This is a genomic window from Mesorhizobium sp. IMUNJ 23232 (genome assembly GCF_044326205.1).
GTDB lineage: Bacteria > Pseudomonadota > Alphaproteobacteria > Rhizobiales > Rhizobiaceae > Kumtagia.
The window spans coordinates 1-54,698 of the sequence record NZ_JBIRCY010000047.1 but is presented as its reverse complement, the minus strand read 5'-3'; the positions used below and the strand labels follow the sequence as shown (position 1 = coordinate 54,698).

Sequence of the window (54,698 nt, the reverse complement as noted above, 5' to 3'; positions counted from 1 at the left end):
CGTAGACTGCCTGGCCGGGCGAGGAATTGTTCTCGATCGGCCGCTTCATGCATTCGACCGGCTTCTGCGTGCCATGACCGGTTTCGGATTTTCTGTGCGGGATCTGCCAGACCGTCGTCTGTTTGCGGTCGCCCGACCAGTGTCCTTTCTTGCCTTTCCTGACCGCGTACCAGGCCGGTTCATGTTGCCAGTGGTAGTCGCCGCGGCCGATCACCAGCCGGGTTTTATCCCAGACGATCTGCGAGCGGATGGAAAAGCCACAAACCTCCAGGCTCTCGGCCACAGTGGCTGCATGCAGGGCACCGTGCCAGACGTAGATGACATCTCCGGGAAACAGCGCCCAGGCTTCGCGCCAGTCAGCCCGGTCGTCGTTCAGTACCGTGCCGCGGGCAAGATCGACATTTGCGTGGTGAGGCAGTTGGCTGCGCCATGCCGGATCGTAGGAAACGCCATAGGGCGGATCGGACACAAGCAGATGCGGCTTTACCCCAGCAAGCACCCGCTCGACATCCCCTGCCCTGGTGCTGTCGCCGCAGATCAGCCGGTGCTTTCCAAGCAACCATAGGTCACCCGACTGGCTGACAGGTTGCCTGGGTGTTTCGGGAACGTCATCGGGGTCGGTGAGGCCTGCCGTACCAACAAGCCCAGGCGCAGGAGCAGGCGGCTCTCGCCGATGCACGGGCCAGTGACTTCGAAATGATGCAGGAAACCCGCAAGCAAGGGCTGCTGTCGGCAAACGCGCGGGCACAGGTTGGTGCATCCGGCCTCGCGCTGGCTGGTTCTCCGACCGAAGTGCTGACGACGAACGCCGGTCAGGCGGCTTTGGACATCCAGGCCATTCAATACGGCTCTCAGCTTCGACGGAACAACATGCGCGACCAGGCCGCGATTTCCAGGTTCTCCGGCAGACAGGCGAAGATTGCCGGCTACATCGATGGCGCCAGCGCGCTCACAAGCGGCATGTCGAAAATGTACGATCCCAGCCGCACCGAATACGACCCCAGCCGCGCGGTCATCTTCGGCCTCAGTCCATTCGCATAAGGAGACCTTCATGACGCAAACTCAGGCTGCGGCCGCAACGGATACATACACCCTCCAGTTCTGTGGCGGCTGCCTCGGCGAGGCGGTGCCCAACGGTACGATGCTGGAGATCGACCTGACCCGGGCGCCCCAGCCGCTCGATGTCGTGGCCGTGGGGCTGAAAGCCGACCAGAACGGCCCCTATGCCTGCTTCGTCAACAGCATGGACGAGAACGGCTTTATCGGCGTCTGCAAGATCCTGCTCGGCGTGCGGCAATCGGCTTCCGGCGATCCCATCTACCTGCTGGCGCAACTGTCGCCGCCGGCGGTGACGCCGATGCCGGCCGGCGCCATCGTGGCAATCCACCCGGTGATGCGGGAGAGCATCCCGGCGATCGCCAGCGGGACACTCAACCCTGCCGACCTGGCTGCACTGGAAATGCTGCTGCCCTTCGCCGCCGTCGACATGACCCTCCAACCGGGGCGCGCCGCCGCATGACCGTTCACCCGCACATGCAATTCCAGCCGCCGCGTGTTCTCGGCGGCATGACGGTCTCTGCCATCCCGGACATGGGCAAGGTGGTGTTCACCCACGGCCTGACCAGCACGTTTCGCGATGGCTTCCTGCCACTGATCCGCAATGCCGGGCGCGTCAAGCTGGCGGCTGCGGAGGTCAAGGCGGCGGGCACGGCGCTGGACATGGTGCTGGATAGCCGGGTGATGGCCCTCGGCGACATCACCAACGAGTTCGGCCAGCACTCGGCATTCGAGCGCGGCATTAAGTCGATGACACAGCGGTTCGGCGTGGTGTCGTTGATGGCGCCCTGGAATGCGACGCTGAAGCAGTTCGCCGGCCTCATCACCATGACCAACCTGTTGCGCGACGCGAGGAAGGTTGCGCACGGCCAGGCCGATGCGAAAACCATTCGCCGGCTCGCCGCTGCCAACATCGACGAGGAAATGGCGATCCGCATCTCGAATTCCTTTGCCAAGCACGGCGACGAGCAGGATGGCGTCCTGCTGGCAAGGGCGGGCCTCTGGGAGGACATCGGGGCGCAGGAGACCCTCCGGGGTTCCGTGGTGCGCGATGTCGACAGGATCATTGTCACGCCCGGCCAGGACAGGCCGCTATGGATGTCGACGGAACTGGGGAAGATGGTCTCGCAGTTCAAGACGTTTGCCGTTGCCTCGATGCAGCGCACTGCGCTGGCAGGGCTACAGCAGCGCGACGCGGCCACGCTGAACGGCACCATCCTGATGATGGGGCTTGGCGCTCTCACCTACGCCCTGAAGGAGTGGAACGCCGGCCGGGAGCCTTCGGAGAAGCCGTCCGTTTGGGCGGTGGAGGCGTTCGATCGCTCCGGCCTCGCCGGCTGGCTGATGGAAGCCAACAACATGACGGAGAAGCTGACGCGTGGCACTGTAGGACTGTCCTTCTTCACCGGCGAGCCTGTCTCCCGCTATGCCAGCCGCAACGTCACCGGCGCATTCCTCGGCCCGACGCCGGAAGCCGTGGCTGATATCTTCCAGGTGAGCGGCGCCGCGTTCGCTGGGGACTTCAAGAAAACCGACCTCACTGCCGCCCGCAAGTTCCTGCCGGGGCAGAATCTGTTCTATTTACGTTCTCTTTTCAACCGGGTAGAACAGGGGACTGGTGAGGCTCTCGATATCCCGGAGTAAGGGATGAGCATCCTTCTGTCGTTCGCAGGCATCGGCTTCGTCCTGGCAACCTGGCTCGCGGCCGATAGAGGCCGCGTTCCGCTGCTGTTCGGAGCGCTGGCAGTCGCCTCATTCATAGGCATGGCCGTCACGACGCCAAAGGCCACCTTCGTTGATGAGGATTGCCAGCGCTACGGCTTCTTTGCCGAGGAGTGCTGAGCCAATTTTCGTTAGGCTCGGAACCTTCAGGATGCTTGTCTGTTGCGCTACCGGTCGCGAGCCCCTCCGCAACAGGTAATATCGCGACCCGTGGCTCACCCCACGAATGAGCCCGTCGCGTTAGCCTTAGACGCGGCGGGCTTCTCTTTTTCGCAACGACCGCTTACGCGGAGGTTGATCCAAAGTACGCCTTCTGACGTATGGAGCCTCTGATAAACCTTTGGGTGGGCCGCTCGGAGGAAGGTCATGGCGCCGGATCAGAGGTCAAAAACCGAAAAACTTCGCTACCTACATGGTTTGCTACGCGAGATGAGAGAAATCTCGGATGCAGAGCGCTTCGGGTTTTGTCGCACCTTCTGGAAATGGCATATATCGAGTCGGGAGACATGCTTCGGAAAGCGAGACCTTGATGCCACCTTGGCGATCAGTGGCCTAACGGTTCCTTTACTATCCTGATTGAATATTTGAGGGCGGTTTTGTAATTCGTTCCGCCTCAGGCAACGCAGCCCGCTGGCCAACTCAAGCCCCCCGCACCCCTGGCCAGCGGGCTTCTTGCATTTGCAAAACAGCGAAGAGGCCGAGGAGGTCGCCCAGGCGCTGATCGTCGCGTATAAGAACGGCGTCAGAGATCGGACCGAACTCATCCGGATCGCGGCCCCCATGAAGTGGGATAAGGGCTAGCGCTTCAGCCAGCCCGCCTTGAATTTTAGATCGGCGGCAAAGATGTAGGTTCCCTCGTCGTCGCGCACCTTAACCCAGAAGTCGCGCTCTATTCCGTCGATCAGTTCCTCGTGGGCCATTTCCCGGAGTGCAGCGACGGCCTGCTCTCCAGCATTATTCTCGTGGTCGCGTTCGATACCTACGTTGTCGCGAGAAAGCGCCTGCCCATCGAACACATCGAAATAGTAGCGTGGCATGCGCAGTCTCTACGAAATGCCTGAGGAAAATGCGGAGAGATGGGAGGTTCCATCAATAAACTCCCAGCATCTTGGCAACTTCACGATAGGGAATTCGAAGCATCGTGGCGATCGTTGCGGCACTGATGCCACGCCCGGCAAGCTTTTTGATCTCCGCTTCTTTCGATGCTTCGGAGGGACTGAACACTTCTGGCTCTGCATCGAGGACGGTTGAGAAGTCATCCGTTTGGCGACGGGTTATACCCCGGCGCTTAGCTAAGATCGTCGGATAGGATGTCGCGACGCCAAACCGCTTCGCAATTTTAGTAACGGGCTCGCCAGCGACGTATCTCCGAAGAATGTTTTGGCGGTCATCCTCGGTTATTGCCCTGCCAGGAGGCCGTCCTGCACCATCTCTCTTTCCGCCTAGTGCCATTGTTCCCGTCTTGTTCTCCGAGCGAGCATATATCGGGTGGCACCAAGCGAAGGCAAGGGCCGTGCTGGAAGATGCAGTTTAACCGCTGGTGGGGGTGTTTTTGGGTGCCGGCGCGGTTACCCCGCCCGGATTGTCAGCCGTTGAGCCGTCTATCGTCTCGCCCCATATACCCACCGCTGCCCATACGACGAATGCGAGCAACAGGCTTGCGACCAGCACGGCCAGCACTTTAACGCCCCTTCGGCCTTGGCGCGCCTTGTCCGTGGGGATTGTCTTTTCCATTAATGTGATCCGATGCCGAGCGAGGGAAGTAGCTCGTCAATGTCCCGATCGGCACATGGTTCCGATTTGCCTCACGCTTCAGCACCGGTCAGGGGCTTTGAACCGTTTCGGGCAACCGTTCGTTGTGGCGATCTGCGGAGGAATTCATGACCAAGCGAGGACGAAGATTTCTGAATGACTGGCTATCCGTGCATATCCCAATCGGTGCCGAACCGGATAGCGTTCTTGCCAGCGAACTCGCTGATCGCTTGCTTTTGGACGCTGAGACCGCAGGCATGACGGAAGACGACATCGACGAAGAAGTTGACAGCGTTTTCGAGGCAGCCCTACGCTCGATCAAGAAGCACAAGCGCAAAAAAAGGCAAGCTGACGAGAGTCGTGGTTGAGGGAAGAATGCTCCGCTGCATGGCGTGCAATACTGCTTTTGCTGGCCATCCCTGGGCGCGGCATTGCTCTGAAGCTTGCCAGGCAATCACGCGTAAGAAGGCCGCGAAGCGCCGGAACCAGCGTCGGGCAGCGCGTCAGAGGGCCGAGCGGTCGGAGATAAGCTGCGCCGTGTGCGGCAATGTGGTAGCCGCGCAAAGGATGACCCGGCGCTATTGCTCATCTTTGTGTCGGCAGAAGGCCTTTCAGGCTCGGCGGAAGACCCCAGCCGCGTACAACGCAATCCTTGGGACGCGCTCTAACGCCTCTTACTTGTCTCGAAGGCTTTGACTTCATCAAAAAAGGTATCAGCAATGAGCCGAAGTTCGGCCGCTTCTCGTTGAAGGGCAATACGCTCGTCCTCTGATATCTCTTCTCGACCCCGCTTGATGCCAGCACGGAGCTTTTCCATCCGGCGCTCCCATGCTTCCATCTGCGCCTTTGTGGTTACGTGCCGTTCGGTCATACCAAACATTACAGCAAGCTCGGCGCAGACGCGACGCAAAACCGCGACGAGGAAATGCTTACTTCCGCAGCCTTAGCGCCGGCAACACTCGAAATTGTGACGCATTATTGGCGCGAGCTATTTCTATGTGATGGAGTTTCCAATTTATCAATAGCTCGGTCGATCGCCAGAAGCTGACCTTGCAACCGAACAATTGCTTCCGGATCGTCGTCGATCATTTGGTATTTGCGCTCGACCACGCGAGCGCGCACCCGTTCCAAGGCTTGGAGCGAAGCAACAATCTCGCTCGCTATGTCGTTGGATAAACCTGGCCGAACCATGCGCGATGTTGAAGGGTGGGCGATCTTTGTGCAAGCGCGAATTCGGGACGATGTCAGAGCTTCCGCAGCCTGACCCCAGCGCCGCCACCGTTCTCCGGGATGAATTCAACGCCGGCCGCCTCCAGGGCGGTGCGGATGGCGGCAACAGTGCTTTCCTTCAATGGCTCCCCCCGTTCGAGCCGCGCAATCGTATCTGGTGAAACGGAGGCGAGAGCAGCCAGTTCACGAACGCCCAGCCCCAGTGCCACTCGTGCCATTTTGCACTGGACAGATTGCATTTCATAACCCTGTTACGAATTCGTTTGACGCGCAGCCTTATTCGCGATTATCGTATCACTGTTACGAAACCCGAACAAGGAATGCTGCAATGCCGAACACCCATGTTCCGGCTGCGGGCGGAGCTTTGCCCACAGCCCAACATACAACCTTCCTCGCCGTGACGCCGACCATGCGGTTGAGGATCGCAACCACCATCGAAAACCTAATCGCGTTGCTCGACGAGATTGACAGCGACGCTGACCTGGAGGACGGCGGCGATCTGGAGTTCGACCCCGCCGAACTGGGCATCGGCGACCATGCCGCCCTGCATGAAATCATGGTCGGCGGAGGTGTGTCATGCTGACCCGCCGCGCAATGCTCACAAGCACGCCCGCGCTCGCGCTGGCCGTCGCGACGCCTGCGGTCGCCGCTTCCGTCATGCCGATCTCGACGGGCGACGACACAAAGTTATTCGCCTTGCTCACCGACTATCAGGCCGCAAAGGCGGACCTCGCCAAGGCGAAAGCCGATCTAGACTGGATCGCCGACGAATGGCGGCACGTTTGGCCTCTGGCGCCGCAAGAGCTTTTCTGGACCGCCAACGCCCACAACAGCTATGCCACGAACCCTAACCCGGAACGTGATCTGGCCGGCAACTGCGTCATGCGCGGGAAGGAAGGGCTCGACAAGCGGTACTGGAAAAAGAGATTCCTCGCACAGGGCGGAACCACCTGCTTCCATCTCTATCCAAGTTCGCATTTCGCGGGCCGTCTGGCGTCATGGCGCAAGGTAAAGCCGTACGGAAGGACGGCGAAAACTCTCGCCAAGAACGTCGCCCTGCGCATTGACCAAATCGCCCAGAATGAACGCGGGCTTGCGCGGGCGCTTGAGTATGAAGCCGAGACGGCACGGCTTCGCAAAGTGTCTGGCGCGGACGAAGCGCAGGCTCGCGTCGCCGTTGCCAACGATGCCATCTTCGACTTGTCGGAAGCGATAATGCGCCGCCCGGCGATGACGATGGACGGCATTCAGGCCAAGGTCGATTTCTTCCTGACCTTGCCGCGCGTCGTGCGGCTGTTCTCCGGTCCCGAGTGGCGGGGCGCGGAAAGCGGCAACATGCTGGCATTCGGCTGGCACCTCTCGCACGACCTCAAGCGCCTTCGCGGAAAGGCGGTGCAATCATGACCTCCGCCACGACACCGATCCCCGCGTAGTGCATCGACATGCTTCACCAAATCCGCGACGAACTGCAAGTCGTCTGGCTGGCGTGCCAGTGCGATGCGGCGATACCGCAAGGCGCTAACCAGACTGCCATTGTCGAAACCATCAACGGCATCGGTAACCGCCTCCAGGACGTGCTTGTCTTGGCGGGCGAAGCCGAAAAGCCTTTCGGAAAGGAGCGGGCGCCATGAGCGGCCTCCCCCGATCGGACAAAGACCCTGTTGCGCAGGTGGGTCACCTGTCGTCGATCATGACGGTATGCGCCTTGGCGCTGGAAGGCGCCGAAAGCTGGAATGATCCAATTCGCAAACGGGTGACACAGGACATCGTGGGCTTGCTGCAATTCGGGGCGGACTTTGCCGTAGGCGTGACGGTGGCGGTGGAGGCCGTCGAAATCCAACTCCAAGCCGAGCGGAGAGGGCGGGCAGAGGTATGACCTATCTGGCAATTGCCGCCGGCCTCGCCCTGGCCTTCGCGTTCGGCTTCCTGCTTGGCGACAGGCGCGGTGTGAAGCAGGCCAACATCATCCTCGACCAGAACAACAAACTGCTGCTGGCGGCTATGCACGACGCCGATCGGGCGCCGGTGGACGGCGAGGAGGAAAGGCCCGTGCTGCATTAAGCGGCGGACAAATTGTCCATCGTTTCAGCCCGGCTTCCGAGAGGCAGCCGGGTTTTGCGATTTCCGGCCTGTTGAAGCTCAGGCGCGCGGCACGCAACGACTCAGGCGCGCTGGCGTTCACCACACCTAAGGAGAACTGCAATGGAAATGGAACCGGCAGAAAAACGGAGCATCGCTCCAAAAGACGACGAGGCAAAGGCCCTTCACCTAGCCGAGACCACGGACCTTTCGCCCCAGCAGGCAAAAGAGTTGCTCCAGAAGCATGGGGGCGACGTGAAGAAGGTCAGGCGGCTGGCCGAAAACTTCAAGGCGGAAGGCTAGGCGCATCGGCCGGCATGTCTTTGTGAATAGCCAACGGCTCGAAACAGGAATACGGTCCAAAAGTCGTCCGCACCCAACCGAGGCTCACGGACGCTTGGAAGAGTCTATCACGCTTTCGCCCCGACCATGGGAGGATGGCGTATGCCCTTCACCAGACGTTTTGGCGCGTTTAATCCCGCCGAACTCGAGATCATCCAGAAGGTATTCGACCGGTTGTGTGACGAGCGTCGCTTAGCTCAGAACGACATCGATCAGAGGGAGGAGCTGGCTGCTGAGGTCATCCACGTCTTCCAGCAAGGGCGGACAGCCGAGGCCGACCTGTGGAGGTCACTTTCTGAACGCCGTATGGCACAGGACAGTCCGCTGCCTGATCTCCAGGAGCGGGGTTAGACCTTCAGGCGGCAGCGCGCCAATCATCAGCGGCCGTCGCCCGCCAGCGGTCCAGCGCCGCATCGGGACTGCGATCCACCACGACAATCTCGCGATCGGCGAAATCACCGGATACTGCCCATAGGCCGGTGCCGAGGCGAGAAACCTTCACCTCCGCAACCTTCCCCGACACATTCACTTCCGCCCGCTGCATAGCCAATCCCGTATGGTTCGCTGCGAATTATAGCGCGTGCAAATACCGACAGAATGTGCGAGTCGCAACAGGAAATGTTGTAACCATGACAATCTCCATTCGGCTGCAACGACTCCCCGGCTCGCGCATTGACTCGCCTGAGTCGAGTGAGTGTTGCGTATGTGGGCCAAAGGAGAAGGCACAAGAGTTTCAGCACCGGCAATCCACCGGCCGCCAACGACTCACCCTCCAATCTCAGAACACCTTCGCAGCGTGCCGCTGTTGCCGCTCTCAAAGAGCGCGAGAGGGTGCGCATCATCTCCCAAAGGATTGCCGATGGCGAAGTGAAGTCGGCGCGAGTGCGCGTCGAGGGTGAATTTTACGAGGTGCGGCCGATCGACCTCGCGTTGCTCCAGAAAGGCCGCTCGCCGGAATGGCTGGGGCTGGAGCCCATTCCCGAGGACGAGGAAATCTGATGGCACCCGAAAGCGGATGGTGGGATGAACCGGTCAAGGTAATGCTCGGCAAAAGCGTCACCGTCCACCATGTTAGCAACAACCTCCAGGCGGCCGACATCCTTCTGCACAAGTGGCCGACGAAGGGCGGCGCGAAGCAGCGTGCAGCGCGCGAAGCTGTGTTGAAGGCAATGGAGCGGACGCAGGATCGAGTCACGCTGGCCAAGGCTCAGAAGGCATTCGCCGAGGCAGCAAAAGAGGCTGACATCCTGATCGGCTGAAGCGATCTCGCGGAAGCGTGTCCCGCTATTTCCTTGCTTCGATCATCTCCGATGCGGTGACTTTCCAACTTTTGCCGCGATGTTTGTTGCCGGCGGTGTCCGTTGCAAGGGGTCTGATACGGGTACGTTCCACCCCGATTTGCCTCAAGCCATGACCAACTTCAGAATAGGGAAAAGCCAATATCGCGGATTCTCCATCCCCGAGCGTGACGGGCAACTTGGTGTTAGGCATCCCAGGCAGCTCGTTGTGGAACATGGGCAAAAGCGTGCGACCATCGGGCAATTCGACCGCGAGATAGTCAATCTTAACTGGGCGGTGGCCCACGTTTACGGCTTCGACGCAAACGAACGGATGTCCCATCTCACCTGACGTGTAGGTCGGTATTTTGGTCGTGAGCCACACCTTGATTCGCCTCGATTCCTTTGATCGAGCGCTCCACCAATTGAATGTGGACAGTGCCGCGCCCCATACCGCGAGAACCAAGAGTACGACATCTTTGGAAGGACCAAACCACTCCGGCATTCCAAATCTCCTTGGCCACCGAGTTGTCCGTCAGTCAATCGCAGGAATAGAATATGCAAGTAATTCAACATGATAGGCGGATGACTGGCGGAGGGAGTGGGATTCGAACTGCTGGTCGCGCATTGAACAAAGGACGTGTTCGTTCATGGGGGATATACAACCTGTGCTTGAATTTTGAGCTGGTTAATGCTATAGTGACTTCACGCTGGCTTTGAGCCACGTGCCAACTCGGGCGCCCTTTGGCGCTCGTTTTGATTCCAGCCATCACCCTTCAGGAACCATCCAATGAGACGACGACCCGCCAAGATATTGCGGCCTGGCGAGCTGCGAACACTACTCAAAGCCGCCGGCCGTGCACGGCACCCCGAGCGAAACACCGTCATCGTGCTGCTGAGCGTTCGCGCTGGTTTGCGCGCCTGCGAAATCGCATCGCTGGAGTGGGGCATGGTGCTCACGCCAAAGCGCCAGATCAATCACGTGATTGAACTGCCGGATTGGGCGGCGAAGAAGGGCAGCGGCCGCCGTGTGCCGGTTCATCGAGAGTTGAAGGTTGCCTTGGCACGGCTGGCCGCGACCGAGGGACAAGACGGCCCGATTGTGGTCTCGGAGCGTGGTCGGTCGATGACGGCAAGAACCATCGTCAACTGGTTCGCCCGCATGTACGCACTTTGCGACCTGGCTGGCTGCTCGTCTCACTCCGGCCGACGGACCTTCATCACCAATGCCGCTCGGTTGGTGTATAGGGCTGGCGGTTCGCTTCGCGACGTTCAGCAGCTTGCCGGTCATCAATCGCTGAAGACAACACAGGCCTACATCGACGGCGATACCGATGCGCAGCGGCGGCTTGTCCGGCTGCTTTAGAACAAATCGTGAACACTCCTAGTTCGACAGCATCTGACTCCGCACGAAACCCTGCATGGAGACTCCATCATGCCAAAAGACAATGAGCCGTGGGACGAAAAGACGGTCGCCGAAATCAATGAGCTACTTGATGCCAACGCCGCCAAGCTACGGGAACTAAACGATGCGCTACGCTCCTATCACCAGGGCGGCATTGTGGTGATAACGCCGGGCATCTCCGGTTTAGGCCCGACGTTGATGAGCCGCATCCTCACCGCAGTGGCCGAGTTCAAGGACTTTACAGAGGATAATGACCCTCATGGCGAGCATGACTGCGCCGTCATGACGGTCGAAGATATCCGGATCATCTGGAAGATTGACTATTACGACAAGCGGCGCCGCTATGCTTCGCCGGACCCGACTGACCCAAGCGTCACATCCCGGGTGCTGACCGTCATGCGCGCTGACGAGTATTGAGCTCGGCCATGGCGGCTGCGCTGACCACAATCCCCGGCGGCGGCGCAATGGCCGGCTCTCGCTGTTGCGTTGCACGGCGGAGGCTTGCCGATGGCGCGCCATAAACCACAACCCCTGAAGCAGGGCGATCTCGACGGCCTTTGTGGCGTCTACGCGATCATCAATTCGATCCGATTGGCGCTTGGCGAGGCCGAAGGACTTTTTCGACGACCGGATTGGGAGGAACTCTTCTACAGCCTCCTATGCTCGCTCGACGACGATCAGCGAACACTGGGCGCGGTCGCCTCGGGCATCGGCACAAAACCGTTCGCCAAACTCGTTCGAACCGCTGTCGACCATATGCGCGACGAACACGAGATCGCCGTCACCATCGCTCGGCTGTTTCCTCCCGGTTCAAAACCAAAAAGCCGGGAGGCGATCCGCGCCATCAAACATGCGACGGCCAATGGCACGCCGGTGATCGCCTGCTTCTCCGGCAAGCTGAACCACTGGAGTGTGGTCAACAAAATCGGTGCATCGAACATGTCGCTGTTCGACAGCAGCACTCACCGGCGCATTCGGCTGGCCAATGTGCGAATGGCCTATGAGCCTAGCAAGTCGCCGCCTCAATATATTCTGCAGCTCGGCGGGTTATGGCGCGTCGCGCTCAACGGGGACGGCGAGCCGTAGCCCTACTCCCCTCTTCATGGCGCGCTCTGATGATCAGAGCAAGATTGCAGCCGGTAAGTACGCCAGACCGTCTTCGACGATGACGAACATCGCAGCCCGACTGCAATTTGCGTGTTCCGGCGTGTGTACTCATCAACAGAATCACTTGCCAGAAAGGACCATCCCGATGCCGATAGAAGAGGACGAACAACCCAACCGTTCTGCAAGCAAGGATGAGCTTGTCGACGATCTGCCAAAGGATCCCTACCGGGCAGCAGCTATGGCTGCCGGCTGGCGAGAAGGCGGTGGCTACATATTCGACGGCGCCGTGTTCGACAGTTGGAAGGAAGCGGTGAGCTGGTCGGGTGATGATGGCCGCGACGAACGCGAGCGCTCGAGCAACCTCTACGCCACCTGGAAGCAATGCTGCGAGGCGGAGGATATCGAGATCGTAGCGCCGTAGTACGAGAGAACATTTGGCGGCCCGGCTGCCTACTATCTAACCGTAGCGCGCGCCGGACGAACATCGAGCATACACTGGTACAGCTCCTGGCCGTGCACTCAGCCAACTTGAGACGGTCGTCGCGAGCGCCAGCGCACCGACGCTCCGGACCAACTCGTGGCAAAAACGGTGAAATACCACAAGTAGCGAAAATCACGTCAAGCTCACTTGGGTCGCTTGGATTTACTACCTTAGGTTGCGCGCATTGCAGGGCTATGATGACGATTCATCGTCGTGTTCACGCCCGCCATCGCGTGCCTGGATCGTTCACGAAAATTGAGTGTGAGCCATGATTGTGAACATCGACGATGCCGTAGCCCATGCCGCAAACCTGCTCGCGTTCACCCACCGGCGCGGCAGCGAACAATCGGAAGCGGCGTCAGGACCCTCGTTTCTCGCGGAGGCCATCGAGCATCACGACACAGCGGTCCTCTATCGGTCGCTCATGGACGGTTTTAGCTATCAAGGCATTTCGGACGCGGTCGCACAAAACTATGTCGCTAAACACGGCAACGCCGAATGGTCCGACATCGAGAGAATGCTCGACGGTCCAGAGAGTGAGGGCTGCCCGAAGCTGGAGAGCTTTCACAACTTCTCCGGCTGTGGATACCGCAAATCGTCACATACTTGCGCCAACATGGCCGCCCTCCCTTCTTGTCCAGTCCCCACGCTGCCACTCAGAAAGGGTGTCCTGAACCAACAAGCCTTTGCCCTCTATTTGCTTATTCGTGACCGCTGTGGTGGTGACCTGGTCAAGTTCATTGATCAGGTTCTGGCCATTGCCGACTTCGAACCGGACCCGGTCACGACGGGGCGCGAGGCACTCTTAGCCCTGTTCACCAGCATCACCGGTGTATCGCGAAAGCTGGCGAGCATGATGCTGGCAACGATCCTGCTGGCAGCTGGCAACCGTCGGCCAGGCTGGAGATCTGCCGGCAGCGCGATAGTAGCAATCGACTCCCTTGTTCACAATCACCTGCATCGGACCGGCATCCTAAGGGCTTACAGCGCCGAACACCGATATGGCGAACACTGCGCCGGCAACCAGGGCTGCGAACTCATCGTTCGGGACCTCGCAGCGAGACACGGCTGTTCGACGCCGAGTGCCAACGCCGTGTCACCCCGTCAACTCCAGCATGCAATTTGGCGCTTTTGTGCCGGCAGCGAGCTCAACATCTGCAACGGCAATCGCATCAACGATAAGGCGCCCTGTCGGCAGATCGAATGCCCCTTGGGCCACGGTTGCGGGCGTATCGCTTTGAAACCATTGTTGTCGGATTCAACGTAGTTGTTCGCGTTGTCCGATTGGCTCGGTCAGATGGCAGGGCGTTTCTTTAGCGGCCGGACCAAAGGTATTTGCCACGTCGATGGTCCGCAACAATATTCAACAGGCGACGTCGATGGCGCGTTCCCAGGCTCTCGGACATTTCGGCAAGGTCGTGACGACGCCGCTCGGTCTCGCATCCGATCTGTGAACCGCTTCAGGTAAAGTAAAGGCTCAGTGGTAGGGCTGTCTTCATCTAAAATTCAGTTTGCAATCCAGCCACTTGTAAGCGTGTGACCTGCTTTCCATGCGACCAACGCTGCGTCATTTTCTCCACAGGAGATCTCAATCGGGTCGCGCATCATGTCGAACTCGGCGTCGACGACGGCGCCCAATTGAAAACAATCCTCCCTGTACTCGCCACGTTCCCGGTTCGTCGTCTTAACCCGTGCCTCCACGACAATAGCTTCGAGTTTTCGGCCCTTCCAATCCACCGTCCCATAGTCGCTTATGGCGGTAGAGACCAATGTCGGGCTCCATTTTTCTGCAGTCATGGAAGCATGCCAGCGCGAGAAGTCAGGAAAGATCTTCGATATTTCTACCGACCGATTATCCTCGCCATTAGGCGACACTACGCTCGTTCCCAGCACCACTTTCTTTAAGCCGCCGTCGAATTGGTTCATGAGGGCGGTTGCCGCAGCGCTGTTCGTTTCGCGCATCGCCGCCTGGCGAACCGCTTTCTGCTGTGCAGCTTCCTTGCTACGACGTTCCGCGGCGACTGCTTCAGCCTGGTTGGCTAGGCGTCGTGTTTCTGCATCCTTCGATGCCTTGTCGCGGTCGGCGTTCAGCTTGGCCATCGCGTCAGCAATGACCTTGTCGTCGAACCAGAGCGGAAGGACATTGAACGATATGTCGTCACGCTCCATCGCCGTCATCATTTGACTGAGCGTTTCGGTGGACGCGAAGAGGATTGCACAGCGATTGCGCTGGATATCAGTGTACGCCTCGTTCTGCGTAACCGTCTTGAATCGTGTCCAATCAGCCTCGAACCCAGCAAAACCCGCGACCTGACTAAGCGTGTCTGTATAAGCCGCACGCTCCTCTGACAAAACGGCGCACGAATCTCCCTTCGCTGAGGGGAACTGGATAACTCCGTAGCCCTTCCGCGCACCGGATTTAATGTCGGAGGAGATTGTCGCTGAAAGATTATCCTCCTCCTGTCGCCGCGCATTGAGCTTGTCAAAGTCGATCAGAGTAAATGGTCTGAGCGTTCTGGTCTCTAGCGCTTCCAGCACGGCAGCTGCGAATTCCGTACCTGACTCAAGAAATGCCTTTCGGTTAAAAAGAAGCAAGTCAGCATTGTGAATGTTATCGGCACGACAGCCAGCGGCACTCAGATTTGTCTCTGTTGCGCCCATCGGTTTGACGGCGTCGCGTAGGCCACGAGAGATCGAGGGTGTCACCTCAAAGCCAAGGGCGCAGATTGTCGCGATCCCGTTCGTAAATGAAAAATCGCCCGCCAGATTTCGAACCAAAGCTGGGGCATCTGGCCCCGCGTTTTGGATCACAACTACCTCATCGAGCGGACCACGCATGAGGAATTCATTTGATGGCGTTATCGCAAAGGGAGAAACTTCAGCGGCGTTCTCAATAGCTGCTGTAACCTGTTGTTGGTCCGACGGAGCTTTATCGGTTAGTGCGTTCAGGTCGCTCGAGAGGTGATGTCGCGAAATCAGGGCTTTGATCGCTGTTTCGGCGTCTGTCAGGTCTTCAAGATCATTCGACTTCACTGTCTCGCTCAGAAGCCGTAGTTCGCCAACGATGTCTGGCAAGTTGGGCGAGGAAATATTTGCGGAGACCCATCGCATGAGGGCATCACGAACTGTCGTAAGTTCGTTTTTTATCTGTACCTTCTGAGCTGCGGCCGCGGCAGCGCGCTCCTGCTCGCGTTTCGCCGCAAAATCATTGTACCCGGGAACTGCCGCTAACACACCTTCCAGCCTTCCTGCCGTCTGGGTCAAAACGTCTGTTGTACCCGACGAAAGCGTCGCGTTGAGAGCAGCGGCTTTTTCAGCGATCTCGATCAAGTTTGGAACGGCGGGATTCAGACGCAAGAATGTGTCAGCGTCTGCCAGCAGCGCTTTGGCATTTTGCTGAGCGTCCTTCAATTCCCGAACAAGAGCCTTTTCGTAAGCGACCTTATCGGTGAACCCTTTTGCCTTAGCAGCGCGATAAACCCTTACGTCATTAAACCCAGAAGATTTGAATGCGGCCAGTTCAGCCTGGTTATCGAGACCGAGGCTGACTGCTAATCGGTAGTCACGCGCTGACGTAAAGCCCGCATTCCTCCCACTTTGGAACTCGTCGAGGGATTTAAAGCCAGCAGTGCGAGCGGTATCGAATGTGACCTTGTCCGTGAAGCCAATGCTTCGCGCGGCCCGAAAGTCGCTCACGTTTGAAAAGCCAGACCTGGTGTAAATTGCGTACTCAGCGCGCGTTTCAATTCCTACCGCTCGTGCTGCATTATAGTCGTCAGCCGTTGCAAAGCCGACGCTACGTGCTCGCTGGTATTCTTCGCGGCTGTAGAAACCTCCCCGGCGTGCATCGTCATATTCATGTCGGGTGTCAAAGCCCTTGCTCTTGGCCTCGCGATAGGATGAAGCGTTGTCAAACCCGGCGCGTTTGGCCGCGTTGAAGCTATCGGCATCTTCAAATCCCATCGACCGCGCGAGTTGCCGTTCTCGTTGGCTACCAAAACCATCCTGAGAATTGCTTTCCATCACCGCTAAGGTGCTAGCGTTAAGGAAGTCACCGCTCGGGGGACCGAAGGCAGCCATGTACGCGTTGAACGATTTCACGGTACCAGGGCCGATCAGTCCGTCCGTATCACCGCTATAGAATTTCAAGCGAAACAACGCTGTTTGCATTCGAACAACCGTTTGCCGCAAAGCCGGTTGTGTCATCAGGTCGGTTGATTGGCTCGAGCCAAAACTATGCCAAACGATCTGCGTAAAATTTGATCCCGCCGAGAGGAAAGAGTCCTCTGGGATGAGACGAAGTTGCTTGAGAGTCTTCAGATTTGGTTTTGCTTTGTTCTCATACAAGGTGCCTAAGACTACTCCGAAATTCCCATTCTGGGATTGAATAACAGCACTTGGACCCATTGTGTAGGAAAAGCTCTGGGCAACCGAAACCGCATCAGAGTAGTTGCTACGACTTGCAACCACCAGCCATACCATTGATCGGTACGGTGGGTTCAATGCGACGGGTAGAACGTACGCTGAACCGTCTGTGGAATACGGTAGCGATAGCTCAGTCGGCGGAGCGATTGTTCCTGCCGTAGCATGTTGTGTCGCCAACAACGAGCCCGCGACCATCAGGCTCAGCGCTGTTATCCCCAAAAACTCACGCCCTACTTCACATGGCAACTTCACGCGACCAACTCCCTACGCCGCATGCAATACACCTACCCCAAAGACTGTTAGGAATTCCATATTACGCTTTGTCAATTTATCTCGCAACGAACTGCGCAGGCACTCAAAAGATTGAGAGATCGCCGTTCGATTTCAGCCCAGCACGTCTGTGCACACACGATCTGCATCGACCAAGCCTGCTACTCGCTCCCGAGGGGTGGAGGTTCGGCTCTGACTCTCATTCCGCGTCGGTCGGCCGCCGCACCAGCTCCAGAAGCCGCCTGAACTCCTCATCGGGCATCGCTCCCTTCCACCCGTTCACGAATGCGCACACGACCTGGAGGTTGTGGGAATTATAATGTCCATTGCTATCGATGCGATCCGGAGAGGGCCATAGCTTGCGGTCGAACCCATCTTTTCGGAGATCGAGCTTGATCCCGGTCAAGGCGCAACGGCCCTTTTGCTTGTCCATAAGGTTTCGCAAGTGCGCGTCCAACTCCTCGTAGGTGAGGCCAAGTTCCTTCAGTTTTCTTGTGATTTCTACCCTCTGGCCTGTTGCGTGTTTCACCGTATTCGCAACCGAGTCGATCATCCTGCGGATGGCGATGTCCACGCCGCCATAGATCTTCGCGTTAGAAGCTTTGCCCTTTGCGCTGTTTACGAGCAGGATGTCGGGGCGTTCAAGCTCCGGCCGCACGAGGAGCCAACAAAACGAGTGCGCGTCAACCAGGCGGACTTCGGGTAGACCCGCGAAGTCGGTCAGTGCCGCGCGAATGTCCTGCAGGGCGGCAACATACTCCTGATAGTTCTCCCAAGAGCACCGCCACGCCGTCCGCAGGTCGATTTTGAGAGCAGCGAAAGCGCGGTCAAAGGTCTGCGATCCGATCGGCATAAACCGGCCCGGATCGCGGAGGAAGAAAAGATAGGCGATCAGATCATACCGTGAGCCCGCAAAAGCGCGAAGCTCCTCAAACGCCAAGCCGTAGTTTGGCTCGCCGCGATAAAATTCGATGGCCCACTGCTCTATCCGCTGCCTTTCTGTCGGATCGTCCAAGGCATCCAGTAACGCGAAATGGGATCGATTACGGTGCCCGTACTCATTCGGCCACCGAACCAAGTTATTGGGAGGCGCGCCTACTTCCTTCGGTATTTCAATGGCCGAGATAATTGATTTGAGAATCTGTCCACTTCCCACTGAAGTCTGCGGCCAATTTGCTGGCCCAAGCCGGCGCAGCGCCTCCTCCCGTAGAGAGAGCTTGTAGCCTTCCCACTCCTCCGCCAGGCCCTCTCGAAAAGAGGTAAAGGGCTGCTTGCTTTTGCGGAATATCCGGTCCTTAAAGACGGCAAACTGATCCTGAAAGGTTTTCGCGTCGATCACGATCCCGTTTCCCCTCTTCTCACACTTGTGACCTGCGCAATCCTCTTGAAACTGGAGCCATTGAGCCTTCCCGAGGCATGGATCAACGCGATCATTTCGTAGCAAATAGCCTTGAGCCAGCCCCCTTTGATCACCTGCAACTGATCGCAAAAGCGCCTGAACCGGAAGGCCTGCTCAGGCCGTCGCCTGCCGATTGTGTTGAAAAAGTCGAATGACCGGCGAAATGATGCGAGCGGAGCGGAAGTGCACAGAATAGCTTTCTACTCGAGCCGCGCAGAAGAAATGAAACAGCACAAACTGCCCTAGATTCCGCCGCGCGGAGAAAGCCATTCCAGACTGAATCGCTCCGAGTGACGCCTACAGAGTTTTTCAACACAATCTGCCGAAAGCAGTCTTTCCGCCACCGGCCCCCATTCGTTGCATCAGAGAGTTTATTCGGTCTCATCAACGGGCTGGTCGCTATCGAATTCCAAGCTACCCAAAAAAACCACCAACTGTTCGATGTCACGATCGTCCAAAGCTAAGCCTGCCACGGGCGTATGGCTCCACTGTTTCAAGACTTGGTAGAAGTCAGCCCTCTGGTGAGCGTCCGTTGGCACGTTCTCCGATCTTGCTAGTGGGTCCACATGTGCGCGGATCGCCTCCGATAGTTCGTAGAGCGAACCAGAATGCGAGTAGGGTGCGGTCTTGGTCACATTGAAAAGCGGCGGCGTTCGGAAGCGATAAAGGTCGTCGACGTCGAGCGTTACATTGTAGCGGCCATAGTCGATGCCAAACCCGTTCTTGCCGAATCCAGCCTGCGGAAAGGGGATCGTGTGGAATGCAAAATCGGTGAAATAAGCCCCGTTGTGGCAAGTGGCGCAGCGGCCCCTGCCGTAGAAGATCAGCCCGCCTTCGATCTCGTCCTCTGAGAGGTCTCTTTCGGCAAAGACGAATTCGTGAAACCGTGTCGGCTTGAGCCGGAAATTGTGACGTATGAAGCCGGCCAGTGCTTCGGCGACGTCGATGAACCGGATTTGGCTCGGGTCGATAGTATGCGCCTTGGCGAGCGCGGGCCCGATCTCGAGATCGTCTCGCAGCCGCTGAGCGAGTTGGTCGTAGATTTGGTTCGCGGATGCGACGGTCTCACTCTGAAGGGTTTCGCTGCCGGCGCTGTTGAGCAGCATCTCCCCCAATTCAACTGGTGGGAGATGAACCGCGACGACCAGCGGATCATCCGAGGGTTCTTCGCCCGCGAACTGGCTGATCATGGCTTCTCCGCGCGCGTCTACGCGGCCGTCCCAGAAGAATATCTCGAAGCCCTTGCTGCCACGCCCCCAGAACGGCAACGCGTTGCGGGGAATGATGTCGCCGCCGCCCATAAGGCGGGCAACGCCTTCACCGCGACCTTCCGTGCCGATCGCATTGGGCAGTCCATCGGCGGAACCGAACCGATCCAGATGGCATGAGGCACAGGCGGTCTCGCGTTCGAGCGAGAGCTTCTTCGTCTGGAACAGCAGTTTCCCGGCGGCGACGAGGTCAGGAGGCACCGGCACATGCGTCTCTTCGGCTGGAACGAGACCGGCGTCGAGCGCCGCCTGGCGGAGGACGTTTTCCCGAAGCGTATCGGCCGCGGCCGAACCGGCCATGATGCCGACCAAGATTGCGACGGTGGGGCTAGTAGCGGATCTCATGGATGCGAACGACTTCCTGCAGGTTGATGGCCCGCTCTTCGATGGCAACCAATGCCATCTCGCTCAATTCATTGTCGGTGAGGCCCCATCGGATCAGGCGCTTGCGCATGAGGTCGTAGTCCTGGCAGGCGATGAGATGAATCTCGGCGGCCTTCAGCTCGCGCACCGTGTCTTCCGAGGGCGTTTTGGACACCGACATTTTTGCAATCATGTGGCCGCGCATCGCCTGATCGCAAGCAAAGGTGAGTTCCCCGAAGCGTTGCTGCGATAGATGCATCACCGCCAACTGCCAAAGAGGCATGGCGACAATCGCCGTCCCGACGCCCGCCAAAAAAACAGCGATATAGGCGAGGCTACTGAGCCACGATCTTAAGCGCATCCAGCACCTCCGGCGTGATGGTGCCCGTCACCTTCAGCCCGTAGTCGTCCTGCATTTTCGAGAGTGCTGCCTTGGATTCCGGCCCGAGCACTCCGTCGATCGCGCCCGTGTAGTAGCCGAAGGCGAAGAGCGCGAACTGCACCTCCTCGACGATCTTTCGGAATTTCTCCGAGTTGCCAGGTAGGGTCTTCGTGACAGCGGCCGGTGGGCTCGGCAACACAGACGACGGCGGCGTGCTCGTCTGATTGCGTGATGTGTCTGGAAGGGCAGGCGTCACCTCTTGCGGCGGGTTGTAGAGGCGCACCGGAGGGGCCGTGCGAACAGGCGGTTCGGCGCGAGGAGCCACGTAGCCGCCGCCGGACGAAGAGCGATGACTGCCATGCGATCCATGGCTTGAATGGGAACGATGGGCGGCCAGCGAATAGAGATGGTGGAGCCGGAACCGCTCAAACAGCGATGGCTTCTTCTCGCGCACCGGTTCAACGCCGGCACCGGGCAGCGCTTCCGCCCGCGGCGTCACAAACCCGGCCGCGACGAGCGAAGTGATGAGAAAGCGCGCTCGTTTCATGTCAATCCCAGGTGAGCAAAGCCTCGATTTGGATCATACCACTCGAAGAAGCCTCCGCAACGTGCGCGCAGTGAACATCCGGCACAAGGTTCAAGGAATTTCTGCTTCCAGTCTGAAATCGTCGCAGGCGCATATATGCGGTATGCTTCGGGCACGGTACAAAGCGGAAAGTTGAACAGGGCCACGTCAACGCCTCTTGCCAGAGCGATGTTCATCGCACGCGCGATAGGCTCAAAATCGACGCTGTTGTCATGAAACAACGCATCCCAGTTCATGCGGCCGAAGCCGATCGGCTCTAGTTGCATCACGGCCCAACTCGAGCAGAAGGGGAGCACGGTGGTGATGAGGGTTGCTAGACTTGGGAGGCATTGAACATTGCGCGCCGTCACCACGGTGCGCAGTTCGATCCGTGCGCCGCTCGTTGCGACGACAGGCATCGATTCCATAAGACGGTGAAAGGCGCCTTCCTTGGCGACAATCGCATCATGCTCCTCCGGGGTCGGCGCATAGATCGGGATGCCCCAGAGAACGCGGTCGCGCGCCACCCGCCGCAGCCATTCTTTGTCGCCTGATTCAAAGTGCTGACCGTTGGTCAGAACATGGAAGCGCAGGTCGGGCCGGTTGGAGAGCGCGGTTTCGATCAGGTCAAAAAGCTGGTCCTTGTAGAGTAGCGGCTCACCGCCCGAGAGACCGACTGTTGCGCCGGCCGGCGCCAGCAACACGGCCTGTGTGAATTGTGGGAATAGATCGGCATGGCCCGCCTTGGGCGGCTGGGAACACATGACGCAGAGTTGGTCGCATCGTTCCGTGATCAGCAACGTGTTGTGCCGCGACTGCGAGCGGATCAGACGGTGAACCGATGCCCGTCCTGGCACGGCCAGAAGCACATCGCCGTCGAGCGACTCCGTCGGCGCTACCTCGATGCGCAGAGAGAAACCGCAATAGTCGTAGTCGCGCCAGCCGTTCTCCTCGCCGATCATGACCGCCTCTTTGTCGAGGTCGAGATCTTTGGCGTTCGTTTCGCGGAGCCGCAGAATGAGCGGTTCGGCGATAGGCGGCACCTGCGCCTTGAGGCGAAGCGAGATCATCCGTGAACCGGCGCCAGCGCCGGATCGAAGACAGGGATGTCGAGCCAGGCCGCCAACGAGCGACGCGTCGCATCATCATCGCGATAGATCAGCTCAAAGATCTTCCTGAATATCGCGGTATGCCGACGGCAAAACTCCGTCTCATGCTTGGGCAAGTCGATGCGGTTGTAACGCGACAGATCGTCGATCAGATCGACGCCGCAAAATGGCTGGAATACGCATAGCGTGCAATCCTCGTGGAAGTTGTTGTCGGCGGCGCCATTGAGCGCGGCGACCCGTTCGCGATCGAGCCCTGCAAAGACGGAGCCAATCGAAAGATCGATCTGGCCGATCCGTGTCATCATGCGCGCCTCATCGGTGGGGTACAGTATCCCGTCGAAATCGACGACCATGTAATCGGCGCCGAGCAGATTCGGATTGCGCAGGTCGACATGGCCGTGGTGACCGCCTCGAAAGATGCGCCGCAGGCAATGGCTGAGGTAATATTCCTCCATGGGCGCGGCAGCGTCCGCGTTGTAGCGGATCAGCGCCTCGATGAAGCGCTGATAGTAGTCGGCCCATCCATCCTCGCCGGCGCGGCCGAAACGTTTGCGCGCAAAACCCTGATAGTTAATCGGGCGGAGATAGACGGACCGAAGCCCGAGCCTCGAATAGCTGGCAATGATCGTCTCGGGTGGCGGCGCATGGTTCGGATCGATTGTCGGCAGCGCCGATACCTTGTCCGGCCCGAAAATCGCGACGGCGCGTTCGAGATTGGCAAGAAACTTGTCTGTGCGCCTCGGATCGACCGTGCGCTGGCGCGTGTGCGTCGGAGCGTCGCCGTCGAACGATGTGCTCAGATGCGTGTCCGGCGCGGCGAGGAAGGTCCATCCTTCGTCCGACACGTTCTGAAGATTCGAACAGACCACGAACTCGGCGGAGGCGAACCGCTGTCGGCAAAATTCACGAACGAGATTGAGCAGATCGAGCCTGAGCAGGGGTTCGCCGCCCTGGAATTCGATCTTGATCTGGGTCGTGGCGAGGCCATCGAGCAGCGCGAGGGTTGCCTCGAGTGTCGCCTCATCCCAGTCGAAGCCGCGCGCGTTCTCGTTTGCTCGTGACACCTGGCAGTAACTGCAGGCGAGGTCGCAGCGCAGCGTCGGCACGAGAATGATATAGTCCAGCGGCCCCGGCACAAACTGACGCTTGGCCCATCGCGACGCGAAACCGACATAGTGGTGATCACCTTCTTCACAGAACGCGTGCCCCCGCCCGGTCAGAAAGACCCTGTCCCACTCGCTTAGATCATCGTATGCGTACCGAGCCAAGAAACCGTCGTTCGAGCGGAAAAATCCGCCCGCCTCGTCAGAGAAGAGGAAATCGCCGTTCCCGGTTTCGGCAAATCGAAGCGGCCACACGCTCATCTTTGCGCCATGAGATCGAGGAAGCGGGCCCGCAAGGGAGCCGATTCTACACGGATCTTCTCACGGTAAAGCGCATGGTTGATTTTGCGGGCGATTGCCGCGCGGTCGACCGGGGTCGAAGTCGTCACGCGGAAGCTTGATCCCGCAACCACAAGCGCAAAGTCCCGTTCAACATAGCCAAGGCGTACAGCTGCATCGGCCATGTAGGGTGCGAACAAAGGCTCTACGTCGATCACAAAATCGATCGGCCTGTTCGAAGCAGTCTGCGCACCCACCAGTACATCCTCCCGGGTCAAATCTACGGAACTTGGTGACTATGGCAGTCGCTGACGATACCGCACGACCTGCCTTGTCTTTAGATGGGCCTTCAATCGTTCCCGAGCGGCTGAGGTACGTGCCGGCTTCAGAACGGTAACCACTTGTGCGGCGATCGCCAAGACCCGACATTGCGGAATTGGCTTCGACCGAGACGCTGCATGACATCGTGCTAGCGCCGGCAGTGTTCGCGTAATGCCGCAGTGTCAACCTTCTGCGATCCTTGGCGATAACGACTGATGACTTAAATGGTCAACTGTAAAGAGTTCCGGACTACCGGAACGCGAGGAGAGAAAAACGCCCACCGCCGCGTTCTTACGTTGGATACCCTTAGATGGCTTTATCCATGGGAACCTGCACCTGGTAAACGCGATCCTTGGATTTCGAAGTGCGGAGTCGAACCTGGGATTGACGCCCGTCTTTTGCACGAAGGAGACCTGCCCGGTGCAGATCCGCCAACACTTCGTCGGACCTAAAGCCGAAGGCTCGCCTGAAGCTTTGCGATGTTATCAGCGCCCATTTCGTGCCCGCATCCACTTTCAGAAAATACGACGTGTCATCGAATTCCTTTTCAGTCAGATCAGCGGGTGTGCTTACTATCCGGGACTGCGACTTTCCGCGTTCGAGAAATGCCATCACTTCGTCGATGGCTGAGACCCTAGTTCCAGCGACTTCTGATCGCGTCGCGATTTGTGATCGCCGGTAGACCTGTAAAACCGCGGGTCCAATCCCCCTGAACGGAAGCACTCGAAACCGGTACGCCAACCTTCCCCCGGCGTACACGAGGGCAAATTTATCAAGCAACCGGCCCTCGGGTCGGTTCAAGTCGCCTCCAACAAGATCGCGAAACTCCTGCATATAGCGCGCGATTTTGCGCTTCAGAAGCTCCGCACCAAACGACCGGCTGAGGTATCGCCCTTTGAGGACCCCAAGAAATTCTCGCGCGGCATGGCCATGGTGGTCGCGGGCCAGGTTTTTGACGGCTAGGATGGCATCCGCCGAGGATTCTTCGCCGGAGGGTACCGTGTCGAAACAGCCGAACGGCGCATTGACGGGGATCGTGGCGAGGCGAACTTTGACTGCGTCAGCCCGGCTTTTCTCGATTGTGCTCAAGAGGCTCGCAATCGGTTGATTGGCGGTGCTCAGGCCGAGGAAACGAAACTTCCTGGCGGTGTCTTGGCCGAAGCGGGCCTTTTCGGAGCCGCTGGCGAGTTTGAAAATGGTGCTTGCGAGTGTCTCCTTCGTCCCGCCGCCGGCCATGAAATGGTTCTCCTCATCGAGCTGAAGGATTGAATCGGCGGCCAGGGCCATCTTCTCCTCCAGGCCATTGACGGTGGTATCCCAGTTGTCGATCCAGTCTTCGGTTTTCCCGAAGACCGATGCGCTCAGCTCAAGCATTGTGCTTTTGCCGCCGCTCGTGTCGTCCGCTAGTTCGAAGAACGGGTTGTCGGAGATGCTAGGCGCAAATTTCAGGATCAGCGACGCGAACGCGCACGACATCACGAACGTAGGGATCGCTTGCCCTTCGCAAAGGTGGGCAACCCCAGTCTGCCATCCATCGATGGTCCCATTATGAGCCCACGGGCGAGCGTTGGCTGGCAGGTCTGAGATCACCGGTAGCCCGTCGATACGATCCGGCAATTCGTCACCCGGCTTCACGTACTGCCGATCATACCAACCGTAGCGGCCCACGTGCAAGGCAGGCTCGCTGTCGACTAGATTCTCGGCGGCATCGATGATTTCTTTTCGAGATCTATGGCTGATGATCGTCAACTTTTGCCGCTTGAGCTGAGCCCAAAAGGCAGTCGGATTTTCAATCAAGTAGTCGATTTTCCCGTAACCCGCGCGGCCACCTTTCTTGACTTGCAACCACTCCGAGCCATCGCCAGTGATGAATTTCGTGGGACTAATCACGAGAGATCCTGCCCGGGAAGTGTGAGCTCTGCGTAGCTTTCGATTCCTCTCGATGGGCGATGCTTTGCGTACGTCGGTCTGTTTCATTTTTCACCTGTGAGATGGATTTTGATGAAGAGAAATTAGCTTTCGTGGTGGACTCGACTGTGGTTGCGACTGAACACTGATCAGCGTCAGATATCGCCGTTGCATGATTCACTCGCACTGCCGCCGGGAATGGCGGGAACCCCGGGAACGGCGGGAATGCAAAAAGGATTAAGACGTTCGAGGCGCCTGAACTCCTAACCCAACGCCACGCCATCATCCGCTAGGGTAGCGCATTTCTTCGACTACGCATGTTTCGCCACTAGCTTTCCGGCCTGGATGGAACACCCATGCAGCCAGATCAAATCGCTAAAGCGTTGCTCATCGATCCACATCAGCCAATCTGCCAACCTGTCGGGCGGCAGTCGGCGACGTGACGTCCGTTTGCCGCCTGGTAACGAGATCCTCATTGGCCAAAAAGGCTGGGCGACGTAGTAGGGGACACGAGACATGAGGTTTGTTGCCGCGCGCCGCAGTATGGGTCTTTTGACTTCACCAGGCCTGTACGGTGCAATGCCGCGCAGCCCCTCAATGGCGATCCCGACATTGCCGACCGAGAGGACGTGAAGGTGGATCTGATAATGATCGCCGACGGGGTTATAGTCTCCGTGGACCTGGGCGATCAACCACCCAGAAAGATTCGGTAGCCCCTGACGATTGAGCTGCGACCTCAACCGTTCAATAAGCTTCTTCGGTTCGAAGTTCATCAACTCCGGTCCCGGGATGCGCCAGCCGCGAGGCACCAATGTGTAAAGTGAAATCGAGCCTTGAGGGACATTTCTGAGCAGGTCCAGGACGTGCCCACAAAAGTGCCTTCGAAAGCGCCTCATCGTCCGCATCGATGCGAACGTCGGACTGAGCTTTCCGACGCGTTTCGGCGGAGCCAATTTTCTTGCAAGCCGGCGCAACTTGCGGCTCCGAAGATCTTGGCGGTTACAGGCGACCCTCTGAATGATATTGGCTCGTAGCTTATCTTCGTTCCGTGCCATCTCCCGCGTTTCGAAATTCGCACGAACCGATCTTCCAGGCGGCTCCGACAAATGACAGCGAGCTCGCAAATCCGTATTGGGATGCGCGAGCCCGTCATGTAACCTCCTTCCACTATTCCTTATCATTTTCAACAAATTCGAACCACATATCGGCCTCGATCCACCCATCTGTGGTAACGTTATAGATCTGATGATTTTCCACCGTAAGCTTCTTCTGTCCTTCCCTTCTCACGTTATTATGTCTAACCATTGTCACTTCTATTTTTGCCATAGATTCTCCGCCGTTTGCAATAATTCCATCACACACATTGAAAATACCAGAGAGTATCTCCGCAAACCCTCGTTCATTGTCGCTGATATCCATATCGACATATTCTCCCACACTGGTCCAAAGGCCGTTAATAGAAGGGGTAAACATCTGTGAACCCCGCCGAGGCGAACCAATTCGTCTTCGGTCATACAGCTTTACCGGATCGACCAGACAAAAAGGAGTTGGGTCGGCAACCGTTACCCACCCCCGGGCATAGGCGTCTCGACTGCAGGTAGACGCGGCAATTGTGGCTCAAAAGAGCCCGTAAAGGAATGCCGACTACTGACGAGAATGCGCACTCCGATCAGGCAGCCAAGAGGTTTGCTCGCGCCAAGGCACAGATCACGCGACCGGACGTTTCATAACTGACCCTCTTTCGCCTTATAAGCAGCCTATATCGCGGCACTGATCGGCATAGCGATCGCAAGTGTACCCAACCGCGCCACAGTCTGGCAACGTCAACCACGATCCGCTCTGGACCCTCAAGCCCTAGCACTTCACAACAACGCGGCCCCAGACTGGTGCTCGGAACTGGACTTCCAATCCGCCCAGCTTCAACATGCCCGTTTGCCCGAGGACCATCGTGCCCTGCCAGATCAGGCCGGAAATTGCGCTCGTCGAATTGACTGGGTACGACGAACGCGACTTGCCGTATGCTCCCGTGGCGGTGCGTCCAGCGCTTTTCTGACCTGCGAGCGCGTGTATACTCAATCGCAACCGGAAATTAGGCTAGACACCGCATGCCAAAATCCAAGGCTTCAGGAGTTGATCCCGCAGATACCTGGGAACGCATTGCCGCAAGTAACCTGGCTAATGTCTCAGACCATTTCGAGATTTATTGTATAAAAAGTTTCGACTTTACGCGCGTAACAAAAATTCTTCTCGAAAGAGAGGAGTACGGATTGCAGGGTATCGTTGCACTCGCAGCTCTGTATGCTTGGACAATTGAACCCCACAATGACGCCCTTCGCCGAAGATTCATGGCCCACGTCGCGGGTGAGGCAGTCGCCAGACTTGACCAATTCCATAGCCAGCAATCCCATAATCGCTTCGTCGGCGAAATACAATCACGAATAAAATTCCCATCCTTTTTCATAGAAATTTTTTATCCACTGGGCGGCATAGACCGACTAGTGAGATCTTCTAGTCGAAACTCTTTGATAAACTCAATCAAACGAAGAGAGCACGGATGCCGAATTATTGTAGCATTAGTGGAATCATTTCACTATCACTACGAAGAGCTTCGATCTGATGAAAATTTCCGACGTGCAAGTGTGAATACCTCTGCAAGACTTACCTCTTTTTTCGATAAAAGTTATGGAGTTGACAGGACACCGAAAAAACAATGGAGGGATCGAGCTGAATCGGCTTCTTTGATATATGCTGCGAATAATACATTCGTGAAAGACGGCCGGAAACTATTGTCTTTGATATTTGAAGACGGAATGGCATTAATTCAGAAGCCGGATGTCATTGCGGGTTGGCTTGGCCGCGCCAAATTCGTTCAGAATCATATACTGCGGTCCGTCGCACCGTCCACCAAGGGTCATTGGGGTAAACTCGATTTTGGCGACGTGAAGGAAATTTCATTCAGCTGTCCGCCAATTAAATCATATGCAAAATCGCAGATAGCGGCCGAATATCAAAAAAAGAAATCGCGAGAAGATGATTTGCCGTCTAACGCTGGGTGAGAGGCTTTCGAGCCACCTTGCCGCATCAATAAGGTGGACGAGCAGTCGTGCGGAGGGCATCAGAGCATCAAGGCCTGCCATTCGCTCCTGTTGCTCGCCCATACAATCCGACGGATAGCGCTTCGTCTACGGGGCGATCTGGGCCGCCCAGCTCCGCCGCTTTGCCGTTGACACCCAGAGCTTAAATCACAGGGCGACGATCAACGGAACTCTCGAACCAGATATTCCAAACAGGGCTCTTATTCGTCGACGCTTCCAAACGAGGTATGCTATATGCCTAGATCTTATCGGCACTTGTGCTGGCCTGAACGGACGTCCTGCTGAGAGTTATACTGCCCCGCTGATTCGAACACGTCATGCGGCGCTATGATTTTGGCTTCCGTCTCGTGGGTGACCGGCCGGCGTAGGGGTTACCCGGTAACGCGTCAGACGGCAGATGCTCGTCACCCGCGTCGGCGATACTGCAAAATGATCAACGCGCCGCGCTCGACCACCTACGAAATGGTCAATGTCTCGAGGCTGAGATGCTGGAGAATGTCGGACCGGAAGGTCGCGTCTATCTCGGCCGCGCCATGCATCTCTTCGGCTGGGCCTACAGCCACCACAACGTGCACTGCCGACGCATCATCGAGACGCTGGACGCGCTGGCGGCGGAGACCGGCGAGACGGTCCAGCTCTGCGGCTTGCGCGGCAACAAATATGTGGTGCTCGACTGCCGCGATTCACCTGGCCCATTCCGCATTTCAAGCCACGTCGGGGTAGAGGTGCCGATCCCGTGGACCGCCTCGGGCCGGCTGCTGCTTAGTCATTTGGGCGACGACGAAGTGCAGGCATTCGTTCCCGCGGGAGATTACAGGCTGCCGGACGGCCGCGTCATTCCGCAAGCCGATTTCCTTTCCGACATCGCAAAGGCGCGACGGCAAGGGTTCAGCGAGACCTCGGGGCTCGCAGACCGCTTTACCTGGTGCATGGCCGCGCCGATCCGCGACCGAAGCGGCGGCATCACGCAGACGCTGTGCTTTGTGCTGCCGGTCGACACGCCCGAGGCGCAGTGAACTGCTCTTGCAACTGCGTGAGCGGGCACGTGCGCTTTCGCTCGAAGGCAATTGACGGCGCCGAGAGCGAAGTTGGCGGAGATGCGGTTGCTAGGCATGCCTGGCTTATGCCACGCAAATTTGCTACATTAATGCCACGTGCGAGGCTAAAAAGTAGTTGGAAATCAATGGCTAGGTGCAGGTGACGCCGTTTCCTGTCGGGTGCGCCAAAATCCTCAATGATTCCAGCAAGTTATGGACTTAAAGTTCCTCGCCGATAACGGCCAAGCTAGAATTGCAACCATATTGCTACCGGTAGTGATCATGGTGTGGCGTGCGTTTTCGCGTGATCTGCGGATCAAAAGGACTTTGTTGGCGCGACCCACTTGGCTAAGGAAAATGGCGACCTCACGCAAGCACCAAACTACGAATCTGGGGGTCAGGAGTTCGAATCTCTTCGGGCGCGCCATTTAATTCTCTGAAATTACAAGATAATTTCGCGACCTCCTTAAGCCACCCCAGCATAAAAATCTTATCTAGTCTGGGGTTTAGTCTGGGGAATTTTCTCTCAAAACCCGAGGGCGGGGCTGTCCGCTCGCAAGGCGCATAGTCGCCTTCTTCCATCCTGATCCGATCTGCCCGCTCTCTGCGGAAAGACGTCGTTGGAGGGCGGCCGGGTGCCCTGGTCCGAGGCTTTGCCCTCCGAAGGCAGAGGTCGCAGATTCGAATTCTGCCGGGTGCGCCAATTTCTCATTGTCTAGCAAATAGTTAGCCCCTACACCTTGCTTACCTGAAGTCCTTCAGGCACAGCGCCGTAAGCGCGGAGAACCCAAGTTTAGTCAAAACCAGATCGCCACATCCCGCAGATTTCGGGTAAAACAGTGCGAAACGCCAGTTTCCGGCAGACGACTTGAAAATTGATGGTTGAGCGTTGCCCACGTGGGCAACGCTCAACACGATCGAAACTCTTCACGTAAGCTGACCGCCCGGCTTCGCTAAAATCTGCTCATAAACGGATGTTCATTCACGTTCTCTCAGTGCGAGCACGCGGCGCCGGATCAACATCAAATCTTGAAGGCCGCAAACGCTGGCACAGCGAACAAGCTGTAGGTCTCTCGAGGCTTAAACGCTTTGGGCGCGAGTTACCGCGTGGCGAAGCGGTTCGCCCCGGCGGGCACGAAGAAAATTCTCGGCTATGGCTGGCGCGGCCGAGATTGGATCCGTGAAGCTCGCCACATGGGGCGTCACGAGCACGCGAGGATGAGTCCAGAACGGGTGGCCGTCGGGCAACGGCTCGACGCGGAAGGCGTCAAGAGTGGCGCCTCTTATATGCCCTCGGTCGAGTTGTTCGACGAGAGCCGCCTCGTCGACATGCGCGCCCCGTCCCACGTTGACAAAGCAGGCTCCTTTGGGAAGCCACGACAGCGTCTCCCGATTGAGGATGTTCTTCGTCGCTGCCGTAAGTGGGAGCAGATTGACCAGTATCTCTGTTTCCGAAAGAAAGCCTTGCAAGCCTGGCCCCGTAAAATGATCGATCCCGCTCAACTGTCTTGGTGACCGGCTCCAACCTCGCACCGCAAAGCCGTGCCCCGCGAGCATCGTGGCCACGGCGGTCCCCAGTTCTCCCATCCCCAAGATGCCGATGGTGCGTCTGGACGCGGGCGTGGCGCGCGGGCCGCTCCAGCGCTTCTGCGCCTGCGCCCGCTCGTAGACATCGAAGTCGCGATGATAGCGCAGTACGGCCGCGAGTACGTAGTCGCACATCATTCGCGTCAGGGTCGGGTCGACGACCCGCGCAAGCGGCATCGTCTGCGGAATGTCGGGATCACGGAAGAGATGGTCGACGCCGGCGCCCAGCGAGATGATGGCCCGCAAGTTCGGAAACGCGTCGTAGAAGCGCAGGGGCGCCTGCCAGGCGAGGGCGAACTCGACATCCCCGGGATTTCCCGCATCGGGCCAGATGCGAAAGTCGAGGTCCGGCACGTGCTGAGCGAGAGCCTCGCGCCAGGCATCGGGGTCGGACCACTCGCTGATGAAGAGTACCGTGGTCATGGTATGCTTCACCGGATGATCTGCATGTACCAATCCGGCCGCTTCAGGGAATGGAAGCCGACTTTGGCATAGACCCCGTGCGCGTCGTCGGTGGCAAGCATCCAGCCTTTGATCGTGGTGAGGTCTGGATGGCTCACCGCAATCTCCGCCAGCCATGTCCCGAGCCCTCTTCCGCGGTGCTGCTTGAGAATGAAGACATCGCGCAGATAGGCGAACAGCGTGCCGTCGGTCACCACGCGCGCGAATCCCGCCTGGGCGCCAGTCGCGTCATAAAGCCCGAAGGGCATCGAGCCGGCGATGGCCTTTTCAACGAGATCTCTGTCGATGCCTGGTGACCAGTAGGCCTCCTCGGCGAGAAAGCGGGCAATGACGCCCATGTCGAATCGTTTGCGCTCGGTACTGATCGTGTACCCGTCGCGTCTCCACTCATAGGCTCGTGTTTCATTCACCAGAAGACACATCACTCAATCCTCGCTTCACGCTTGACGTATGCTCGCACGAAATCCGCGAACGCGGTTATCTCGTCGGGCCTATTGAAGTAGTGGGGAGCGACCCTGCACACCGCGTCGACGCCGAGATTCTCAAGATCGAGCCGCGCATCGAGTATCCGGGAGCGGCTGATGTTGAAGCCCGCCTCGAGCGCCGCAGCGACGATATCCTCGGCTCGATGGCCGCTGACCGAGAAGCTGACAATGCCGGCAAGCCGGCTTCCCCTGTCGTGAACACGGACCCGGGGTATCCTCTGCAGATCCTCCCGGGCGAGACCCGCAAGCCACTGCACGCGCGATGCGATGCGATTGAGTGACCAGGTTTGCGCATACCGCACCGCAACCCCGAGCCCCAATGCGTTGGCGACGGATCGCTCCCAGCGCTCGAACTGGAGGGCGTCGTCGCGGATCGCGTAGCGATCGCGATCGACCCAGTCACCGGATTGGATGTCGATCAAGGCCGGACGCAACTGCGCGCGCGCCTTCGGGCCGACATAGGCGAAACCCGTCCCACGCGGGCCGCGCAGGAACTTGCGCCCGGCGGCTGTGAGGAGATCGCAGCCGATGGCGTGAACGTCGACCGGCATTTGCCCCACCGATTGACAGGCATCGAGAAGGAACAAGATACCGGACCGGCGCGCGATCTCACCGATCCTGGCGACCGGGGCGATCGTCCCGCTGTTTGTGGGTACATGCGTGACGGCGATCAGGCGGGTCCGCGAGCCGAGGAGTGCAGCCAACGCGTCGACGTCCATGGAACCCTCGGCTCCGTCCGGGGCGATGTCGATCTCCACGCCATAAAGGTCGCGGACCCTCAGGAACGACATCATGTTCGACGCGTACTCGTTGCGTCCCGTCAGGATTCTATCCCCCGCCTTGAAGGAAATAGCGCCGAAGAGAGCATGCCATGCACTCGTCGCGCTGTCGAAAAGAGCGATCTCGGCCGGGGCGGCGCCAAGAAGCGTCGCGATATCGGCATAGACCCGATCGACAAGGTCGCGCCGGGCGTTGGCTGCCTCGTAGCCGCCCTCGGTGGCCTCGCGCCGGAGGTGCTCGACGACTGCGTCAAGCACAGGGCCCGGCATGGCTCCCGTGCCGCAACTATTGAGGTGGACGCGCGCGGCCAAGACGGGCGTCTGCGCCCGCGCCCGTTCCACCTCTGCCGTCGTCCAAGGCTGCATATAGGCCCCCCTCAGGCGATCTTGCGCAGGGATCCACCCCGCGAGACGGACTTCCAGACCGTGGCAGCCGCCGTCTCGGAGACCTTGCCGTTGGCGACATCCTCGAACAGGGCAGCCGGGTCGCGCTGGCCCGGTTCGCCGTGGCCGGCGCCTCCTGCGGTCTGCACGATGATGCGATCCCCCTGTTCGACCTCGACGACCATCTTGGAGGGGATATGGATTTCCCGCCCATCGGCCTTCACGATCCTGGAGCAGGCCAGAGCGCCGTCCTGGCCGCCACGAAACCCCTTGGCGGGAAAGAAGTGGCGTTCGCCGCGATGCGTGAACGAAGCGCGTCCCTCCAGTATCTCGTACTCACGCACCACTCCGAGTCCGCCCCGGTGTTGCCCGGCCCCTCCGGAGTCCGGCACCAAGCCGAAGCGATGGACACGGATCGGCGTATCCATTTCGAGCGTCTCGACCGGGATGTTCATGCAGTTCGTGTTGTCGGTATCGATTACGTCGACCCCATCGAGGTCCGGCGACGCCCCTCCACCGCCGACCACCAGTTCGCCCGTGATGTACCGGGAGCCGTCATTGCGGCCGCCGCCGAAGATCAGGATCAGCAACTCGCTCGCGGCATCGGCGGGAATCTCGTCGGGCAGCGCCTGCCGCAAGGCTCCGAGGACGCAGACCGCGATACGCTTGAGCGCGGCCGTCCGGGAGTTGACAGGGGCGGGCTCGATCGGGTTCACAAGCGATCCGCGCGGAAAGTTCAGCGTAACCGTGCGGAAGCAGCCGCCATTCGTGGGAACGTGTTCGCCGGACACGGCCCGGACCGCGAAATAGACAGGCGCCGTGGCCGCCGCGGGGACGCAGTTCAGCGGTCCCTTCACCTGTGGACTCGTGCCTTCGAAATCCACGTGGACAGTGCCGTCCCGCACCGTGACCGCGACCTCCACATGGATCGGCTTGTTGATCTCGACGCCGTCATTGTCGATGGTTTCGCTATAGCGGTAAGTGCCGTCCGGGATGCGGCGCAGCGCCTGGCGGGTCATGCGCTCGGCGCGGTCGAGGATATCTACAAAATAACGGCGAAGTTGCTGCGTCCCGTAAGTTCCCGCGAGCTCCTGGACACGGCGCGCGCCGACGACGCAGGAAGCAAGTTGCGCATTGAGGTCGCCCATCAGCATGTCGGGAAAGCGCACGTTCTTGCGCAGGATCGCTACGAGCGTGGCATCCTCGCCATCGGCATCCCGATATTTCAGCGGCGGAATGCGCAGGCCCTCCTGGAAGAGCTCCGTCGCCGTGGTGGGCAGCGAGCCCGCCACCATGCCGCCCAGGTCCTGGTGATGCGAAATCGTCGCGCTGAGCGCGACAACCTCGCCCGCATGGAAGATCGGCATCATCATCCCGATGTCCGGGATGTGCGTACCGCCCATGTAGGGATCGTTGAGTATGTAGACGTCCCCTTCCCTAGCCTCGCCGAGTGGAAACGAATCCAGGAGTTGCCGCACGATCGGCACAAGCGCCGACAGGTGACCCGGCACGGACATGGCCTGTGCCAGGACCTCGCCCTCGCTCGTGAAAAGGCTCGCCGCGGCATCGAACCCTTCCTTGACCATCGGCGAGAAGGAGCTGCGAATAAGTTTGATACCCATCTCGTTGGCGATGCCGTCGAGCTTGTTGCGAATGACCTCGACGGTGATCGGATCAAGGGCGTTTTGATTGCTGTCGGCCATGGCCGGTCCTTTCAGGAGTCGAGGCGGGCCACGATGAGGGCACCGCTGGGCGTGACCCGGCCACTCCAGCCGGGCTCGATGATGGTTGTGGTGTCTTCCTGTTCGACGATCGCCGGGCCGTCGACGACGTCGCCGGCACCGAGCGAGGAGCGATGCACGATGTTTGCATCGACAGCCCCGATTTCTGGCAGAACGACATGCCGGGCCGAGCGTGCGCGGTGTCTGCGCTCGGCACTGGCTTCGCCGATCGTCGCCGGCCCCTCCGGTCGAAACCGATGGACCGCCTTGAGCTGGACGATCCGGATTGGGCCGTCGGTGCTCTGTCCAAACACGCGGTCATGCAGGGCGTAGAAATCCGCCTGCAGTCGCGCCAATCCGTCCTCGGCCATGGCATCGAAGAGAACTTCGAGATTGAAGGACTGTCCCTCGTAGCAGACCTCCGCCAAGTGCTGTATCCGCGATGCGCGGCTGGGCGCACCGTCGCGGACCATCAAGGCCTCGCATTGAGCGTCGAGGTCGGTCAGGTCACGCCGGATCTCGGCCATATCGGCCAAAGCCAGCGCCGTGTGGACCGAGGCCACGGCCTCGTGTTCGATGTCGGCCGTCAGAAGCCCCGCGGCCGCCATGACGCCCGGGTGGTTCGGGACCACGATGCGCCGGATTGCGAGATCGCGAGCTAGGGCGTTGGCATGGATCGGACCGCCGCCCCCCATTGGCACGAGGGCGAAATCGCGCGGATCGAAACCCTGCTTGATGGAGACGAGCCGGATACCCTCGGCCATCTGGCTGTTGACCACCCGATGGATTCCGAGCGCGGCTTCCTCGACGCTCATCCTGAGCGGAGCGGCGATCTTTTCCTCGATCGCCTTGCGGGACAGATCCGGGTTCAAGGCGAAACTGCCGCCCGCGAAATAGGAAGGATCAAGGTAACCCAGAACGATGGATGCGTCGGTCACGGTGGGATTCATGCCGCCGCGGCCGTAGCAAGCCGGTCCGGGGTCGGACCCCGCCGAGTGCGGCCCGACGCGCAGGCCACCCGCCTCGTCGATCCACGCGATGCTGCCGCCACCCGCGCCTATGGCGTTCACGTCTACCATGGCGACCCGCACCGGGAAGCCGTCGATGGTTCCCTCGGTGCGAATGACCGGCTCTCCCCCACGGATCAGGGCAATGTCACTCGACGTTCCACCGACGTCGACCGTGATGATGTTCGGCGTGTCGGTCAACTCGCAGAGCACACGGCCGGCGATCACACCCCCGGCCGGCCCCGAGAGGACAAGGCGGACCGGCTTCTCACGGGCGGCTTCGGCCGAGGCCAGCCCCCCGCGCGACTGCATGACTTGGAACGGGCCGTCGATGCGGCCCGACTGGAGGTTCTGCTCCAGCCGGGTCAGGTAGCCATTGACGATGGGTTTGACGTAGGCGTCGAATGTCGTCGCGACGGACCGCTCGTACTCGCGGACGGCGGGATCGACCTCGCAGGAAAGCGAGACATGAATGTCGGGGAAGCGGGCCAGGATGAGCTCGCGGGCCAGCCTTTCATGCGCCGGGTTCAGGAACGAGAACAGGAAGCAGATCGCGATGGCCTGTGCGCCATCGGCAACGAGCATCTCCGCCGCCTTCACCACGGCGCCCTCGTCCAGCGGAACGAGCACTTCGCCCGCCGCTGAGAGGCGTTCGGGCACTTCCAGGCGCCGCGAACGCGGCGCGAGGAAGGTCGGAGTGACCGGCTTGATGCGCAGATTGTACATCTCCTGGCGCATCTGACGGCCGATCTCCAGCACGTCTCGGAACCCTTCGGTGGTGATGAGGCCGATGCGCGAGCCTTTGCGCTCGATGATGGCGTTCGTCGCCACCGTCGTCCCGTGGACAACACGCCGGACATTCCCGATCGGGACGTTCCACTCGCGCGCCTTCTGCAGAATGCCCTCGAGCACGGCCCGAGCGGGATCCGACGGCGTGCTCGGAACCTTGGCTATGCGCACCTTGCCCGATGCGAACCGGAAAACCAGGTCGGTAAAGGTACCGCCGGTATCGACGCCCACGTCAACCGTGTCGATGTCGTTCATTGTCGTGATCCTCAATGGGTCGTTGCTGTCGCCGAGGTGGCGGAGGCTTCCCTGCCGGCATCGTGGAGATGGCAGGCAGCGAAGCGCCCGGGCGCGATTTCCCGAAAGGCTGGCCTGTCGGTTCGGCAACGCGAGATCGCAAGCGGACAGCGCGGATGGAAGTGGCAGCCCTTTGGCGGAGCCAGCGGTGACGGGACCTCGCCCTGTATAGGCTGAAAGCTTCGACGCCGCTGATCGAGACGGGGAACCGACGCGAGGAGCGCTCGTGTGTAGGGATGGGCCGGAGCAGCGAAAAGCTCGCGGGTAGGCGCGCTTTCCACGATGCGACCGAGATACATGATCGCGACACGGTGGCTCAGCCGCTCGACGACGGGCAGGTCGTGGCTGATGAACAGGTAGCTGTAGCCGGACTGCTCCCTGAGGTCGGCGAAAAGGTTCAGGACCTGGGCTTGGATAGACACGTCGAGTGCGGAGACAGGCTCATCGCAGACGAGGAGCTTCGGGCTGACGGAGAGCGCGCGGGCGATGCCAACGCGCTGGCATTGACCGCCGGACATCTCGTGCGGGTAGCGGCCGATGAACGATCGTGGAAGCCCGACCCGTTCCATCAAGTCCGAGACGAAGGCCTCCGGATCGGATCCGATGAGCCCATAGACCCGAGCCGGCTCGGCGATGATGTCGCCCACGCGTTGACGTGGGTTGAGGGACGCTACCGGGTTCTGGAAAATCATCTGGGCGGCCAGGAGCGTGCGCCTTGCGCCAGCTCCCATGCGCATGGGGAATTGCTGCCCCTCGAACGCCACCATGCCCGCGGTGGGTCGTTCCAGCCCAACGACGATACGGCCGAGCGTCGACTTGCCGGAGCCGGACTCGCCGACGAGGCCGACGACCTCGCCCCGCCCGACCGTCAATGTGACCTCATCGAGCGCGCGCACGACGCGGCGGCGGCCCAGTCCGAAGAGGTCCGAGCCCGCGATGGGGTACGCCTTGGCGATATGCATCAGATCGAGAAGCGGAGTCGCTTCAGCCACGGCGGACCTCCTCGTTGGAAATGACAGCCTGTGAACCGGCATGTACGCAGCGGGCCTGATGCCCGACCGCAACGGGGCGGAGAGCAGGAAACACCTCACATCTATCGTCCGCCCGCGCGCAACGCGGCGCGAAGCGGCAGCCTTTAGCCGCGAACGCGGAAGCGACGCTGCCAGGTATCTGCGAGAGGCGGGGCCGGCCGGCATTGCGGCTCGGAACGGAGTCGAACAGACCGGCGCTGTAGGGATGCGCGGCGGCGTCGAGCACACGGTCGACGGGCCCTTGCTCGACAATGCTGCCAGCGTACATGACGGCGATCTGGTCGGCGAGACCCGCCACGACGGCGAGATCGTGCGTGATCCAGACGAGTGCGGTCCCAGTCGAGGCGCACAGCGCCTTCACCTCGTAGAGGATCTGCCCCTGCGTGGTGACGTCGAGCGCGGTCGTTGGCTCGTCGGCGATGATGACTTGAGGCTGATTGAGCAGCGCGATGGCGACGGCGACGCGTTGACGCATGCCGCCGGAGAGCTGGTGCGGGTAAGCCTGCAGGCGTTCCTCCGGAGACGGGATGCCGACGCGCCCGAGCGCATCGCGAGCCTCGACTCGGGCCCGAGCCTTGGGCACCGAACGATGGGCGCGAATGGCATCGACCATCTGTTCGCCGACGCGCAGGAGTGGATGTAGCGACGTCATCGGATCCTGGAAGATCATCGCGATCCTGCCACCGCGGATCTCGCGCATGCGTTCCTCGGGCAGCCCAAGAATGTCGACGCCGGCCAGACGGATGCGCCCCGAGACTACACGCCCCGGCGGGTCGACCAGACCCATGATCGAGAAGCCGGTCACGGACTTGCCGGAGCCCGACTCGCCGACGATGCCCAGAACCTCGCCGGCTTCGACCGAGAAACTCACCCCGTCGACTGCCCGGACTATGCCCGCCTTGGTGCGGAATTCGGTTCTCAGGTCCTCGACCTGGAGGACTGGAAGCCGGCGCCCCGTCTGCCGGTGCGCGTGCATGGGCACCACCCCGGTCATGCCAGCTCCCTGGGATCGTTGAGTTGCCGAAGCCGCTCGCCTATGAGGTTGATGCCGACGAGCAGCAGCAGGAGCACGAGCCCTGGATAGACGCTTAGCCAGTACTCGTTGGTGAGCATGAACGAATAGCCATTGGCGATCAGCAGGCCCAAGGACGGCTGTGTGATCGGCAAGCCGACACCCAAGAAAGAGAGCGTCGCCTCGAGCGCTATGGCGCTGGCCATCTCGACCACCACCACGACGCCAAGCGCCGCGGCGGAGTTGGGCAGGAGGTGTCGGCCCATGATGCGTGGCGCGGAGAACCGTAGGGTCTGGGCCGCGAGCACGTACTCCTTGTTGCGCTCGACGAGCGCGGCGCTCCGTACCGTTCGGGCGTAGTAGGCCCACTGCACGGCGATGACGGCGAGGATGACCTTGTCGATGCCGGTTCCCAGCACCGCGAGAAGGACGAGCGCGATGAGGATGCCGGGAAAGGCGAGTTGAAGGTCGACCACCCGCATGAGGGCCGCATCCAGCGTGCCGCCAAAATAAGCTGCGGAGAGACCGGCAGCGGTTCCGATCGCCAGCGCAACGAGCGTGCTGACCAGCGCCACTGTGAGGCTTATGCGCAATCCGTAGAGGATGGCGCTGAGCAGATCCCGCCCCTGATCATCGGTCCCCAGCCAGTAAGTGTAGCCGGCTGCCCCCATGGAACCTGGGGGCAGCCGGGAGTCCACGATGTCGAGCTGGGCCAGGTCATAGGGGTTCTGATGCGCCAGCAGGGGTGCCGCGACGGCGCACGCTATGGCGATAAGGACGATCCCGGCGCCGAGTATCGCGCTGATGCTGCCAAGGTAGTTGCGAACAACCTGTGTCATGGCGTTACTTCGCTTCCGAAAGCGAGAGGCGCGGGTCGATCATCGCGCACACGATGTCGGCGGCGAGGTTGATCCCCGAGAAAATCACGACGGTGAACAGCAGGTAGGCCACGATAACCGGCCGGTCCGATGTCCTTATGGCCTCGATGATGAGCTTCCCGATGCCGGGCCAGGCGAAGACGGTTTCCGTGACGACGCCGAAGGCAAGCAACTCCCCAAAGACCATTCCCATGATCGTGACGATGGGGATCAGAACGCTCCTGAGGACGTAGACCAACAGGATCCGCCGTGCGAACAGCCCCTTGGCGCGGGCGAAGCGAACGAAGTTCGTTCGCAGGTTCTCCTGCACGCCGGCGCGGGTAAGCCGAACCATCATCGCCATAGGAAACAGCGACAGGTTGAGGGCCGGAAGGGCGATGTGGCGAAGGCCTTCCCAGCTCAGCAGGCTGGTCTCGATGCCGAGGATGGTGACAGTTGGGCCGCGCCCGCCTGTCGGCAGAAGCCCGAGCTGGATGGCAAAGACGATGATCAGCATCAAACCGATCCAGAATGTCGGCAGGCTGATGCCGACGATGGATACGCCGCCGACCAGACGGCCCAGAGGCGAGTCGGGGCAGTAGCCCGCGACGAGGCCGAGCGGTATCCCGACCACCGCCGCGATGACCATCGCGGCGGTGGTCAGTTCCAGTGTCGCAGGGAAACGCTGCACGATGAGGCGCAGCGCGGGCTGGCTGGACGTGTAGGAGTTTCCAAGTTCGCCCCTCAAGGCATTCTCCAGGAACCGGAGGTACTGGACGTGCAGCGGCTGATCGAGCCCAAGATTGCGCACCGCCTGCTCGATGACGGCCGGCGGAGACGCCGGATTGATAAGGGTGGTGACCGGGTCTCCGAGTGCATAGACCGCAACGAAGACCAAGAACGACATGACGAAGAGCAACAGAACGCCCTGCCCTACGCGTCGGGCAATGAACATTGCCATGGCGAAGTTCTCCTAAGGCAATCAGCCGGGGGAATGAGGGGGGCGGCTCAGTTCGTGGACGGCGAAGCCGAGTCGGCGTTGGTTCGCTCGCTTGCCCAGGGGGTGTAGGACAGGCCCTTGCGGGTCGCCACGACCACGCTCTGGTAATAGAGGGGAATCACGGCGAAGTCGCCCATGGTGACGCGCATAGCTTGAGCGAGTGTAGCGGGGCGTTTCTCGGTGTCCATTTCCGACTGCGAGCGCGAGATCAGTTCGTCGGCAACAGGGTTTGAATAATGCCCAAGGTTCCAGGTTCCGAACCCCTTTGTCGGGTCGTAGGTGTGGATACCTTGCGGCAGAGCGTCGGCTTCGCCCGAGGTTGAACTGCCCCAGCCCAGCATCAGGAAGCTGAACCGCTCGCCTTTGTGGTCGGTGGCGCGAGGGAAGAACACGGCGCGCGGCATGGTCTGGACGTCGACCTTGATCCCGACGCGCGCGAACATCTGGCCGAGCGCCTGGCAGACCCTGGCGTCATTCACGTAGCGATCATTCGTACAGTGGAGCGTGACCGCGAAGCCGTCGGGATAGCCGGCATCGGCGAGGAGCTTACGGGCGCGCTCAAGGTCTGTCTGGGGAACATTGATGCCTGGATCATAGCCGCCGAAGCCTTGGGGCGTGAGCTGGCCAGCCGGGAAGGCTAGGCCATCCATCACGCGCTTGGCCAGCGCGTCGCGGTCAACCGCGATGGTCAGGGCCTCACGCACGCGCTTGTCCTTGAACGGGTTCTTCGCCAGGGGCTTTCCTTCTTTGTCGGTCACGAAGGGTGTCTGGTCCCGCTCGGTATCCATGATGAGATAGATGACCCGGTCGGACGGAGCTGTGACGACGGATGTTTTCGGGTCGTCGCGCAGGCGCTCCGCAAAGCTTGGCGGCACGAAGTCTATGAGGTCGGCATCGCCGCCGAGCAAGGCCGCCACCCGGGCCGCATCGTCCGGAATGAAGCGAAAAGTCACCTGGTCCCATTTGGGTTTGGGACCCCAATAATCGGGGTTGGCCTTCAGCACGAGCCGATCACCTGCCTGGTAGCTGACAAACTTATAAGGGCCGGCGCCAACGACGGTGCGCCCGGCGTTGAAGTCGTCCGTCGAGGCACTCTTGGCGATGCGCGACGGCACGATCTGGATCTGCGCCACGCGGTAAGGAACGATGGGATCCGGCATCTCGGTGATGACGGATACTGTGCGAGCATCAACCGCTTTCACCGTCGTGATGCCACGGATCGCGCCCGAATAGGGACCAGCGGCATTGGGGAGCGTGCGTGCCCGCTCGAAGGAGTCCACGACATCCTGCGCGGTCAGCGGAGTGCCGTCGTCAAACTTGAGGCCGGCCCGCAAGGTGAAATGCCATTCGGTCTCGGAGACCGGCTTCCATGATTCCGCCAGCCCAGGCACGATCTGCGCCTTCTCGTCGGTCCCCACCAACGCGCCGTAGATCTGAGCGTAGTAGGACGTGTTGCCGTCGCTCCACATGTAATGTGGATCCATAGCTATCTCAGTGCGGGCCCCGATTGTGAGGTCGGCCGCCATGGCAGGAAGTGTAACGAGCGCTCCCAGCAGCACAGCAGAGCCAAGTGATTTCAGTCGCAGTGTCATGTTACCCTCTGTTTCGTTTTTTTAGTTTGTGTCCCGCCGGCCGCCCCGAGGAGCCGGATCAGCGTATCACTGAGGATCTCCAACTGGCGGTTCGCGGACTCCGCGTCCTGGTCGACGAGGCCGTAGAGGGCCCAGCCGCGCAAGGTCGAGAGAGCAAAGTGAAGCGCATCGGCATTGGCGGTGCCGTCGCTTGCGGTGAAGGTTCGATCCCATATGGATTGCAGGGTCCGAAGCGACTCCACACGGTGATGGACCACACGCTCGTGCAGGCCCGCTTCACCGCGGCTGCCGACCACGATTTCCCAGACTGCCGCGTAACGCCGCTGGCCATAATAGGCTTCCCACAGTTCCCGGACGAGCTTGCGGCATCGCTCCTCGACGAAGGCGCCGGGGGCGGCCGTGATGGCCTCGAGCCGGTCGCGAATCTCCGAGAAGAGCCGATCGAGCGCGGCGACGACGAGTTCGTCCTTCGAACCGAAGTGGTGCTGCATCGCTCCCGTCGTCGCACCAGCCCGGCGGCAGATTTCCTGCGTCGTCGACCTGGCATATCCGACATCGCAGAGGCTGTTGATGACCGCTTCTATGAAGAGGGTGCGCGTTTCCGTGCTGCGCTCCTCATTCGTTCGGCGGCTTCGCCGCAGGGTTCGCGTGGTGGTCGTTTCCATGGAGAATATCCTCAGTTGGTGCAGGCCAGCCCTGGCTGCCGCCCGATTGAAACCACGGTCTTCACGCCGCGGCCACCACAGAAATCTCCACCCGGTAATCCGGATGCCCCATCCGGGCCTCGACCACAGTGCGCGTCGGCTTGGCGGCGGGGTCGATCCAGGCTTCCCACACCCGGTTGAACTCGACGAGCGCCGATATCTCCCGCAAGTACACCGTCGCCGCCAGCAGCCGGCGTTTATCGGTGCCAAACTTGCTCAGGAGACGGTCGATGCGATCCAGCACCTGCCGAGCCTGGTTGGCTACATTCCCGCCAAGGTCCTCCGGCACCTGGCCCGCGAGGTAGACGGTGTCGCCATGGCGGATTGCGTGGGCGTAGCGTGGGCTTCCATCCAGGCGCTCGAGCGTCATAGCAGCCTCCTCCATGTTCGACACGCAGCGCCAACAAGTGGCCTGCATCACTATTGACATCAAACATAACGTGTATGATGTTTATGTCAACAGTGTCCCGAACGAAACTGCGCCGTCTAACCAGACCGGGTGGAGAAAGCCAATATGCACAAAGGCTTAGGCGACCTCCTCGATATCCTCAGGCGCATCGTGGCCTGCGATACGACAAGCCATCACAGCAATCTCAAAGCCACTGCGCTATTGGCCGATCTTCTCGACCAGCCCGGCATCAAGGTCCGAACCGTCGCCAGCCCGGATGGCACGAAGGAGAACATCTGGGCGCGTATCGGCCCGGAGGCCCCGGGCGGGGTCGTCCTGTCGGGCCACACCGATGTCGTGCCGGTCGAAGGGCAGGCCTGGACGCGCGACCCCTGGACGCTGGCCGTGATGGACGGGCGGGCGTTCGGACGCGGCGCCTGCGACATGAAGGGTTTCGTGGCGGCTTGTGTAGTCTCCGCGCGAAGGCTGGCGCGTGCGTCGCTGCGAGAGCCGGTCTACCTCGCCTTCTCCTATGACGAGGAGATAGGCTGCTACGGCGTGCCGTCCCTGATCTCGGACTTGCAGGCGAACGGATGCCGTCCGCGTGCGGTGATCGTGGGCGAGCCGACCGGCATGGGCGTCGTCAACGCGCAGAAGGCCACTTACGGCGCCCGCACCGAGGTCAGGGGCGCCGCCGCTCATTCGTCGAGACCGGCGGCTGGCGTCAGCGCCACCGTTGCGGCCGCCGAGATCGCGCTGTTCCTGGCAGGGCTCCAAGACGAGTTCGCCCGAAAGGCAGGGCCAGGCGGCTTCGACCCGCCGCATGCCACGCTGAATGTCGGCATCGTGAGAGGCGGCGTCGCCCGCAACATCGTGGCGCCCGAGGCCGAGATCCAGTGGGACTGCAGGGCCATGCCAGGCGAGGATCCCGACGAGGCCCTCCGACGCCTTGACCTCTTCATCAGCGAGGATCTCATGCCGCGCTGGTCGACCGGCCCGGCGCCGCTCGAAGTCAGGACCGAGCGGCTGAATTTCATGCCCGGCCTCGCTCCAGAACCGGCGGGCGAGGCGGAGTGCCTTGCCCGATTGCTCGTTGGCGCCGACCGGACAGCGACCGTCTCCTACGGGACCGAGGCCGGGTTCTTCCAGCGTGAGGGATGGTCGACAATCATCTGCGGGCCAGGCTCGATAGAGCAGGCGCACAAGCCGGACGAATTCATCGAACTCGACCAGTTGGCCGCCTGCCTTCGCATGCTGGACGCATTGCCAAGCCTTCTGGCCGACAGAAGGTCTCGCACCGCTCCGCAACAGGAAACCCTCGCATCATGAGCGCGACCGTTCGTGCCACTCCCCAACGCTCCGGCTGGCTCAGGACAGCCGTGCCCGCGCCGCGACTGCCGGCGCTCGACCGCGACCTGTCCGCCGACGTCATCATCGTCGGCGCCGGCTATGCCGGTCTCAACGCGGCCATACGCTGCAACGAACTCGGCCTACAGGCGGTCGTCCTCGAGGCAGAGGATGCCGGGTTCGGCGGCTCGGGCCGCAACGGCGGCCAAGTCATCCCAGGCCTGAAATACGATCCCGAAGAGCTGCTGCGCATGTTCGGCGAACCGCACGGCGCGCGCCTCGTGGAGTTCGCGGGCAAAGCAGCGGAAAGGACCTTCGACGTCATCGAGCGATACCGGATGGATTGCGAGGCCGAGCGATCGGGCTGGCTCCAGCCGGCGGTCGACGATGCCACGATCGAGACCGTGACCCGGCGAGCCAAGGCGTGGCAAGACGCATCGGGCGTGCCGATCAGGCTGCTCGACCGAGACCAGATCCAGGCAGCGACCGGAACCGCGTTCTACAGGGGCGGATGGATCGATCCGCGTGGCGGCCAGTTGCAGCCCCTGAGCTACGCGCGGGAGTTGGCGCGGGTAGCGGTCGAAGGCGGCGCCAATGTCTTCTCGCGATCGCCCGTGACGGATCTCGCCCGCCGCGAGGGGAGATGGCGCGCACGGGTGAACGGACATGAGCTATCTGCTCCGCTCGCTGTTGTTTGCACAAATGCCTATACGGCAAAGCTCGTCCCCGGCCTCGGCCGGAGCATCATTCCGGCGTCCAGCATTATCTGCTCGACGAAGCCTCTTCCGGATGCGCTCCGACATTCAATCATGCCGGGAGGGCTACCGATTTCGGATGCACGGCGTCTCCTGAACTACATGCGCTTCGACCCGGGCGGCCGCTTCCTGATCGGAGCCCGCGGCTCGTTCGGGCTGCATGAGCCCGAAAGCTACTTCCACAGGCTGCGCAAGACCGCGACGCGCATCTTTCCGCAGCTTCAAGGCATCGAGTGGGAGGACGCGTGGGGCGGACGCTTCGCGGTCACCGTCGATCATGTTCCGCATTTGCACAACCCTGAGCCGGGCCTCTTCGTAGCTCTGGGATGCAATGGGCGGGGCGTCGCCATGCTGTCCCAGCTCGGCCGAGTGCTGGCTGAGCTGGCGGACGGCCTACCCCACGACCAGGCCCCCTTCCCGGTCCAGGGGATTCGGCCGATCCCGCTCCACTTCATCCGACGACCGGGCCTTGAGGTCGTGACGCTCTGGTACCGCACCCTCGACGCTTTCGGCCGGTGATCCATGACAATGCCAAACCGCAAGCCCCGCGACGAAGCCTGCCGCGAGGCGCTCACAATCCTGCGCCGCAAACTCCCCGAGACCTGCATTGTGGAAGAAGCTGGCGACATGCGGCGCTACGAGATCGGTGCCCGGTATGGAGACGGCTCCGCAGCATTCGTCCTGCGCCCGTCCACCGTCGAGGAGCTTCGCTCGAGCATCTCGATCTGCAGCCAGTGCGGGGTACGGATCGTTCCACAGGGTGCCAACACAGGGCTCGTCGGCGCGTCCACGCCGAGTGAGGACGGAGACCAGGTGGTGCTCAGCCTGGAGAGACTGAAGCAGCCGCTTGTCGTCGACGCCGACAATCGGTCCGTCACCGTCGGCGCGGGCGTCAGACTTTCGGAACTCAATGCCGCCCTGGAAGCGCATGGCTTGTTCTTTCCAATCGACCTCGGAGCGGACCCGTCGGTCGGCGGCATGGTGGCGACGAACACGGGCGGATCGCGTTTCATCCGCTACGGTGACGTTCGGGCCAATGTAATCGGCTTGGAGGTGGTGCTCGCCGATTCCGATGCCACGGTGCTTGACCTTGCAACGGCTGTCCGCAAGAACAACATCGGCCCGGACCTGAAACAGCTCTTTGTCGGAACCGGAGGCGCTTTCGGCATCGTCACCAAAGCGGTGCTCAACGTGATGCCCAAGCCCGCGCAACAGGTCACGGCCTTGCTCGCCCTGTCCGGCCCGGAGTCCATCGCGAAACTTGTCCCGGCGCTCGAAGGGCGCTTCGGCGAATTGCTGACGGCCGTCGAGGCCATGTCAGCGGCAGCCGTCAATCTCGCTCTGGTCCATCGGCCAAGCCTCAAGCCGCCGTTCGCGCCCGAGCCGATGCCGGACGAGACCGTTCTCGTGGAGCTTTCGACGTCGCTCCTGCCTGGGGCACTGAATCTCGACGCTGTTCTGGAAGCCGGGCTGGCCGATCTTTTCGAAGAAGGCATGATCACCAACGCCTTGGTCGGGCGCGCCGAGGAATTCTGGCTACTTCGCCATGCCTTGAGCGAAGGCCTGAAGGCCGCCGGCAAGGTCGTCGCGTTTGATATCTCGGTGCCGCGCGGCGCGGTCGGCACGTTCAAGCGCGATGCGACCGCTCTTGTTGGCAATCTGCTGCCAGATGCGGTCGTCGCTGACTTCGGCCACGTCGGAGATGGCGGCCTGCACTTCAATCTCGTCCTTCCTGCCACGATGCTCGACATCTCGCCCGTGCGCGTCCAGGAAGCGCGGCAAGCGATCTACGAACTCGTACACCGGCAGGGAGGCAGCTTCAGCGCCGAACATGGCGTCGGCCCCTATAACTGGACCTATTACGAGCAATTTCGCGGTCCGCTCGCGCGCTCCATCGACGGGCGCTTAGCCGACATCTTTGGAAGGATACTGGGCCGCCTCTCCTTCAAAGGTTGAGCGATGCCTCGTACCGTCTTGCTGGCCATAGGTCTCTCGTTCGCGCCTGGGGATTGCGACCCGGAGCGAGTGAGAAAATAACCGTTACATTGAACTGATCCAGATGAGCGACAGCTTTCAGGTTTCATGAAATCCAACTCGGATGCCAAGCCTAAGGAGCTGGGTATACGTTTCGGTAGGAGGGAGCCGAATCATGCTGCTGAGCGTTCATCAGCACTTCCTCCCGATGCCGGCTTGCCTAAGAAGTGAGCAAGCGCCGACTTCCTGGAATCCCGGTCGAGTGGATAGGCGGTGCGGGTGAAAGCGACGCCGTCGAGCAGGCCCTGTATGTAGCCGGCGATGCTGTCAGCCGCCATGATGAGAGCAGTGTCCACGGTATGGATATAGCGGCTGGTCACGGTGCCTCGTGAATTCCCAACCAGGGCAGCGATGGTTGCCTGGGTGAACCCGAGGTCATTGCCGATGCTGGCAAAGCTGTGCCGCAGAACATGCGGCGTGATGCCGGCCAGGTCGGTATCCGTGAACAGCTTCGTCCACTGTCTGGGGAAGCTCCCGAAGGGCGTTCCATCCTCCCAGCCGGGGAAGACGTAGTCTTCAGTACTCTGCTCCTCGTCCCGGCGAGCCTCGAGATACTCCAGCACTGGCAGGCCGATTGGACGCACCGACGCTCCCTCCTTGCTGTCGGCCAGGCGCAGGCAACTGCACTCGATATCGACTTCACCGCAGCGCAGACCGATGACCTCGCTACGCCGGCAGCCCGTCAGGGCGATCACCCGGATGATTTCAGCGGTGGTTTCGTATTGCCTGCCTGGCAGCGCTGCTACGTCCACTTCCTCAGGAACGCGCTCGACCATCTTCCCCGCAAGCACGGCGACGACTGTCTGCAGGAACTGCGCTGGCTCTATGATCGTCGCGACCTCACCGAGGCCAAGGCCGATCTCGCCGCCTGGCTCGCCAAATGGTCGGGCAAATATCCGCGCCTGACGGGCTGGCCGAGGAGAACATCGAGCGCACGCTCACCTTCTTCCGGCTCCCGCGCCAGCATCACAAGCACCTGAAGTCGACCAACATGCTGGAGCGTCTCAACGAGGAGATCAGGCGTCGAACCCACGTCGTGCGCATCTTCCCCAACGCCGAGAGCTGCCTGCGCCTCGTCAGGGCGCTCGCCGTCGAAACCAACGAGAACTGGATGGAGGCCAACCGCTACATCAACATGGACGACCTCAGAGAGCACAAGAAGCTCGAACTCCGAAAAGCCGCATGACCACCTCCACGGCCGCCCCAATTGCAGAACTTGACGCACACAACCCCTGTCGGGTGCGCCAACAAAATCAAGCACTTAGAAGAAAGCACGGATCGTCTGGAACTGTTGGTGTCACCAAAGTGTCACCACAAAAACGGCAATTCAGACTGACTGAATGGGCATCTTAAATCAACCGGCAAGGTCACAGCCTGCCGCCGCTGCCGACTATGCCGCAACCCTCAAGGGTCACAATCGATCGAGATACGCGTCCAGTTGAGCGAGGATTGCGTCGAGCGAGGGCCGGTCTCTGTAGTAGAGGGCCCGCGTTCGCTCATAGGCGTCGGCGTAGATCTGTCGGGTCGCGGGGTCGCTGAGACGAAAAGCCTCGTTCCGCCGCGGGTCCGGCTCATCCCCGCCTCGGAACCGATCGGCCTTGTGTGCGAAGTATTCCGGGGTGCCGATGAAAGCCTGGACGCCCTCGTCCTCCAAGAGACAGGAGACGTCGTAGTAGTGGCGCATGAAGTTGACGGGCATCTCTCCGGAGGCCTGCTGCTGCCGGAACTTGGTGGAAAGGGTCTGCAGCTTTTCGACGAACGTGTAGCCGGGCTCATAGCAGAGAACATCGACGGCGCGGTTGTCGATCAGATCCGGCACGCCCGACGCGACCGCATGATCATAGGCCCAGGAGGAGATGAGGCGGGGCTGATTGGGCGCAACCCGATCGAAGCCCGCTTCCAGCAGCACGCCGGCCTTGAGCCCGGCGGGCAAGGGATTGATCTCCGGATAGATCAGACGAATTCCGGCACCCCGCATCCGGCCCGTTGGATCGTCGAAGGCCTGATCACGCTCGGCGCGCTCAAAGCCCGGCAAGCTCAATTGCGGAACCAAGCCGTCAAAGAACGCCCGCCGCTGTTCGATGTGGACCGGCTTGTCGTGATTTCTACCGGTCGGCAGATCGCCTTGAGGATGGATGAGGATGTCGATGTCTTCGGAGAAGCGATGGATCAGTTGATATCCCTTGGACAGCGAGGTGCCGCCCTTGAGCTCGAAACGGAAACCGAGTTGCCGCAGGCCCCACAGGGCATGCATGATCCAGTAGTCCTTCTCGACCAGGCCGGTATCGATCTTCATGTCTGCCGCGACGACCGTGATCAGATCGCTGAAGTCCCCGAGGTCGTGTAGAAGCGGCATGCGGATCAGGCCGCTTCCAGCGCTTGGCTCACCAGCCGCCCGGCGCGAACCGAACCGAAATCCCGCGCCGCCTTGGCCAGATGAGCGGGGTTCATGTCGCGGGCGCGCTTGAGGGCGCGAGGCAACACTTCGGCCTTGTCCTCGGCAAGACGATCAAGGTTCTGGAGAAGGTCGATCAGCAACACTTCCTGGGTCAGTTTCGCAGGCACCGAGGGCTTCTTGCGGAAGTCGTAGAAACGGCCGCCGAGCTGAAAGCGTCCATGACGCTTGAGGTTATAGACCACCGGTTCGTTGTAGAGCTGGGTCGTGCCCACTCCCAGGTTGTTGTAGGCGCTGGGGGAGACCATTAGAAAACGATCGTCCCTGAGGAACGTCTCGACCAGTTTCTCCGCCGCAGCCGGAGCCTTGCCGAAACGCGTGCTGCGCGGAGCCATGTACAGTCCGCCCGACACCTTCTCGAGCCGACCTTCCTCGACAAGCTGACGCAGGTGGCGATCGACAGCCGTGGACCACTTCTCGAGGTCCTTGCGCCGATAGACCTGTCCAGGCCGCAACCGCTTCTTCAGTTCGTTCAATGCGGACATCGTAAAATCCTTCGTCCTTCACTTAGGACGCGGTGCTCCATTTTGCAATGATTTTCGTTTAAAATTCATGCACGCAATGGGATGAACCTCCCTTGCTTGAACGCCCTTTCCGCCCGGATTTCCCGCTGAGCTTTACGCCGAACGCTTCCGCACCCGCACTTGAGGCTTGTTATCCATTGCCGCGAGCGTATCGCCGAGCGCCTTGGGAACTGGCTATGCCTCTGCCTTCGTGCGTGCGGGGCTCAAAGCCGCTGCGAGCGCCACTTTACAAGTGATAGTTTTGGTCAACCTAGCGTGGACAAAACACGCCCAATTCAAAGTACGGTCGCCACTCACCATGCTACCCCGCGATAGGTAAATCACAACCAATCGGCCGTGTGCCCGACCTAGGGGAGCGAGGAGACTTTCCCCTCGCTCCCCCGCCAACGCCGCCTGCGCCAGAGCGGGGCCGCTTGCTCGCAAAGCGGCGCATAGCCGTCACTATCTGAACTGATCCGATCCGCCTCGCTCGCCGCGCAGCCCAGCTCTGCTCGCCGGCATTGGCCCCCCTCACTCCCGCGCGCTCACGTGCCCCCGGAAGGCATGTCGAGGGACATGCCTTCGGCATTAACGGAGAAAGGATCAGAACAATGGCTAGGACAGCGAAGAAGGCAAAGGCCGTCGCGGTTGCGACGGCGGAACTGACAGCGGACGCGGAAATCCGCAACGTCGGAGACGTGTTGGCGAATGTGATCGCCGCTCGGCCCGTACCGGAGACGGAGGAAGCCGCGTCAGTCGAGGTGACCGAAGCGGTTGCCGCGAGCGGAGAGACGGTTTTCATCCCGCTCAACAAGCTCAAGAAGTCGCCGCGCAACGCGAGGAAGACCCCGCATACCGACGCGGAAATCGAAGCTTATGCGGCCAGCATCGCCGCCAAGGGTATGTTCCAGAACCTAGTAGTGGAACCGGAGCTTGACGTCGACGGAGTTGGGACTGGCTTCTATCTCGTCACCATCGGTGAAGGCCGCAGGCTGGCGCAGTTGCTGCGCGTCAAGCGCAAGCAGATCAAGAAGACCGAACCGATCCGCTGCGTCATCGACACGGCGAACGATCCGTTCGAGATCAGCCTGGACGAGAACGTCACCCGCACCGCCATGCATCCGGCGGATCAGTATGAGGCGTTCCGTGAGCTTGCCGAAGCGTGCGGATGGGGAGCGGAGGAAATCGCTGCCCGCTTCGGCGTGACGGCGCATGTGGTGCGGCAGCGGATGCGCCTCGGCGCGGTCTCGCCCCGTCTCATGCAGGTCTATCGCGACGGCGGCTTGTCGCTCGACCAGTTGATGGCCTTCGCCATCACCGAGGACCACGCCCGTCAGGAGCAGGTCTATGATGGTCTCGGCTATAATCGCGAACCGTGGATCATCCGCCGCGACCTGACCAAGACCCATGTGGCGGCAACGGATCGGCGTGCGATCTTCGTCGGCGTGGAAGCCTATACCGAGGCTGGCGGCGCGATCATCCGCGACCTGTTCACCGAGGATCGCGGCGGCTTCTATGAGGACGCCGCACTGCTGGACCAACTCGTCATCGACAAGCTGGAGAAGATCGCGGCCGAGGTTCAACAGACAGAAGGCTGGAAATGGGTTGCGGTCCACATCGACTATCCGCACGCCCACGGCCTGCGCCGCACCTATCCGCAGCCGGTAGAACTTTCTGAGGAAGACGCCACCGCCTACGCCGCCGCGCAGGAGGAACTTGAGCGCCTGTCGGCGGAGTGGGAGGACGCGGATGTAGACCTGCCGTCCGAAGTGGACGAGCGTTTCGCGGAGATTGAAGCCGAGATCGAGCGCATCGACGCCTTGCTACATGCCTACGATCCCGACGCCGTTGCGCGGAGCGGCGTGTTCGTCGTGCTCTCCCATGACGGGGAAGCCCGCATCGAGCGAGGCTTCATCCGCGCCGAGGACGAGCAGCCGGAGCCAAAGGAAGCCGAGGGCGGCGAAACCGTCATCGACGGCGTTCGCGTCAACGGCGATGGCGAAGTTATCGAGGGCAGGGAGCATGACGGGGACGGGAACCATGTCTCCGCGCTCGACGCCGAGGATGAGGAGCCGGAGGAAGATGGCAAGCCGCTCTCCGACATTCTCATCCGTGACCTCACTGCCCACCGGACGCTTGGCTTGCGCCTTGCGCTTGGCGAGCAGCCGGACATCGCCTTGCTCGCCGTCACCCATGCGCTCGCCGCGCAGACCTTCTATCGCGGGGTGGACGCTACTTGCCTCGAAATCCGCCCGACGAGCAGCTACCTCGCTTCTCACGCGGACGGCATCGAGGACACGGCAGCGGCAAAGGCGCTGGCGGATCGTCATGCCGGATGGGCGGCGGACATTCCGCGCGACGTGGCAGACCTGTGGGGCTTCCTCGCCGGGCTAGATCAGGCGAGCGTCATGGCGCTGTTCGCGCACTGCGCCTCGCTGACCGTCAACGCGGTGAAGCAGCCATGGGAGCGCAAGCCGCGCGCCCATGAGACTGCGGACAGGCTGGCGACGGCCGTTGTCCTCGATATGACGGCGCATTGGACGCCGACAGTGCGGACCTATCTCGCCCGCATCACCAAGGCGCATATCCTCGCCGCCGTGCGCGAAGCCGTCAGCAATGAGGCGGCGGAGCGGATCGCCTCCATGAAGAAGCAGCCGATGGCGGAGGCCGCCGAGCAGTTGCTTGCCGAGACTGGCTGGCTGCCGTCATTGATGCGGACGGCGCAGCCCGCATGGCTGGACGAAGCGCAGGCCGATGCGCTTGCGGAAACGCTGGCAGCGGACGAGCCGGAAACGGCTGACCCAACCGCTGAGGACGGCGAAGCCTTCCACATCGCCGCCGAATGAACCGCGACGGCCGGAGCCGCTTCTGCGGTTCCGGCCAACTCTTCCGACAGGTTCGAGAAAATTCCGGCCGCGCCAAGCGCGTCCGGAGACCTCGACCACACGACAGCAGGAACCAGAACCATGAGAAGCTATATCGAGCAGCGGGCGATGCTCGCCCGTATGGAGGCAGCGCACGCCGAGACAGAGCGTCACCTTGCCATCGTAGAACGGCAGATCGCCGCGCGCGCCGAGCGCATGACGATCAGCACATATGCCAAGACCCGGACTTTCGGACGCTCGACCTCGCGACGGAGCCGCGCCGACGAGCGCGATTATCAGGAGAGCCTCGCGGCGCTGCGCTTCGAGCGGCGCGGCGAGATCGACGCACTCACCCGCAAGCTGGCAAGGCAGGCCGGCGCCATCGCCGCCTTCCGCGTCCACTATCGGATGAACGCCCCATCGGAGGAACTGGCGTTATGACACGGCAATTTCTCCGCACCGAAGCGCTGATCCCGACGATCTGCGCGACAAGCTCACGGTACACGACAGTGCGGTCAGGGTGAGAACGGGATGATGTGCTCAGATTGAAGATTCCTCGGCAAAGGATCTTCACTCATGGCGCCCGTTCATACCGTTCTCATGGAGACGTTAGGCATCCACTTCGGACTGAGCAAGAGCCGGCTTTTGACACTTGCTGCTCTGGTCGTTGGGC

General features: G+C 60.6%; 60 protein-coding genes and 1 pseudogene (1 of these 61 running past the window's edge). 27 read left to right on the top strand and 34 right to left on the bottom strand.

Annotated elements, in window-relative coordinates:
- Positions 1–559 carry the 5' portion of a DNA-methyltransferase gene (locus ACH196_RS27725; protein WP_396650075.1) on the bottom strand. Its footprint begins 218 nt before the window's first position, so the window shows 559 of its 777 coding nt (coding positions 1–559); its start codon is at positions 557–559; its stop codon lies beyond the left edge, outside the window.
- Between the two features lie 137 nt (positions 560–696).
- On the opposite strand from ACH196_RS27725, the gene ACH196_RS27720 reads away from it, so the two are divergent.
- The 4 genes from ACH196_RS27720 to ACH196_RS27705 all read left to right on the top strand — a co-directional run bounded on the left by ACH196_RS27720 (position 697) and on the right by ACH196_RS27705 (position 2,898).
- Positions 697–1,041 carry a hypothetical protein gene (locus ACH196_RS27720; RefSeq protein WP_396650074.1) on the top strand — a complete coding sequence of 115 codons (345 nt, stop codon included), beginning with the start codon at positions 697–699 and terminating at the stop codon, positions 1,039–1,041.
- Positions 1,042–1,051: 10 nt separating this feature from the next.
- Positions 1,052–1,519 carry a hypothetical protein gene (locus ACH196_RS27715; RefSeq protein WP_396650073.1) on the top strand — a complete coding sequence of 156 codons (468 nt, stop codon included), beginning with the start codon at positions 1,052–1,054 and terminating at the stop codon, positions 1,517–1,519.
- A 71-nt stretch (positions 1,520–1,590) separates the two neighbouring features.
- Positions 1,591–2,700 carry a hypothetical protein gene (locus tag ACH196_RS27710; RefSeq protein ID WP_396650072.1) on the top strand — a complete coding sequence of 370 codons (1,110 nt, stop codon included), beginning with the start codon at positions 1,591–1,593 and terminating at the stop codon, positions 2,698–2,700.
- Between the two features lie 3 nt (positions 2,701–2,703).
- Positions 2,704–2,898, top strand: a complete 195-nt coding sequence (locus ACH196_RS27705) for a hypothetical protein (RefSeq protein WP_396650071.1) — start codon at positions 2,704–2,706, stop codon at positions 2,896–2,898.
- 677 nt (positions 2,899–3,575) lie between these two features.
- Here ACH196_RS27705 and ACH196_RS27700 read toward each other — a convergent pair.
- The 3 genes from ACH196_RS27700 to ACH196_RS27690 all read right to left on the bottom strand — a co-directional run bounded on the left by ACH196_RS27700 (position 3,576) and on the right by ACH196_RS27690 (position 4,512).
- Entirely contained in the window at positions 3,576–3,815 is a 240-nt protein-coding gene (locus ACH196_RS27700) for a DUF6894 family protein (protein ID WP_396650070.1), read from the bottom strand.
- A 52-nt stretch (positions 3,816–3,867) separates the two neighbouring features.
- The gene (locus ACH196_RS27695; RefSeq protein WP_396650069.1) at positions 3,868–4,230 is read right to left on the bottom strand and encodes a hypothetical protein; all 363 of its coding nucleotides are present in this window, start codon (positions 4,228–4,230) and stop codon (positions 3,868–3,870) included.
- Between the two features lie 78 nt (positions 4,231–4,308).
- Complete coding sequence (locus tag ACH196_RS27690; protein ID WP_396650068.1) at positions 4,309–4,512, bottom strand: hypothetical protein; 204 nt, start codon at positions 4,510–4,512, stop codon at positions 4,309–4,311.
- A gap of 146 nt (positions 4,513–4,658) precedes the next feature.
- On the opposite strand from ACH196_RS27690, the gene ACH196_RS27685 reads away from it, so the two are divergent.
- Positions 4,659–4,898: a hypothetical protein gene (locus tag ACH196_RS27685; protein WP_396650067.1), complete on the top strand. Its 240-nt coding sequence runs from the start codon at positions 4,659–4,661 to the stop codon at positions 4,896–4,898.
- A gap of 296 nt (positions 4,899–5,194) precedes the next feature.
- On the opposite strand, the gene ACH196_RS27680 is transcribed toward ACH196_RS27685, so the two are convergent.
- The gene (locus tag ACH196_RS27680; protein WP_396650066.1) at positions 5,195–5,410 is read right to left on the bottom strand and encodes a hypothetical protein; all 216 of its coding nucleotides are present in this window, start codon (positions 5,408–5,410) and stop codon (positions 5,195–5,197) included.
- 364 nt (positions 5,411–5,774) lie between these two features.
- Positions 5,775–5,999, bottom strand: coding sequence for a helix-turn-helix domain-containing protein (locus ACH196_RS27675; RefSeq protein WP_396650065.1), 225 nt, complete (start codon positions 5,997–5,999; stop codon positions 5,775–5,777).
- 89 nt (positions 6,000–6,088) lie between these two features.
- Between ACH196_RS27675 and ACH196_RS27670 the strand changes: the two genes are divergently transcribed.
- From ACH196_RS27670 to ACH196_RS27640, 7 genes are all read left to right on the top strand, one after another.
- Positions 6,089–6,343, top strand: coding sequence for a hypothetical protein (locus tag ACH196_RS27670; RefSeq protein ID WP_396650064.1), 255 nt, complete (start codon positions 6,089–6,091; stop codon positions 6,341–6,343).
- Positions 6,337–7,164: a hypothetical protein gene (locus ACH196_RS27665; protein WP_396650063.1), complete on the top strand. Its 828-nt coding sequence runs from the start codon at positions 6,337–6,339 to the stop codon at positions 7,162–7,164. Before ACH196_RS27670 ends, ACH196_RS27665 begins: the two co-directional genes overlap by 7 nt.
- 38 nt (positions 7,165–7,202) lie before the next feature.
- Positions 7,203–7,391, top strand: coding sequence for a hypothetical protein (locus tag ACH196_RS27660; RefSeq protein ID WP_396650062.1), 189 nt, complete (start codon positions 7,203–7,205; stop codon positions 7,389–7,391).
- On the top strand, positions 7,388–7,636 hold the full coding sequence (locus ACH196_RS27655; protein ID WP_396650061.1) for a hypothetical protein: 249 nt from the start codon (positions 7,388–7,390) through the stop codon (positions 7,634–7,636). Before ACH196_RS27660 ends, ACH196_RS27655 begins: the two co-directional genes overlap by 4 nt.
- Positions 7,633–7,821, top strand: a complete 189-nt coding sequence (locus ACH196_RS27650; protein ID WP_396650060.1) for a hypothetical protein — start codon at positions 7,633–7,635, stop codon at positions 7,819–7,821. The genes ACH196_RS27655 and ACH196_RS27650 overlap by 4 nt, the downstream gene beginning before the upstream one ends.
- Before the next feature lie 141 nt (positions 7,822–7,962).
- Positions 7,963–8,142 (top strand): hypothetical protein, encoded by a 180-nt coding sequence (locus ACH196_RS27645; protein WP_396650059.1) that lies wholly within the window; start codon positions 7,963–7,965, stop codon positions 8,140–8,142.
- Between the two features lie 141 nt (positions 8,143–8,283).
- Entirely contained in the window at positions 8,284–8,532 is a 249-nt protein-coding gene (locus tag ACH196_RS27640) for an RNA-binding protein (protein ID WP_396650058.1), read from the top strand.
- A 4-nt stretch (positions 8,533–8,536) separates the two neighbouring features.
- Here the strand turns inward: ACH196_RS27640 and ACH196_RS27635 are convergent, their stop codons facing one another.
- Positions 8,537–8,725: a hypothetical protein gene (locus ACH196_RS27635; RefSeq protein WP_396650057.1), complete on the bottom strand. Its 189-nt coding sequence runs from the start codon at positions 8,723–8,725 to the stop codon at positions 8,537–8,539.
- Between the two features lie 287 nt (positions 8,726–9,012).
- Between ACH196_RS27635 and ACH196_RS27630 the strand changes: the two genes are divergently transcribed.
- Both ACH196_RS27630 and ACH196_RS27625 read left to right on the top strand, forming a co-directional pair.
- Entirely contained in the window at positions 9,013–9,180 is a 168-nt protein-coding gene (locus ACH196_RS27630; protein ID WP_396650056.1) for a hypothetical protein, read from the top strand.
- A complete protein-coding gene (locus ACH196_RS27625; RefSeq protein ID WP_396650055.1) occupies positions 9,180–9,440 on the top strand; it encodes a DUF982 domain-containing protein in 261 nt (86 codons plus the stop codon). Before ACH196_RS27630 ends, ACH196_RS27625 begins: the two co-directional genes overlap by 1 nt.
- A 25-nt stretch (positions 9,441–9,465) precedes the next feature.
- Here ACH196_RS27625 and ACH196_RS27620 read toward each other — a convergent pair whose 3' ends face one another.
- Positions 9,466–9,963, bottom strand: coding sequence for a hypothetical protein (locus ACH196_RS27620; RefSeq protein WP_396650054.1), 498 nt, complete (start codon positions 9,961–9,963; stop codon positions 9,466–9,468).
- A 285-nt stretch (positions 9,964–10,248) separates the two neighbouring features.
- Between ACH196_RS27620 and ACH196_RS27615 the strand changes: the two genes are divergently transcribed.
- The 5 genes from ACH196_RS27615 (at position 10,249) to ACH196_RS27595 (ending at position 13,718) form a co-directional block, all read left to right on the top strand.
- On the top strand, positions 10,249–10,824 hold the full coding sequence (locus ACH196_RS27615; RefSeq protein ID WP_396650053.1) for a tyrosine-type recombinase/integrase: 576 nt from the start codon (positions 10,249–10,251) through the stop codon (positions 10,822–10,824).
- A gap of 69 nt (positions 10,825–10,893) precedes the next feature.
- Positions 10,894–11,280 (top strand): DUF3768 domain-containing protein, encoded by a 387-nt coding sequence (locus ACH196_RS27610; protein ID WP_396650052.1) that lies wholly within the window; start codon positions 10,894–10,896, stop codon positions 11,278–11,280.
- 90 nt (positions 11,281–11,370) lie between these two features.
- Complete coding sequence (locus ACH196_RS27605) at positions 11,371–11,949, top strand: hypothetical protein (protein ID WP_396650051.1); 579 nt, start codon at positions 11,371–11,373, stop codon at positions 11,947–11,949.
- A 166-nt stretch (positions 11,950–12,115) separates the two neighbouring features.
- A complete protein-coding gene (locus ACH196_RS27600; RefSeq protein ID WP_396650050.1) occupies positions 12,116–12,391 on the top strand; it encodes a hypothetical protein in 276 nt (91 codons plus the stop codon).
- A 328-nt stretch (positions 12,392–12,719) separates the two neighbouring features.
- A complete protein-coding gene (locus tag ACH196_RS27595) occupies positions 12,720–13,718 on the top strand; it encodes a hypothetical protein (RefSeq protein WP_396650049.1) in 999 nt (332 codons plus the stop codon).
- A 239-nt stretch (positions 13,719–13,957) separates the two neighbouring features.
- Here ACH196_RS27595 and ACH196_RS27590 read toward each other — a convergent pair whose 3' ends face one another.
- The 11 genes from ACH196_RS27590 to ACH196_RS27540 form a co-directional block, all read right to left on the bottom strand.
- On the bottom strand, positions 13,958–16,798 hold the full coding sequence (locus tag ACH196_RS27590; RefSeq protein ID WP_396650048.1) for a hypothetical protein: 2,841 nt from the start codon (positions 16,796–16,798) through the stop codon (positions 13,958–13,960).
- Positions 16,799–17,345: 547 nt separating this feature from the next.
- Positions 17,346–18,485: a hypothetical protein gene (locus tag ACH196_RS27585; RefSeq protein WP_396650047.1), complete on the bottom strand. Its 1,140-nt coding sequence runs from the start codon at positions 18,483–18,485 to the stop codon at positions 17,346–17,348.
- A 431-nt stretch (positions 18,486–18,916) separates the two neighbouring features.
- Complete coding sequence (locus tag ACH196_RS27580; protein ID WP_396650046.1) at positions 18,917–20,113, bottom strand: His-Xaa-Ser system-associated MauG-like protein; 1,197 nt, start codon at positions 20,111–20,113, stop codon at positions 18,917–18,919.
- A 28-nt stretch (positions 20,114–20,141) separates the two neighbouring features.
- Complete coding sequence (locus ACH196_RS27575) at positions 20,142–20,537, bottom strand: TIGR03982 family His-Xaa-Ser system protein (RefSeq protein ID WP_396650045.1); 396 nt, start codon at positions 20,535–20,537, stop codon at positions 20,142–20,144.
- Positions 20,512–21,105: a His-Xaa-Ser repeat protein HxsA gene (gene hxsA, locus ACH196_RS27570; protein ID WP_396650044.1), complete on the bottom strand. Its 594-nt coding sequence runs from the start codon at positions 21,103–21,105 to the stop codon at positions 20,512–20,514. The genes ACH196_RS27575 and hxsA overlap by 26 nt, the downstream gene beginning before the upstream one ends.
- Positions 21,102–22,193 (bottom strand): His-Xaa-Ser system radical SAM maturase HxsC, encoded by a 1,092-nt coding sequence (gene hxsC, locus ACH196_RS27565; RefSeq protein ID WP_396650043.1) that lies wholly within the window; start codon positions 22,191–22,193, stop codon positions 21,102–21,104. The genes hxsA and hxsC overlap by 4 nt, the downstream gene beginning before the upstream one ends.
- Positions 22,190–23,596 carry a His-Xaa-Ser system radical SAM maturase HxsB gene (gene hxsB, locus ACH196_RS27560; protein ID WP_396650042.1) on the bottom strand — a complete coding sequence of 469 codons (1,407 nt, stop codon included), beginning with the start codon at positions 23,594–23,596 and terminating at the stop codon, positions 22,190–22,192. Before hxsB ends, hxsC begins: the two co-directional genes overlap by 4 nt.
- A complete protein-coding gene (locus ACH196_RS27555) occupies positions 23,593–23,871 on the bottom strand; it encodes a hypothetical protein (RefSeq protein ID WP_396650041.1) in 279 nt (92 codons plus the stop codon). The genes hxsB and ACH196_RS27555 overlap by 4 nt, the downstream gene beginning before the upstream one ends.
- Before the next feature lie 370 nt (positions 23,872–24,241).
- Entirely contained in the window at positions 24,242–25,825 is a 1,584-nt protein-coding gene (locus ACH196_RS27550) for a DUF927 domain-containing protein (RefSeq protein WP_396650040.1), read from the bottom strand.
- Between the two features lie 329 nt (positions 25,826–26,154).
- Positions 26,155–26,616 carry a hypothetical protein gene (locus ACH196_RS27545; protein WP_396650039.1) on the bottom strand — a complete coding sequence of 154 codons (462 nt, stop codon included), beginning with the start codon at positions 26,614–26,616 and terminating at the stop codon, positions 26,155–26,157.
- A 394-nt stretch (positions 26,617–27,010) separates the two neighbouring features.
- Positions 27,011–27,262: a hypothetical protein gene (locus tag ACH196_RS27540; RefSeq protein ID WP_396650038.1), complete on the bottom strand. Its 252-nt coding sequence runs from the start codon at positions 27,260–27,262 to the stop codon at positions 27,011–27,013.
- Positions 27,263–27,948: 686 nt separating this feature from the next.
- Here ACH196_RS27540 and ACH196_RS27535 point away from each other — a divergent pair.
- Together ACH196_RS27535 and ACH196_RS27530 are read left to right on the top strand one after the other, a co-directional pair.
- Positions 27,949–28,899: a hypothetical protein gene (locus ACH196_RS27535; RefSeq protein WP_396650037.1), complete on the top strand. Its 951-nt coding sequence runs from the start codon at positions 27,949–27,951 to the stop codon at positions 28,897–28,899.
- 524 nt (positions 28,900–29,423) lie between these two features.
- A complete protein-coding gene (locus tag ACH196_RS27530) occupies positions 29,424–29,954 on the top strand; it encodes an IclR family transcriptional regulator (RefSeq protein ID WP_396650036.1) in 531 nt (176 codons plus the stop codon).
- A gap of 1,101 nt (positions 29,955–31,055) precedes the next feature.
- Here ACH196_RS27530 and ACH196_RS27525 read toward each other — a convergent pair.
- From ACH196_RS27525 to ACH196_RS27470, 12 genes are all read right to left on the bottom strand, one after another.
- Complete coding sequence (locus tag ACH196_RS27525; RefSeq protein ID WP_396650035.1) at positions 31,056–31,985, bottom strand: 2-hydroxyacid dehydrogenase; 930 nt, start codon at positions 31,983–31,985, stop codon at positions 31,056–31,058.
- Between the two features lie 8 nt (positions 31,986–31,993).
- Positions 31,994–32,446: a GNAT family N-acetyltransferase gene (locus tag ACH196_RS27520; RefSeq protein ID WP_396650034.1), complete on the bottom strand. Its 453-nt coding sequence runs from the start codon at positions 32,444–32,446 to the stop codon at positions 31,994–31,996.
- A complete protein-coding gene (locus tag ACH196_RS27515; RefSeq protein ID WP_396650033.1) occupies positions 32,446–33,654 on the bottom strand; it encodes an aminotransferase class V-fold PLP-dependent enzyme in 1,209 nt (402 codons plus the stop codon). Before ACH196_RS27515 ends, ACH196_RS27520 begins: the two co-directional genes overlap by 1 nt.
- Positions 33,655–33,665: 11 nt before the next feature.
- Positions 33,666–35,375 (bottom strand): hydantoinase B/oxoprolinase family protein, encoded by a 1,710-nt coding sequence (locus ACH196_RS27510; protein WP_396650032.1) that lies wholly within the window; start codon positions 35,373–35,375, stop codon positions 33,666–33,668.
- A gap of 11 nt (positions 35,376–35,386) precedes the next feature.
- Complete coding sequence (locus ACH196_RS27505; protein ID WP_396650031.1) at positions 35,387–37,444, bottom strand: hydantoinase/oxoprolinase family protein; 2,058 nt, start codon at positions 37,442–37,444, stop codon at positions 35,387–35,389.
- Positions 37,445–37,455: 11 nt separating this feature from the next.
- Positions 37,456–38,475: an ABC transporter ATP-binding protein gene (locus ACH196_RS27500; RefSeq protein ID WP_396650030.1), complete on the bottom strand. Its 1,020-nt coding sequence runs from the start codon at positions 38,473–38,475 to the stop codon at positions 37,456–37,458.
- Positions 38,468–39,508: an ABC transporter ATP-binding protein gene (locus ACH196_RS27495; protein ID WP_396650029.1), complete on the bottom strand. Its 1,041-nt coding sequence runs from the start codon at positions 39,506–39,508 to the stop codon at positions 38,468–38,470. The genes ACH196_RS27500 and ACH196_RS27495 overlap by 8 nt, the downstream gene beginning before the upstream one ends.
- Positions 39,505–40,365: an ABC transporter permease gene (locus ACH196_RS27490; protein ID WP_396650028.1), complete on the bottom strand. Its 861-nt coding sequence runs from the start codon at positions 40,363–40,365 to the stop codon at positions 39,505–39,507. Before ACH196_RS27490 ends, ACH196_RS27495 begins: the two co-directional genes overlap by 4 nt.
- A gap of 4 nt (positions 40,366–40,369) precedes the next feature.
- The gene (locus tag ACH196_RS27485; protein WP_396650027.1) at positions 40,370–41,344 is read right to left on the bottom strand and encodes an ABC transporter permease; all 975 of its coding nucleotides are present in this window, start codon (positions 41,342–41,344) and stop codon (positions 40,370–40,372) included.
- A gap of 47 nt (positions 41,345–41,391) precedes the next feature.
- Positions 41,392–42,975, bottom strand: a complete 1,584-nt coding sequence (locus tag ACH196_RS27480) for an ABC transporter substrate-binding protein (RefSeq protein WP_396650026.1) — start codon at positions 42,973–42,975, stop codon at positions 41,392–41,394.
- Complete coding sequence (locus ACH196_RS27475) at positions 42,972–43,640, bottom strand: TetR/AcrR family transcriptional regulator (protein WP_396650025.1); 669 nt, start codon at positions 43,638–43,640, stop codon at positions 42,972–42,974. The genes ACH196_RS27480 and ACH196_RS27475 overlap by 4 nt, the downstream gene beginning before the upstream one ends.
- Before the next feature lie 61 nt (positions 43,641–43,701).
- Entirely contained in the window at positions 43,702–44,049 is a 348-nt protein-coding gene (locus tag ACH196_RS27470) for a RidA family protein (RefSeq protein ID WP_396650024.1), read from the bottom strand.
- A 144-nt stretch (positions 44,050–44,193) separates the two neighbouring features.
- On the opposite strand from ACH196_RS27470, the gene argE reads away from it, so the two are divergent.
- The 3 genes from argE to ACH196_RS27455 are packed head-to-tail and all read left to right on the top strand — an operon-like array spanning position 44,194 to position 48,125.
- Positions 44,194–45,396 (top strand): acetylornithine deacetylase, encoded by a 1,203-nt coding sequence (argE, locus tag ACH196_RS27465; protein WP_396650023.1) that lies wholly within the window; start codon positions 44,194–44,196, stop codon positions 45,394–45,396.
- Positions 45,393–46,688, top strand: coding sequence for an NAD(P)/FAD-dependent oxidoreductase (locus ACH196_RS27460; protein WP_396650022.1), 1,296 nt, complete (start codon positions 45,393–45,395; stop codon positions 46,686–46,688). The genes argE and ACH196_RS27460 overlap by 4 nt, the downstream gene beginning before the upstream one ends.
- 9 nt (positions 46,689–46,697) lie before the next feature.
- Positions 46,698–48,125, top strand: coding sequence for an FAD-binding oxidoreductase (locus ACH196_RS27455; RefSeq protein ID WP_396650021.1), 1,428 nt, complete (start codon positions 46,698–46,700; stop codon positions 48,123–48,125).
- 191 nt (positions 48,126–48,316) lie between these two features.
- Here the strand turns inward: ACH196_RS27455 and ACH196_RS27450 are convergent, their stop codons facing one another.
- Positions 48,317–48,889: a tyrosine-type recombinase/integrase gene (locus ACH196_RS27450; protein ID WP_396650079.1), complete on the bottom strand. Its 573-nt coding sequence runs from the start codon at positions 48,887–48,889 to the stop codon at positions 48,317–48,319.
- Between ACH196_RS27450 and ACH196_RS27445 the strand changes: the two are divergent.
- Positions 48,776–49,389, top strand: a pseudogene (locus ACH196_RS27445) (transposase); the annotation flags it as partial. The gene ACH196_RS27450 and the pseudogene ACH196_RS27445 overlap by 114 nt on opposite strands.
- Positions 49,390–49,614: 225 nt before the next feature.
- On the opposite strand, the gene ACH196_RS27440 reads toward ACH196_RS27445, so the two are convergent.
- Entirely contained in the window at positions 49,615–50,559 is a 945-nt protein-coding gene (locus tag ACH196_RS27440) for a nucleotidyl transferase AbiEii/AbiGii toxin family protein (protein ID WP_396650020.1), read from the bottom strand.
- Positions 50,560–50,564: 5 nt separating this feature from the next.
- Complete coding sequence (locus tag ACH196_RS27435) at positions 50,565–51,143, bottom strand: hypothetical protein (RefSeq protein ID WP_396650019.1); 579 nt, start codon at positions 51,141–51,143, stop codon at positions 50,565–50,567.
- Positions 51,144–51,772: 629 nt separating this feature from the next.
- Between ACH196_RS27435 and ACH196_RS27430 the strand changes: the two genes are divergently transcribed.
- Both ACH196_RS27430 and ACH196_RS27425 read left to right on the top strand, forming a co-directional pair.
- Positions 51,773–54,007 (top strand): ParB/RepB/Spo0J family partition protein, encoded by a 2,235-nt coding sequence (locus ACH196_RS27430; RefSeq protein ID WP_396650018.1) that lies wholly within the window; start codon positions 51,773–51,775, stop codon positions 54,005–54,007.
- Between the two features lie 120 nt (positions 54,008–54,127).
- Positions 54,128–54,466 (top strand): hypothetical protein, encoded by a 339-nt coding sequence (locus tag ACH196_RS27425; RefSeq protein ID WP_396650017.1) that lies wholly within the window; start codon positions 54,128–54,130, stop codon positions 54,464–54,466.
- The last annotated feature ends 232 nt before the right edge of the window (positions 54,467–54,698 follow it).

What these genes read in the sequence shown, in the direction of transcription:
- ACH196_RS27720 (WP_396650074.1), top strand. Translation starts at nt 697, where the DNA reads ATGATGCAGGAAACCCGCAAGCAAGGGCTGCTGTCGGCAAACGCGCGG.
- ACH196_RS27715 (WP_396650073.1), top strand. Translation starts at nt 1,052, where the DNA reads ATGACGCAAACTCAGGCTGCGGCCGCAACGGATACATACACCCTCCAG.
- ACH196_RS27710 (WP_396650072.1), top strand. Translation starts at nt 1,591, where the DNA reads ATGGGCAAGGTGGTGTTCACCCACGGCCTGACCAGCACGTTTCGCGAT.
- ACH196_RS27705 (WP_396650071.1), top strand. Translation starts at nt 2,704, where the DNA reads ATGAGCATCCTTCTGTCGTTCGCAGGCATCGGCTTCGTCCTGGCAACC.
- ACH196_RS27700 (WP_396650070.1), bottom strand. Translation starts at nt 3,815, where the DNA reads ATGCCACGCTACTATTTCGATGTGTTCGATGGGCAGGCGCTTTCTCGC.
- ACH196_RS27695 (WP_396650069.1), bottom strand. Translation starts at nt 4,230, where the DNA reads ATGGCACTAGGCGGAAAGAGAGATGGTGCAGGACGGCCTCCTGGCAGG.
- ACH196_RS27690 (WP_396650068.1), bottom strand. Translation starts at nt 4,512, where the DNA reads ATGGAAAAGACAATCCCCACGGACAAGGCGCGCCAAGGCCGAAGGGGC.
- ACH196_RS27685 (WP_396650067.1), top strand. Translation starts at nt 4,659, where the DNA reads ATGACCAAGCGAGGACGAAGATTTCTGAATGACTGGCTATCCGTGCAT.
- ACH196_RS27680 (WP_396650066.1), bottom strand. Translation starts at nt 5,410, where the DNA reads ATGTTTGGTATGACCGAACGGCACGTAACCACAAAGGCGCAGATGGAA.
- ACH196_RS27675 (WP_396650065.1), bottom strand. Translation starts at nt 5,999, where the DNA reads ATGCAATCTGTCCAGTGCAAAATGGCACGAGTGGCACTGGGGCTGGGC.
- ACH196_RS27670 (WP_396650064.1), top strand. Translation starts at nt 6,089, where the DNA reads ATGCCGAACACCCATGTTCCGGCTGCGGGCGGAGCTTTGCCCACAGCC.
- ACH196_RS27665 (WP_396650063.1), top strand. Translation starts at nt 6,337, where the DNA reads ATGCTGACCCGCCGCGCAATGCTCACAAGCACGCCCGCGCTCGCGCTG.
- ACH196_RS27660 (WP_396650062.1), top strand. Translation starts at nt 7,203, where the DNA reads ATGCTTCACCAAATCCGCGACGAACTGCAAGTCGTCTGGCTGGCGTGC.
- ACH196_RS27655 (WP_396650061.1), top strand. Translation starts at nt 7,388, where the DNA reads ATGAGCGGCCTCCCCCGATCGGACAAAGACCCTGTTGCGCAGGTGGGT.
- ACH196_RS27650 (WP_396650060.1), top strand. Translation starts at nt 7,633, where the DNA reads ATGACCTATCTGGCAATTGCCGCCGGCCTCGCCCTGGCCTTCGCGTTC.
- ACH196_RS27645 (WP_396650059.1), top strand. Translation starts at nt 7,963, where the DNA reads ATGGAAATGGAACCGGCAGAAAAACGGAGCATCGCTCCAAAAGACGAC.
- ACH196_RS27640 (WP_396650058.1), top strand. Translation starts at nt 8,284, where the DNA reads ATGCCCTTCACCAGACGTTTTGGCGCGTTTAATCCCGCCGAACTCGAG.
- ACH196_RS27635 (WP_396650057.1), bottom strand. Translation starts at nt 8,725, where the DNA reads ATGCAGCGGGCGGAAGTGAATGTGTCGGGGAAGGTTGCGGAGGTGAAG.
- ACH196_RS27625 (WP_396650055.1), top strand. Translation starts at nt 9,180, where the DNA reads ATGGCACCCGAAAGCGGATGGTGGGATGAACCGGTCAAGGTAATGCTC.
- ACH196_RS27620 (WP_396650054.1), bottom strand. Translation starts at nt 9,963, where the DNA reads ATGCCGGAGTGGTTTGGTCCTTCCAAAGATGTCGTACTCTTGGTTCTC.
- ACH196_RS27615 (WP_396650053.1), top strand. Translation starts at nt 10,249, where the DNA reads ATGAGACGACGACCCGCCAAGATATTGCGGCCTGGCGAGCTGCGAACA.
- ACH196_RS27610 (WP_396650052.1), top strand. Translation starts at nt 10,894, where the DNA reads ATGCCAAAAGACAATGAGCCGTGGGACGAAAAGACGGTCGCCGAAATC.
- ACH196_RS27605 (WP_396650051.1), top strand. Translation starts at nt 11,371, where the DNA reads ATGGCGCGCCATAAACCACAACCCCTGAAGCAGGGCGATCTCGACGGC.
- ACH196_RS27600 (WP_396650050.1), top strand. Translation starts at nt 12,116, where the DNA reads ATGCCGATAGAAGAGGACGAACAACCCAACCGTTCTGCAAGCAAGGAT.
- ACH196_RS27595 (WP_396650049.1), top strand. Translation starts at nt 12,720, where the DNA reads ATGATTGTGAACATCGACGATGCCGTAGCCCATGCCGCAAACCTGCTC.
- ACH196_RS27580 (WP_396650046.1), bottom strand. Translation starts at nt 20,113, where the DNA reads ATGGCCGGTTCGGCCGCGGCCGATACGCTTCGGGAAAACGTCCTCCGC.
- ACH196_RS27575 (WP_396650045.1), bottom strand. Translation starts at nt 20,537, where the DNA reads ATGCGCTTAAGATCGTGGCTCAGTAGCCTCGCCTATATCGCTGTTTTT.
- hxsA (WP_396650044.1), bottom strand. Translation starts at nt 21,105, where the DNA reads ATGAAACGAGCGCGCTTTCTCATCACTTCGCTCGTCGCGGCCGGGTTT.
- hxsC (WP_396650043.1), bottom strand. Translation starts at nt 22,193, where the DNA reads ATGATCTCGCTTCGCCTCAAGGCGCAGGTGCCGCCTATCGCCGAACCG.
- hxsB (WP_396650042.1), bottom strand. Translation starts at nt 23,596, where the DNA reads ATGAGCGTGTGGCCGCTTCGATTTGCCGAAACCGGGAACGGCGATTTC.
- ACH196_RS27545 (WP_396650039.1), bottom strand. Translation starts at nt 26,616, where the DNA reads ATGAACTTCGAACCGAAGAAGCTTATTGAACGGTTGAGGTCGCAGCTC.
- ACH196_RS27540 (WP_396650038.1), bottom strand. Translation starts at nt 27,262, where the DNA reads ATGGATATCAGCGACAATGAACGAGGGTTTGCGGAGATACTCTCTGGT.
- ACH196_RS27535 (WP_396650037.1), top strand. Translation starts at nt 27,949, where the DNA reads ATGCCAAAATCCAAGGCTTCAGGAGTTGATCCCGCAGATACCTGGGAA.
- ACH196_RS27530 (WP_396650036.1), top strand. Translation starts at nt 29,424, where the DNA reads ATGCTGGAGAATGTCGGACCGGAAGGTCGCGTCTATCTCGGCCGCGCC.
- ACH196_RS27525 (WP_396650035.1), bottom strand. Translation starts at nt 31,985, where the DNA reads ATGACCACGGTACTCTTCATCAGCGAGTGGTCCGACCCCGATGCCTGG.
- ACH196_RS27520 (WP_396650034.1), bottom strand. Translation starts at nt 32,446, where the DNA reads ATGTGTCTTCTGGTGAATGAAACACGAGCCTATGAGTGGAGACGCGAC.
- ACH196_RS27515 (WP_396650033.1), bottom strand. Translation starts at nt 33,654, where the DNA reads ATGCAGCCTTGGACGACGGCAGAGGTGGAACGGGCGCGGGCGCAGACG.
- ACH196_RS27510 (WP_396650032.1), bottom strand. Translation starts at nt 35,375, where the DNA reads ATGGCCGACAGCAATCAAAACGCCCTTGATCCGATCACCGTCGAGGTC.
- ACH196_RS27505 (WP_396650031.1), bottom strand. Translation starts at nt 37,444, where the DNA reads ATGAACGACATCGACACGGTTGACGTGGGCGTCGATACCGGCGGTACC.
- ACH196_RS27495 (WP_396650029.1), bottom strand. Translation starts at nt 39,508, where the DNA reads ATGACCGGGGTGGTGCCCATGCACGCGCACCGGCAGACGGGGCGCCGG.
- ACH196_RS27490 (WP_396650028.1), bottom strand. Translation starts at nt 40,365, where the DNA reads ATGACACAGGTTGTTCGCAACTACCTTGGCAGCATCAGCGCGATACTC.
- ACH196_RS27485 (WP_396650027.1), bottom strand. Translation starts at nt 41,344, where the DNA reads ATGGCAATGTTCATTGCCCGACGCGTAGGGCAGGGCGTTCTGTTGCTC.
- ACH196_RS27480 (WP_396650026.1), bottom strand. Translation starts at nt 42,975, where the DNA reads ATGACACTGCGACTGAAATCACTTGGCTCTGCTGTGCTGCTGGGAGCG.
- ACH196_RS27475 (WP_396650025.1), bottom strand. Translation starts at nt 43,640, where the DNA reads ATGGAAACGACCACCACGCGAACCCTGCGGCGAAGCCGCCGAACGAAT.
- ACH196_RS27470 (WP_396650024.1), bottom strand. Translation starts at nt 44,049, where the DNA reads ATGACGCTCGAGCGCCTGGATGGAAGCCCACGCTACGCCCACGCAATC.
- argE (WP_396650023.1), top strand. Translation starts at nt 44,194, where the DNA reads ATGCACAAAGGCTTAGGCGACCTCCTCGATATCCTCAGGCGCATCGTG.
- ACH196_RS27460 (WP_396650022.1), top strand. Translation starts at nt 45,393, where the DNA reads ATGAGCGCGACCGTTCGTGCCACTCCCCAACGCTCCGGCTGGCTCAGG.
- ACH196_RS27455 (WP_396650021.1), top strand. Translation starts at nt 46,698, where the DNA reads ATGCCAAACCGCAAGCCCCGCGACGAAGCCTGCCGCGAGGCGCTCACA.
- ACH196_RS27440 (WP_396650020.1), bottom strand. Translation starts at nt 50,559, where the DNA reads ATGCCGCTTCTACACGACCTCGGGGACTTCAGCGATCTGATCACGGTC.
- ACH196_RS27435 (WP_396650019.1), bottom strand. Translation starts at nt 51,143, where the DNA reads ATGTCCGCATTGAACGAACTGAAGAAGCGGTTGCGGCCTGGACAGGTC.
- ACH196_RS27430 (WP_396650018.1), top strand. Translation starts at nt 51,773, where the DNA reads ATGGCTAGGACAGCGAAGAAGGCAAAGGCCGTCGCGGTTGCGACGGCG.
- ACH196_RS27425 (WP_396650017.1), top strand. Translation starts at nt 54,128, where the DNA reads ATGAGAAGCTATATCGAGCAGCGGGCGATGCTCGCCCGTATGGAGGCA.